This window comes from Saccharothrix saharensis, assembly GCF_006716745.1.
Classification (GTDB): Bacteria; Actinomycetota; Actinomycetes; order Mycobacteriales; family Pseudonocardiaceae; genus Actinosynnema; species Actinosynnema saharense.
Genome location: NZ_VFPP01000001.1, coordinates 1494506 through 1550343, shown reverse-complemented (window position 1 = coordinate 1550343; position 55838 = coordinate 1494506). Strand labels below are relative to the sequence as shown.

At 72.3% G+C, this 55838-nt stretch carries 56 protein-coding genes (1 of these 56 cut by a window edge); 34 read left to right on the top strand and 22 right to left on the bottom strand.

All coding sequences use genetic code 11. From position 1 onward, the window contains the following. Positions 1-216 precede the first annotated feature (216 nt). Complete coding sequence (locus tag FHX81_RS06080; protein WP_141975870.1) at positions 217-897, top strand: CBS domain-containing protein; 681 nt, start codon at positions 217-219, stop codon at positions 895-897. Between the two features lie 261 nt (positions 898-1158). Here FHX81_RS06080 and FHX81_RS06075 read toward each other — a convergent pair whose 3' ends face one another. Then, the gene (locus FHX81_RS06075) at positions 1159-1599 is read right to left on the bottom strand and encodes a hypothetical protein (RefSeq protein ID WP_141975868.1); all 441 of its coding nucleotides are present in this window, start codon (positions 1597-1599) and stop codon (positions 1159-1161) included. A gap of 159 nt (positions 1600-1758) precedes the next feature. On the opposite strand from FHX81_RS06075, the gene FHX81_RS06070 reads away from it, so the two are divergent. From FHX81_RS06070 to FHX81_RS06055, 4 genes are read left to right on the top strand one after another with little or no spacing between them, the layout of a single operon-like run. Beyond that, positions 1759-4116 (top strand): phosphoketolase family protein, encoded by a 2358-nt coding sequence (locus FHX81_RS06070; protein ID WP_141975866.1) that lies wholly within the window; start codon positions 1759-1761, stop codon positions 4114-4116. Continuing rightward, the gene (locus tag FHX81_RS06065; RefSeq protein WP_141975864.1) at positions 4116-5189 is read left to right on the top strand and encodes an acetate/propionate family kinase; all 1074 of its coding nucleotides are present in this window, start codon (positions 4116-4118) and stop codon (positions 5187-5189) included. The genes FHX81_RS06070 and FHX81_RS06065 overlap by 1 nt, the downstream gene beginning before the upstream one ends. Before the next feature lie 42 nt (positions 5190-5231). Then, positions 5232-5567, top strand: a complete 336-nt coding sequence (locus tag FHX81_RS06060; protein WP_141983766.1) for an ArsR/SmtB family transcription factor — start codon at positions 5232-5234, stop codon at positions 5565-5567. Continuing rightward, a complete protein-coding gene (locus FHX81_RS06055) occupies positions 5564-7171 on the top strand; it encodes a SulP family inorganic anion transporter (protein WP_141975862.1) in 1608 nt (535 codons plus the stop codon). The genes FHX81_RS06060 and FHX81_RS06055 overlap by 4 nt, the downstream gene beginning before the upstream one ends. 11 nt (positions 7172-7182) lie before the next feature. Here FHX81_RS06055 and pflA read toward each other — a convergent pair whose 3' ends face one another. From pflA to FHX81_RS06040, 3 genes are read right to left on the bottom strand one after another with little or no spacing between them, the layout of a single operon-like run. Further along, positions 7183-7908: a pyruvate formate-lyase-activating protein gene (gene pflA, locus FHX81_RS06050; RefSeq protein WP_141975860.1), complete on the bottom strand. Its 726-nt coding sequence runs from the start codon at positions 7906-7908 to the stop codon at positions 7183-7185. Next, on the bottom strand, positions 7908-10154 hold the full coding sequence (gene pflB, locus FHX81_RS06045) for a formate C-acetyltransferase (RefSeq protein ID WP_141975858.1): 2247 nt from the start codon (positions 10152-10154) through the stop codon (positions 7908-7910). The genes pflA and pflB overlap by 1 nt, the downstream gene beginning before the upstream one ends. Further along, positions 10151-11188, bottom strand: a complete 1038-nt coding sequence (locus FHX81_RS06040; RefSeq protein ID WP_141975856.1) for a zinc-dependent alcohol dehydrogenase family protein — start codon at positions 11186-11188, stop codon at positions 10151-10153. Before FHX81_RS06040 ends, pflB begins: the two co-directional genes overlap by 4 nt. Before the next feature lie 155 nt (positions 11189-11343). Between FHX81_RS06040 and FHX81_RS06035 the strand changes: the two genes are divergently transcribed. Together FHX81_RS06035 and FHX81_RS06030 are read left to right on the top strand one after the other, a co-directional pair. Next, on the top strand, positions 11344-11856 hold the full coding sequence (locus FHX81_RS06035) for a flavodoxin family protein (protein WP_211363391.1): 513 nt from the start codon (positions 11344-11346) through the stop codon (positions 11854-11856). Between the two features lie 161 nt (positions 11857-12017). Then, positions 12018-12632, top strand: a complete 615-nt coding sequence (locus FHX81_RS06030; protein ID WP_170231950.1) for a CBS domain-containing protein — start codon at positions 12018-12020, stop codon at positions 12630-12632. Between the two features lie 96 nt (positions 12633-12728). Here FHX81_RS06030 and FHX81_RS06025 read toward each other — a convergent pair whose 3' ends face one another. Continuing rightward, the gene (locus tag FHX81_RS06025) at positions 12729-13211 is read right to left on the bottom strand and encodes a DUF6544 family protein (protein ID WP_141975852.1); all 483 of its coding nucleotides are present in this window, start codon (positions 13209-13211) and stop codon (positions 12729-12731) included. 18 nt (positions 13212-13229) lie between these two features. Between FHX81_RS06025 and FHX81_RS06020 the strand changes: the two genes are divergently transcribed. Both FHX81_RS06020 and FHX81_RS06015 read left to right on the top strand, forming a co-directional pair. Continuing rightward, positions 13230-13427, top strand: coding sequence for a hypothetical protein (locus FHX81_RS06020; RefSeq protein ID WP_141975849.1), 198 nt, complete (start codon positions 13230-13232; stop codon positions 13425-13427). A 6-nt stretch (positions 13428-13433) separates the two neighbouring features. Next, the gene (locus FHX81_RS06015) at positions 13434-14606 is read left to right on the top strand and encodes a cation:proton antiporter (RefSeq protein ID WP_141975847.1); all 1173 of its coding nucleotides are present in this window, start codon (positions 13434-13436) and stop codon (positions 14604-14606) included. A gap of 70 nt (positions 14607-14676) precedes the next feature. Here the strand turns inward: FHX81_RS06015 and FHX81_RS06010 are convergent, their stop codons facing one another. From FHX81_RS06010 to FHX81_RS05995, 4 genes are all read right to left on the bottom strand, one after another. Next, complete coding sequence (locus FHX81_RS06010; protein ID WP_246108231.1) at positions 14677-15180, bottom strand: DoxX family membrane protein; 504 nt, start codon at positions 15178-15180, stop codon at positions 14677-14679. A 736-nt stretch (positions 15181-15916) separates the two neighbouring features. Next, a complete protein-coding gene (locus FHX81_RS06005; protein ID WP_246107656.1) occupies positions 15917-16180 on the bottom strand; it encodes a DUF4342 domain-containing protein in 264 nt (87 codons plus the stop codon). A gap of 18 nt (positions 16181-16198) precedes the next feature. Then, complete coding sequence (locus FHX81_RS06000; protein WP_141975845.1) at positions 16199-16468, bottom strand: DUF1876 domain-containing protein; 270 nt, start codon at positions 16466-16468, stop codon at positions 16199-16201. 29 nt (positions 16469-16497) lie between these two features. Beyond that, entirely contained in the window at positions 16498-16701 is a 204-nt protein-coding gene (locus tag FHX81_RS05995; RefSeq protein ID WP_141975843.1) for a DUF7455 domain-containing protein, read from the bottom strand. Between the two features lie 137 nt (positions 16702-16838). Here FHX81_RS05995 and FHX81_RS41170 point away from each other — a divergent pair, with 137 nt between their 5' ends. Beyond that, positions 16839-17405, top strand: coding sequence for a DUF1918 domain-containing protein (locus FHX81_RS41170; protein WP_211363390.1), 567 nt, complete (start codon positions 16839-16841; stop codon positions 17403-17405). Between the two features lie 6 nt (positions 17406-17411). Here FHX81_RS41170 and FHX81_RS05985 read toward each other — a convergent pair whose 3' ends face one another. Continuing rightward, on the bottom strand, positions 17412-17783 hold the full coding sequence (locus FHX81_RS05985; protein ID WP_141975841.1) for a hypothetical protein: 372 nt from the start codon (positions 17781-17783) through the stop codon (positions 17412-17414). A gap of 291 nt (positions 17784-18074) precedes the next feature. Here FHX81_RS05985 and FHX81_RS41860 point away from each other — a divergent pair, with 291 nt between their 5' ends. The 9 genes from FHX81_RS41860 to FHX81_RS41160 all read left to right on the top strand — a co-directional run bounded on the left by FHX81_RS41860 (position 18075) and on the right by FHX81_RS41160 (position 25569). After that, positions 18075-18380, top strand: coding sequence for a CBS domain-containing protein (locus tag FHX81_RS41860; RefSeq protein WP_246107655.1), 306 nt, complete (start codon positions 18075-18077; stop codon positions 18378-18380). Further along, positions 18380-18664 (top strand): hypothetical protein, encoded by a 285-nt coding sequence (locus FHX81_RS41855; RefSeq protein WP_246107654.1) that lies wholly within the window; start codon positions 18380-18382, stop codon positions 18662-18664. Before FHX81_RS41860 ends, FHX81_RS41855 begins: the two co-directional genes overlap by 1 nt. Positions 18665-18794: 130 nt before the next feature. Then, on the top strand, positions 18795-19205 hold the full coding sequence (locus FHX81_RS05975; protein ID WP_141975839.1) for a hypothetical protein: 411 nt from the start codon (positions 18795-18797) through the stop codon (positions 19203-19205). Continuing rightward, the gene (locus tag FHX81_RS05970) at positions 19202-20578 is read left to right on the top strand and encodes a DUF4389 domain-containing protein (protein ID WP_141975837.1); all 1377 of its coding nucleotides are present in this window, start codon (positions 19202-19204) and stop codon (positions 20576-20578) included. The genes FHX81_RS05975 and FHX81_RS05970 overlap by 4 nt, the downstream gene beginning before the upstream one ends. Further along, positions 20571-21251, top strand: a complete 681-nt coding sequence (locus tag FHX81_RS05965) for a CBS domain-containing protein (RefSeq protein WP_141975835.1) — start codon at positions 20571-20573, stop codon at positions 21249-21251. The genes FHX81_RS05970 and FHX81_RS05965 overlap by 8 nt, the downstream gene beginning before the upstream one ends. Beyond that, a complete protein-coding gene (locus FHX81_RS05960) occupies positions 21248-23788 on the top strand; it encodes a cation-translocating P-type ATPase (protein WP_246107653.1) in 2541 nt (846 codons plus the stop codon). Before FHX81_RS05965 ends, FHX81_RS05960 begins: the two co-directional genes overlap by 4 nt. Beyond that, positions 23785-24636 carry a universal stress protein gene (locus tag FHX81_RS05955; RefSeq protein ID WP_141975833.1) on the top strand — a complete coding sequence of 284 codons (852 nt, stop codon included), beginning with the start codon at positions 23785-23787 and terminating at the stop codon, positions 24634-24636. Before FHX81_RS05960 ends, FHX81_RS05955 begins: the two co-directional genes overlap by 4 nt. Before the next feature lie 245 nt (positions 24637-24881). Further along, the gene (locus FHX81_RS41165; RefSeq protein WP_211363389.1) at positions 24882-25184 is read left to right on the top strand and encodes a hypothetical protein; all 303 of its coding nucleotides are present in this window, start codon (positions 24882-24884) and stop codon (positions 25182-25184) included. 46 nt (positions 25185-25230) lie between these two features. Continuing rightward, a complete protein-coding gene (locus tag FHX81_RS41160) occupies positions 25231-25569 on the top strand; it encodes an ABC transporter permease (RefSeq protein WP_211363388.1) in 339 nt (112 codons plus the stop codon). Between the two features lie 99 nt (positions 25570-25668). Here FHX81_RS41160 and ispH read toward each other — a convergent pair whose 3' ends face one another. The 5 genes from ispH to FHX81_RS05925 form a co-directional block, all read right to left on the bottom strand. Further along, positions 25669-26607: a 4-hydroxy-3-methylbut-2-enyl diphosphate reductase gene (ispH, locus tag FHX81_RS05945; protein WP_141975831.1), complete on the bottom strand. Its 939-nt coding sequence runs from the start codon at positions 26605-26607 to the stop codon at positions 25669-25671. A gap of 404 nt (positions 26608-27011) precedes the next feature. Beyond that, complete coding sequence (locus tag FHX81_RS05940) at positions 27012-28052, bottom strand: family 2 encapsulin nanocompartment cargo protein polyprenyl transferase (RefSeq protein ID WP_141975829.1); 1041 nt, start codon at positions 28050-28052, stop codon at positions 27012-27014. A gap of 100 nt (positions 28053-28152) precedes the next feature. Then, positions 28153-29562 (bottom strand): family 2B encapsulin nanocompartment shell protein, encoded by a 1410-nt coding sequence (locus tag FHX81_RS05935; protein ID WP_141975827.1) that lies wholly within the window; start codon positions 29560-29562, stop codon positions 28153-28155. A 30-nt stretch (positions 29563-29592) separates the two neighbouring features. Further along, the gene (locus FHX81_RS05930) at positions 29593-30999 is read right to left on the bottom strand and encodes a family 2B encapsulin nanocompartment shell protein (protein ID WP_141975825.1); all 1407 of its coding nucleotides are present in this window, start codon (positions 30997-30999) and stop codon (positions 29593-29595) included. A 391-nt stretch (positions 31000-31390) separates the two neighbouring features. Next, positions 31391-32251, bottom strand: coding sequence for an alpha/beta hydrolase family protein (locus tag FHX81_RS05925; RefSeq protein ID WP_425473806.1), 861 nt, complete (start codon positions 32249-32251; stop codon positions 31391-31393). Between the two features lie 170 nt (positions 32252-32421). Between FHX81_RS05925 and FHX81_RS05920 the strand changes: the two genes are divergently transcribed. From FHX81_RS05920 to FHX81_RS05905, 4 genes are read left to right on the top strand one after another with little or no spacing between them, the layout of a single operon-like run. Beyond that, positions 32422-34914, top strand: coding sequence for a helix-turn-helix domain-containing protein (locus FHX81_RS05920; protein WP_141975823.1), 2493 nt, complete (start codon positions 32422-32424; stop codon positions 34912-34914). 13 nt (positions 34915-34927) lie between these two features. Next, on the top strand, positions 34928-35344 hold the full coding sequence (locus FHX81_RS05915; protein WP_141975821.1) for an acyl-CoA thioesterase: 417 nt from the start codon (positions 34928-34930) through the stop codon (positions 35342-35344). Next, a complete protein-coding gene (locus FHX81_RS05910; RefSeq protein WP_141975819.1) occupies positions 35341-36441 on the top strand; it encodes a zinc-binding dehydrogenase in 1101 nt (366 codons plus the stop codon). The genes FHX81_RS05915 and FHX81_RS05910 overlap by 4 nt, the downstream gene beginning before the upstream one ends. Before the next feature lie 59 nt (positions 36442-36500). Next, entirely contained in the window at positions 36501-37313 is an 813-nt protein-coding gene (locus FHX81_RS05905) for a cyclase family protein (RefSeq protein WP_246107652.1), read from the top strand. Position 37314: 1 nt separating this feature from the next. Here FHX81_RS05905 and FHX81_RS05900 read toward each other — a convergent pair whose 3' ends face one another. Beyond that, positions 37315-37992: a response regulator transcription factor gene (locus tag FHX81_RS05900; RefSeq protein WP_141975817.1), complete on the bottom strand. Its 678-nt coding sequence runs from the start codon at positions 37990-37992 to the stop codon at positions 37315-37317. Then, complete coding sequence (locus tag FHX81_RS05895) at positions 37989-39215, bottom strand: sensor histidine kinase (RefSeq protein ID WP_170231949.1); 1227 nt, start codon at positions 39213-39215, stop codon at positions 37989-37991. The genes FHX81_RS05900 and FHX81_RS05895 overlap by 4 nt, the downstream gene beginning before the upstream one ends. Positions 39216-39371: 156 nt before the next feature. Between FHX81_RS05895 and FHX81_RS05890 the strand changes: the two genes are divergently transcribed. Then, on the top strand, positions 39372-40535 hold the full coding sequence (locus FHX81_RS05890) for a UDP-N-acetylglucosamine 2-epimerase (RefSeq protein ID WP_141975813.1): 1164 nt from the start codon (positions 39372-39374) through the stop codon (positions 40533-40535). Here FHX81_RS05890 and FHX81_RS05885 read toward each other — a convergent pair. Continuing rightward, positions 40511-41953 (bottom strand): protein adenylyltransferase SelO, encoded by a 1443-nt coding sequence (locus FHX81_RS05885; protein ID WP_141975811.1) that lies wholly within the window; start codon positions 41951-41953, stop codon positions 40511-40513. The two genes, FHX81_RS05890 and FHX81_RS05885, sit on opposite strands and share 25 nt — an antisense overlap. Positions 41954-42017: 64 nt before the next feature. Beyond that, positions 42018-43934: a discoidin domain-containing protein gene (locus FHX81_RS05880; RefSeq protein WP_141975809.1), complete on the bottom strand. Its 1917-nt coding sequence runs from the start codon at positions 43932-43934 to the stop codon at positions 42018-42020. A 107-nt stretch (positions 43935-44041) separates the two neighbouring features. Here FHX81_RS05880 and FHX81_RS05875 point away from each other — a divergent pair, with 107 nt between their 5' ends. From FHX81_RS05875 to ppk2, 5 genes are all read left to right on the top strand, one after another. After that, positions 44042-45037 carry a LacI family DNA-binding transcriptional regulator gene (locus FHX81_RS05875; protein ID WP_141975807.1) on the top strand — a complete coding sequence of 332 codons (996 nt, stop codon included), beginning with the start codon at positions 44042-44044 and terminating at the stop codon, positions 45035-45037. A 96-nt stretch (positions 45038-45133) separates the two neighbouring features. After that, a complete protein-coding gene (locus FHX81_RS05870; RefSeq protein WP_141975805.1) occupies positions 45134-45724 on the top strand; it encodes a hypothetical protein in 591 nt (196 codons plus the stop codon). A 97-nt stretch (positions 45725-45821) separates the two neighbouring features. Continuing rightward, positions 45822-46031 (top strand): DUF2795 domain-containing protein, encoded by a 210-nt coding sequence (locus FHX81_RS05865; protein ID WP_141975803.1) that lies wholly within the window; start codon positions 45822-45824, stop codon positions 46029-46031. Between the two features lie 113 nt (positions 46032-46144). Then, positions 46145-47299, top strand: a complete 1155-nt coding sequence (locus tag FHX81_RS05860) for a trypsin-like serine peptidase (protein ID WP_141975801.1) — start codon at positions 46145-46147, stop codon at positions 47297-47299. An 85-nt stretch (positions 47300-47384) separates the two neighbouring features. Beyond that, complete coding sequence (gene ppk2 / locus FHX81_RS05855) at positions 47385-48350, top strand: polyphosphate kinase 2 (protein ID WP_211363760.1); 966 nt, start codon at positions 47385-47387, stop codon at positions 48348-48350. A gap of 257 nt (positions 48351-48607) precedes the next feature. Here the strand turns inward: ppk2 and FHX81_RS05850 are convergent, their stop codons facing one another. Together FHX81_RS05850 and FHX81_RS42575 are read right to left on the bottom strand one after the other, a co-directional pair. Next, on the bottom strand, positions 48608-49936 hold the full coding sequence (locus FHX81_RS05850; RefSeq protein WP_246107650.1) for a serine/threonine-protein kinase: 1329 nt from the start codon (positions 49934-49936) through the stop codon (positions 48608-48610). Positions 49937-50331: 395 nt separating this feature from the next. Further along, positions 50332-50670, bottom strand: coding sequence for a hypothetical protein (locus tag FHX81_RS42575; RefSeq protein WP_141975800.1), 339 nt, complete (start codon positions 50668-50670; stop codon positions 50332-50334). Positions 50671-50956: 286 nt separating this feature from the next. Here FHX81_RS42575 and FHX81_RS05840 point away from each other — a divergent pair, with 286 nt between their 5' ends. The 3 genes from FHX81_RS05840 (at position 50957) to FHX81_RS05830 (ending at position 53029) form a co-directional block, all read left to right on the top strand. Then, positions 50957-51595 carry a hypothetical protein gene (locus tag FHX81_RS05840; RefSeq protein ID WP_141975798.1) on the top strand — a complete coding sequence of 213 codons (639 nt, stop codon included), beginning with the start codon at positions 50957-50959 and terminating at the stop codon, positions 51593-51595. A gap of 239 nt (positions 51596-51834) precedes the next feature. Continuing rightward, positions 51835-52407 carry a hypothetical protein gene (locus FHX81_RS05835; RefSeq protein ID WP_141975796.1) on the top strand — a complete coding sequence of 191 codons (573 nt, stop codon included), beginning with the start codon at positions 51835-51837 and terminating at the stop codon, positions 52405-52407. A gap of 34 nt (positions 52408-52441) precedes the next feature. Next, the gene (locus FHX81_RS05830; protein WP_141975794.1) at positions 52442-53029 is read left to right on the top strand and encodes a hypothetical protein; all 588 of its coding nucleotides are present in this window, start codon (positions 52442-52444) and stop codon (positions 53027-53029) included. A gap of 36 nt (positions 53030-53065) precedes the next feature. Here FHX81_RS05830 and FHX81_RS05825 read toward each other — a convergent pair whose 3' ends face one another. Continuing rightward, entirely contained in the window at positions 53066-54577 is a 1512-nt protein-coding gene (locus FHX81_RS05825; RefSeq protein WP_246107649.1) for a GGDEF domain-containing protein, read from the bottom strand. 58 nt (positions 54578-54635) lie between these two features. On the opposite strand from FHX81_RS05825, the gene FHX81_RS05820 reads away from it, so the two are divergent. Next, entirely contained in the window at positions 54636-55154 is a 519-nt protein-coding gene (locus FHX81_RS05820; RefSeq protein WP_141975789.1) for a MarR family winged helix-turn-helix transcriptional regulator, read from the top strand. 213 nt (positions 55155-55367) lie between these two features. Continuing rightward, on the top strand, positions 55368-55838 hold the 5' portion of the coding sequence (locus FHX81_RS05815) for a DUF4360 domain-containing protein (protein ID WP_141975787.1). 147 nt of this gene lie beyond the right edge of the window; the window shows 471 of its 618 coding nt (coding positions 1-471); the start codon lies at positions 55368-55370; its stop codon lies off the right edge, out of view.

Below are 55838 nucleotides of genomic sequence, written 5' to 3'. Positions count from 1 at the left end.
GGCCAAGGTCCCGACGGGCCCAGGACGTTCGGGACGACCAAGGACTCTGTGCCTCCGCACCCCCTCGGACGAGGCTGGAGGTACCGGATCAGCCGAGCAGGTCGAACGGTGGAGATCGGGCCCGTTGTGCGGTTGGCGCGCAACGAGGTCGGGCGCCTCTGCCTCCGACTCGGAGTCCCATCCCGACCCGGTCCGCTCTGAAGACGGGAGAGAGCCATGCGTGAACCCACTGTCTCCTCGCTGATGACAGGCGAGGTGGTCAGCGTCCGCGCCGGCACGTCGTTCAAGGAACTCGCCGCCACCTTGACCGCGGGCGCGTTCAGCGCCGTGCCGGTCGTGGACGACGAGGGTCACCCGGTCGGTGTGGTCTCGGAAGCCGACCTGTTGCCCAAGGAGGAGTACCGGGGCGGCACCGAAGTGGCGCCGCCGCCGTTCGCCAAGCCCGAGACGAGGAAGCGCTGGCGTCAGGCGCACGGCACGACCGCGGCCGAGGTGATGACGGGCCCGGTCATCACCGCCGGTCCCGACGAACCCGCGAGCTCCGCCGCGCACCAGTTGACCGCGGCGGGCGTGCGCAGGCTGTTCGTCGTCGACGGCGAAGGCCGGTTGATCGGCGTGCTCTCCCGCCGGGACCTGCTGCGCGTCTTCCTGCGCACCGACACCGAGCTGCGGCGGGAGATCACGCAGGAGGTCATGAGGCGCACACTGTGGCTGGAGCCCACTGCGGTCGAGGTGCAGGTGGCGGACGGCGTGGTCACGTTGCGGGGCCACATCGAGCGCCGCAGTGAGGTCGACATCGCCGTCCGGCTGACCAGGGCGCTGCCCGGTGTCGTGGATGTCGTGAGCGAGTTGACCCACACCTGGGACGACACCGAGACCGGTCACCGGACCGGGTGACGACGTGCTGGATGAAGCGGGGGTCACCACAGGTGGTCCCACCTCGGTCGAGGCCGTCTGCCGGCTGGGCGCCGACGGGCACGACATGCTGTCCTCCGGTCGGCTTCGAGGTCGCCGTGCCGGCCCCGTCCCTGTCCTCGCCGCCGTTGCCGCAACTGCCAGGCGGCCGCAGTGGTGATCCCGGGCGACTCGATGGCCGACGCGGGTGTCGAATCGATGAGGCTCGGTGTGCTCTCGTCTCCTTCAGTCATCTTCCTGGACTCAAGCGTCCCGTCGCGGGCGTCGTGTGGAAGCGGGCGAAGGTCCTCGTCGCACCGGGACGTCCGACGCGTTTCGCCCCCGCCGTCCGGCGGCGTAGACCACGAGCCCCGCGATCACCGAAGCAGGCTGCATCCAGCTGAAGGTGCGGATCACCGCCACCTGCACGACGATCCAGCCGACGAGCACGAGACCCGCGGCCATCGACGCGACGCTCCAGCGCTGGTCGCGGCGCAGCGCCAGTAGCACCGCGGTGGCCATCGGCACACCGACCACCGCCAGCAGTGAGATCCCGGCGACCGCAGCGCTGTGCCAGGGGAATAGGCCCGTGATGGTCGGGCCCATGTCGATGCCGCCTCCCAGCAAGCCGAAGCTCCCGGCCATCGCGTTGAGCGCGACGAACCCGGCGACGAGGACCGTCGTGACGCGAGGTGTCCCGTCCATGCGCCGACCGTGCGCCTTGCGGTGCGCGGGCCGACAGCGCCACAAGTCACCGGATGAAGGCCGAAGGACCCTGTCAGGTCGAGGGCCGCGTGCCCTGAGGCGGAATCGGTTCCGAAGGCAGGCTGGTGTCAGCACCCCGACACAGGAGGAGAACGCGAGATGTCGCAGTCCGGACCCCTCAACCTCGACCTGGTTGACGCCTACTGGCGGGCCGCCAACTACCTCTCGGCAGGGCAGATCTACCTGCTCGACAACCCCCTGCTGACCGAGCCGCTGACCCCGGAGCACATCAAGCCCCGTCTGCTGGGCCACTGGGGCACCACGCCGGGTCTGAACTTCCTCTACGCCCACCTCAACCGAGTGATCAACGACCGCTCCCGGGACGTGCTGTTCGTGACCGGTCCGGGTCACGGTGGTCCGGCGCTGCTGGCCAACACCTGGTTGGAGGGCTCCTACACCGACACGCACCCGAACGTGCCGCGTGACGGCGAGGGGATGCGCACGTTGTTCCGCCAGTTCTCGTTCCCCGGCGGCGTGCCCAGTCACGTCGCCCCGGAGGTGCCGGGCTCGATCCACGAGGGCGGTGAGCTGGGCTACTCGCTGGCGCACGCGTTCGGCGCGGCGTTCGACAACCCCGACCTGGTGGTGGCCTGCGTCGTGGGTGACGGCGAGGCGGAGACCGGGCCGCTGGCGGCGAGCTGGCACGGCACGAAGTTCCTGGACCCGGCGCACGACGGCGCGGTGCTGCCGATCCTGCACCTCAACGGCTACAAGATCGCCAATCCGACGATCCTGGCGCGTATCCCGCACGAGGAGCTGGACGCGATGCTGCGCGGTCACGGCTACGCGCCCTACTACGTCGAGGGCGACGATCCGGCGGTGCTGCACCCCCGCATGGCGCAGGTCTTCGACGAGGTGTTCGACGAGATCGGCCGCATCCAGGAGGCGGCCCGCGCCGGGGACACCGAGCGCCCGCGGTGGCCGATGATCGTGCTGCGCACGCCGAAGGGCTGGACCGGACCGGCCGAGGTGGACGGCGTGCCGGTGGAGGGCACGTGGCGGTCCCACCAGGTGCCGCTGGCCGGTGTCCGGGACAACCCCGAGCACCTGGTGTTGCTGGAGCGGTGGCTGCGCTCCTATCGGCCGGAGGAGCTGTTCGACGCCGACGGCAGCCCGAAGCCCGAGCTGCTGACCCTCGCGCCGCGCGGCGAGTCGCGCATGGGCGCCATCCCGCACGCCAACGGCGGTCTGCTGCTGCGTGACCTGCGGATGCCCGGCACCGCGCCGTACTCGGTGGAGGTGACCAAGCACGGCACCACCACCTCCGAGCCGACCCGTGCTCTGGGCCGCATGCTGCGCGACATCATGACCCTCAACGCGGATGAGAAGAACTTCCGCGTGTTCGGCCCCGACGAGACCGCCTCCAACCGGCTCGACGCGGTGTTCGAGGTGACGGCGAAGCAGTGGTTGGCCGAGAAGCTGCCCACCGACGAGCACCTGGAGGCCAACGGCCGGGTGGTGGAGGTGCTGTCCGAGCACCTGTGCCAGGGCTTCCTGGAGGGCTACCTGTTGACGGGGCGGCACGGCCTGTTCAACTGCTACGAGGCGTTCACCCACATCGTGGACTCGATGTTCAACCAGCACGCCAAGTGGCTCAAGACCCACCGCGAGATCGACTGGCGGCGCCCGGTCGCGTCGCTGAACTACCTGCTGTCCTCGCACGTGTGGCGCCAGGACCACAACGGCTTCTCCCACCAGGACCCCGGCTTCATCGACCACGTGATGAACAAGAAGGCCGAGGTCGTCCGCGTCTACCTGCCCGCGGACACCAACACGCTGCTGTCGGTGGCCGACCACTGCCTGCGCAGCCGCGACTACGTCAACGTCATCGTCTCCGGCAAGAACTTCACGCCCGACTGGCTCAGCCCGGAGGAAGCGGCGCTGCACTGCGCTCGCGGCGCGGGCATCTGGGAGTGGGCGGGCACGGACGACGGCCTGACCGAACCCGACGTGGTGCTCGCCTGCGCCGGTGACGCCCCGACCCTGGAGATCATGGCGGCTACCGCGTTGCTGCGCGAGCACCTGCCCGAGCTGAAGGTGCGCGTGGTCAACGTGGTCGACCTGATGCGCCTGCAGCCCGAGACCGAGCACCCGCACGGCATGCCCGACCGCGAGTTCGACGCCCTGTTCACCCCGGACAAGCCGGTGCTGTTCGCCTACCACGGCTACCCGTGGCTGATCCACCGCTTGACCTACCGCCGCACCAACCACCACAACATCCACGTCCGCGGCTACAAGGAGGAGGGCACCACCACCACGCCGTTCGACATGCTGGTGCTCAACGACATGGACCGCTACCGGCTCGTCATCGACGTCATCGACCGCGTGCCGGGCCTCGGTCCCAAGGCCGCCGGCCTGCGCCAGCACATGCAGGACCAGCGCACCCGCCACCACGCCCACATCCGCGAGCACGGCGAGGACCTGCCCGAGATCCGCGACTGGACCTGGCCCTGCTGATGAACGTGCTCGTGGTCAACGCGGGCTCATCGAGCCTGAAGCTGAGCGTGCTGGGCGAGGACGACACCGTCCTCGCCCAGCACCACGTCGAGCGGTGGGACGGCACACCCGACCTCGACCCGGCCCTGCCGCTCGTGCACGCCGTGGGCCACCGCGTCGTCCAAGGCGGCACCCGGTTCACCGCCCCGACCGTCATCACCCCCGACGTCCGCCGCGGGATCGAGGACCTGACCGACCTGGCCCCGCTGCACCAGCCCAGGGCACTGGCCGGCATCGACGCCGCGCAAGCGCTGTTCCCCGACGTGCCGCACGTGGCGTGCTTCGACACCGCGTTCCACCGCACCCTGCCCGCCGCCGCGGCCACCTACCCGCTGCCCGCCGCCTGGCGGGAGCGCTGGGACCTGCGCCGCTACGGCTTCCACGGCCTCTCGCACGCCTACGCCTCCCGCCGCGCGGTCGAACTGGCCGGCGGCGGCTCCCGCGTCGTGACCTGCCACCTCGGCGCGGGCTGCTCGCTGGCCGCCGTCCACGACGGCCGCTCGGTCGACACCACGATGGGCTTCACCCCGCTGGCCGGCCTGCCGATGGCCACCCGCAGCGGCGACCTCGACCCCGGCCTGGTGCTGCACCTGCTCGACCACCTCACCGCCGACGAGCTCGCCGACGGCCTCGCGCACCACTCCGGGCTGGTGGGGCTGGCCGGTCACGCCGACCTGCGCGACGTGCACGCCGCCGCGGCCCGGGGTGATGCGAACGCACGTCTGGCCCTCGACGTCTTCACCCACCGCCTGCGCCAGGGCATCGCCACCATGGCCGCGTCGATGGGTGGACTGGACCTGCTGGTCTTCACCGGTGGCATCGGTGAGCACGACGCCGACGTGCGCGCCCGGGTGGTGGAGGGCCTGTCCTTCCTGGGTCTCACCCTCGATCGGGAGGCCAACGCCGCGGCTTCGGACGATGCCGGGATCGGCGCGAAGACGTCCCGGACGCCGGTCTGGGTGGTCACCGCCCGCGAGGACGTCGAGGTCGCGGCCGGTACGCGGGCCGCGTTGGCCACCGGTGCCATGTTGTAGAGTTGAAGAAGTTTGCAACTCTACAACTCGCCGGAGGTCGCCGTGCCCCTTCCGCTGCACCAGGCCAAGGCCGAGTTCTTCCGCATGTTGGGGCACCCGGTGCGCATCAGGGTGCTCGAGCTGCTCCAGGACGGTCCCAAGCCGGTGCGCGACCTGCTGGCCGACATCGGGATCGAGGCGTCCAGCCTCTCGGCCCAGCTTGCGGTGCTGCGCCGCTCGGGGATCGTCACGGCGACCCGGGACGGCACAACCGTGGTGTACGCGCTGACCAGCGACGACGTGGCCGAGTTGCTGCGCGTCGCGCGCAAGGTCCTCGCCGGTCTGCTGGCCGGCCAGAACGAGTTGCTGGAGATGTTGCGCGAGGAGGAGCGGGCGTGACGACGTTCCTGCCGGCCAGGGCCGACTGGTCGGGTGCGACGCGCCGGGACCTCGTGGCCGGGGTGACGGTGGCGATCGTGGCCCTGCCGCTCGCCCTCGGGTTCGGGGTCGCCTCCGGGCTCGGCGCGGCGTCCGGCCTCGTCACGGCCGTGGTGGCGGGCGCGCTGGCGGCGGTGTTCGGCGGCTCCAGCCTCCAGGTGTCCGGTCCCACGGGCGCGATGACGGTGGTGCTGGTGCCGATCGTCGCGCGCTACGGCGTGGACGGCGTGCTCACCGTCGGTCTGTTGGCCGGGATCCTGCTGGTACTGCTCGCGGTCGCCCGCGCGGGCCGCTACATGCGGTACGTGCCCGTGCCGGTGGTGGAGGGTTTCACGATCGGCATCGCGGCGGTGATCGCGTTGCAGCAGGTGCCCGCGGCCCTGGGGGTGTCCACGCCCGGCGAGGACCACGTGGTGCTCGCCGCCGTCGAGGCGTTCGCGGACTTCGTCGCGGCACCGCGCTGGGAGGCCGTCGCCCTGGCCGCCGGGGTCGCCTTGGTGATGCTGATCGGCGCCCGGTGGCGTCCCGGCGTGCCCTTCTCGCTGCCCGCGGTCGTCGTGGCGACCGTCGTCGCGCAGTGGGCGGCGCTGCCCGTGGTGACGATCGGGGCGCTGCCGAGAGCGCTGCCCGCGCCGTCGCTCGGGTTCCTCGACCTCGGCGCGTTGTGGTCGCTGCTGCCGTCGGCGGTGGCGGTGGCGGCGCTCGCCGCGCTGGAGAGCCTGCTGTCGGCGGCCGTCGCGGACGGGATGAGCGTGAACCAGCGGCACGACCCGGATCGCGAGTTGTTCGGTCAGGGCCTGGCCAACCTGGTCGCGCCGCTGTTCGGCGGTGTGCCCGCCACGGCGGCCATCGCGCGCACGGCGGTCAACGTCCGCTCGGGCGCGACCTCCCGGCTCGCGGCCCTCACCCACGCCGTGGTGCTCCTGCTGATCGTCCTGGTCGCCGCGCCGTGGGTGGCCGGTGTCCCGCTCGCGGTGCTCGCCGGCGTGCTGCTGGCCACGGCCGTCCGGATGGTCGAGGTCGGCTCGGTGCGCGCCCTGGCCCGGGCCGGCCGCACCGATGCCGCCGTGCTCGCGCTGACCGCCGTGGCGACGCTCGCGCTGGACCTCGTCACCGCCGTCATCGTCGGCCTCGTGCTCGCCGGCGTGTTCGCCCTGCGGGCCGTGTCACGCACAGCGCGGCTGGAGGAGGTGCCGCTGGAACCGGGCGACTACCGCGAGGAAGAGCAGGCCCTGCTGGCCCAGCACATCGTCGCCTACCGGCTGGACGGCCCGCTGCTGTTCGCCGCCGCGCACCGGTTCCTGCTGGAGCTGACCGAGGTCGCGCCCGTCGCGGTGGTGATCCTGCGGATGTCGCGGCTGTCGGCCGTCGACGCCACCGGCGTGCAGGTGCTGCGCGACGCCGTGCGCCGCCTGGAACACCGCGGCATCACCGTCCTGGTCTCCGGCGTGCGCGACGAACACCGGCGTGCTTTGGACACGCTGGACCTGCGCCTGTTCGACCACACGCCCGACGCCATCGACCACGCCCGCTCCCTGCTGCGGGAACGGGACCTCCTGCCCTGACCTGCTCCCGGTCACGCCCGCAGACCGTGCGCCAGGAACTGACCCCGAACCCGTTCGACCAGCTTCGCGTCGGGGGTCGGGGTGTCGGCCAAGGCGAAGGGCAGCCCGATGGCCTCGTACTTCGGTGCGCCCATCTTGTGGAACGGCAGCACGTCCACGCGTTCGACCGGTGGCAGGGTGGCGACGAACGAGGCGATGCCCTCCACGTTGTCCGGCGCGTCGGTCTGTCCTGGCACCAGGACGAACCTGATCCACATCGGCTTGCCCAGGTCCGACAGGCGGCGGGCGAACCGCAGGGTCGGGGCGACCTCGCCGCCGGTGACGTGCCGGTAGGTGGCCGGGTCCCAGGACTTGATGTCCAGCAGCACCAGGTCGGTGGCGGCGAGCAGTCGGTCGGTGGCGCGGTGGCCGAGGAACCCGGAGGTGTCCAGGGCGGTGTGCAGGCCCATGCCCTTCACCGCGTGCAGCAGCTCGGCGGTGAACTCCGGTTGCAGCAGCGGTTCGCCGCCGCTGATGGTCACGCCACCACCGGCGATCTCGATGAACCGGCGGTACTCCTCGATCTCGACCATGACGTCGTCCACGCTGACGCGTCGCCCGTACCGCGTGAACCGCGTCTCGGGGTTGTGGCAGTACAGGCAGCGCAGCGGGCACCCTGCGGTGAACACCACGAACCGGGTGCCGGGGCCGTCCACGGCCGTGGCGAGGTCCCAGGAGTGGACGGCCCCGGTGGTCATCACAGTCCTCCGTGGAACGTGCGGTTGACCACGTCGCGCTGCTGTTCGGGTGTCAGGCGCACGAAGTTGACGGCGTAGCCGGACACGCGGATGGTCAGCTGCGGGTACTTGTCCGGGTGTGCCATGGCGTCGAGCAGGACCTCCCGGTTGAGCACGTTGGCGTTGAGGTGGAAGCCACCGGCGTCGGTGTAGGCGTCGAGCACGCCGACGAGGTTGATCACCCGCTCCTCGGTGTCGCGGCCCAGCCCGTTCGGCGTGATGCCGGCGGTGAGCGAGATGCCGTCGAGCGCGGCGTCGTAGGGCAGCTTGGCCACCGACAGCGCCGCCGCGACCAGACCGTGCCGGTCCCGGCCGTTCATCGGGTTGGCGCCGGGCGCGAACGGCTCGCCCGCGCGCCTGCCGTCCGGCGTGTTGCCGGTGTGACGGCCGTAGACGACGTTGGACGTGATGGTGAGTACCGATTGGGTGTGCACGGCGTCGCGGTAGGCGGGGTAGCGGCGCACGAGCGCCATGAAGTCCTCGACCAATCCCACCGCGATGGTGTCGGCGCGGTCGTCGTTGTTGCCGTAGCGGGGGAAGTCGCCCTCCACCGCGAAGTCGACGGCCAGGCCGGTGTCGTCGCGGAGGACGCGCACCTTCGCGTGCTTGATCGCCGAGAGGCTGTCCGTGACGACCGACAGGCCCGCGATGCCGCAGCCGAGCAGCCGTTGGGCGGGGTGGTCGTGCAGGGCCATCTCGATGCGTTCGTAGGCGTACTTGTCGTGCATGTAGTGGATGATGTTCAGCGCGTCCACGTAGGTGCGGGCCAGCCAGTCGAGCATCCGGTCGAACGCCGCGCGCACCTCGTCGTAGTCCAGGTACTCGCCGGTGATCCGGGGTTGGTGCGGGGCGACCTGTTCGCCGGTCATCTCGTCGCGGCCGCCGTTGATCGCGTAGAGCAGCGCCTTGGCCAGGTTGACCCGTGCGCCGAAGAACTGCATCTGCTTGCCGACCCTCATGGCCGACACGCAGCAGGCGATCGCGGTGTCGTCGCCGAAGCGGGGCCGGATCAGCTCGTCGTTCTCGTACTGGATCGAGCTGGTGTCCACCGACACCTTCGCGCAGAACCGCTTGAAGCCCTCCGGCAGCGCGGGCGACCACAGCACGGTCAGGTTCGGCTCCGGCGCCGGCCCCAGGTTGTAGAGGGTCTGCAGGAACCGGAAGCTCGTCCTGGTCACGAGTGGGCGACCGTCCTCGCCGATGCCGCCGATGCTCTCGGTGACCCAGGTCGGGTCGCCGGAGAACAGTTCGTCGTAGGCGGGGGTGCGCAGGAACCGCACGATCCGCAGCTTGATCACCAGGTCGTCGATCAGCTCCTGCGCCCGCGACTCGGTCAACAGTCCGGCGTCAAGGTCGCGCTGGAGGTAGACGTCCAGGAACGTCGAGGTGCGGCCCAGTGACATCGCCGCGCCGTTCTGTTCCTTCACCGCCGCCAGGTAGGCGTAGTAGAGCCACTGGACGGCCTCGCGGGCGGTGGTGGCGGGTCGGGAGATGTCGTCGCCGTAGGACCGCGCCATCTGCTTGAGCTCGTCCAGGGCGCGGATCTGCTCGGCGAGCTCCTCGCGGTCGCGGATGATGTCCTCTGTGGACGGCATGGTGTCGATCGCGGCCCGCTCGGCCCGCTTGGCGTCGATCAGCCGGTCCACGCCGTACAGCGCGACCCGCCGGTAGTCGCCGATGATCCGCCCCCGCCCGTAGGAGTCGGGCAGACCGGTGATCACCCCGGCGCGGCGGGCGCGCTTGATCTCGTCGGTGTAGGCGTCGAACACACCGTCGTTGTGCGTCTTGCGGTACTTGGTGAAGATGTCCCGCACAGCCGGTTCCAGCTCGTAGCCGTAAGCCTCCAGACCGGCCTCCACCATGCGCAGGCCGCCGTTGGGCATGATGGCCCGCTTGAGCGGTGCGTCGGTCTGCAACCCGACGATCAACTCCTGCGCCCGGTCGAGGTAGCCGGGGCGGTGGGAGGTGATGGTGGACGGGGTGTGCACGTCCACGTCCAGGATGCCGCGCCTGCGCTCCTCGGCGAACAGGCCGGACAGGTCCCGCCACAGTGCCGCGGTCCGCTCGGTCGGCCCGGTCAGGAACGCGTCATCCCCCTCGTAAGGGGTGTAGTTGGCCTGGATGAACCCGCGCACGTCGATGTCGTGCCGCCAGTCCACGCCGCGGAACCCGGTCCACGCGTCCAGCCGTTCTTCCACGGCGGTCATCGGGTCAGCACCACCTTCAGCGCGCCGGTCTCGCCGGCCCGCGCGAACACGTCGTAGGCGAGGTCCATCTCGTCCAGCGCGAAGTGGTGCGTGGCGAACCGGTCGGCGTCCAGCCGCCCGCCAGCCAGCATCGTGAGCAGGGTCGGCGTGGTGACCGTGTCGACCAGGCCGGTGGTGATGGTGACGTTGCGGATCCACAGCTGCTCCAGGTGCAGCGTGGCCGGCTTGCCGTGCACGCCGACGTTCGCGACCCGACCACCGGGGCGGATCAGCCGCGCGCACAGCTCGAAGGTCTCCGGCACGCCCACCGCCTCGATCGCCAGGTCCGCGCCCAGCCCGCCGGTCAGCTCGAGCACGACCCGCTCGACGTCGTCGGCCGCGTTCACCGTGACGTCCGCGCCGAACTGCTTGGCCGCCTCCAGCCGCGACTCGGCCAGGTCCACCGCCACGACGTGCGCGGGGCTGTAGAGGCGCGCGGTCTCGATCGCCGCCAGGCCGATCGGCCCGGCACCCACGACGACCACCGTCTGACCGGGCTGGACCTTTCCGGCGAGCACGCCGACCTCGAACGCGGTGGGCAGGATGTCCGACAGCATGACCGCCGCGGCGTCGGTGACACCGTCGGGCAGCAGGTAGGTCGAGGTGTCCGCGAACGGCACCCGCACGTACTCAGCGTGCGTGCCGTTCACGGTGTGGCCCAGGACCCAACCGCCACCGCCGAGGCACTGCCCGTAGACACCGGTCCGGCAGTACGAGCACCGACCGCACGTGCTGATGCACGACAGCAGCACCCGGTCGCCCGGCTTGATCCCGGTGACCGCCGCACCGACCCGCTCGACCACACCGACACCCTCGTGGCCCAGGATCCGACCGGGCTCCACCTCGGGCACGTCGCCCTTGAGGATGTGCAGGTCCGTGCCGCAGATCGTGGCGGCGGTGATCCGCACGATCGCGTCGGTCGGGTCGACCGGCTCCGGGTCCGGCACGTCCTCCCAGGCCCTGCGGCCGGGACCGTGATAAACGAGCGCCTTCATGGCTTCCTCCTCGAATTCCGTCCACTTCGAGCGTCCACCTGGGCCGGTCCGCGGGGCAGGGTCCGAGGTCCCGGGTGGGCAGGGCTGTTGGCCGCTGACGACCGGACCGCGGGTGGAGGAGCGTGGTGGGGTGACGATGGAGGGCGGTACCGACGATGGCACGGGCACTCGTGGTCTTCGAATCCATGTTCGGCAACACCGAAGCGGTCGCCGAGGCGGTGCGCGCGGGCTTGGCGGAAGGCAGGCAGGTCGACGTCGTGGAGGTCGGGGAGGCACCGGACGTGCTGCCCGGTGACGTCGACCTGCTCGTGGTCGGCGCGCCGACGCACGCGTTCGGCCTCAGTCGGGCCTCCACTCGCGAGTCGGCGGCCGACCAGGCGACCGGCGAGCTGGTGTCGCGGGGTCGCGGCGTGCGGGAGTGGCTTGACGCGCTCGCACCCGCCGACCGACCCGTCAGCGCCGTCGCGTTCGACACCAGGGTCAAGGTGGGATGGCTGCCGGGCTCGGCGGCCAAGGCGATCGCGAAGCGCCTGCGCCGCCTGCGCTTCGCCGCCGCCGGCGCGCCGATGTCGTTCTACGTGGGAGGCACCCCCGGACCCCTGTCGGACGGTGAGATCGACCGTGCGAGGACCTGGGCCAAGGGCATCCGCGCCACGAGCCGGGCGTGATCTGCCCGGTCGTCCGGGGTGACATGCCCCGACCGCCGCCGGCGGTTTCCGGCCCTGCGCGGCGGGTACCGAACTTCGGAGGACACAACCGGCGTGGGGTGACCGCCCACTGCGCGCCGAGCCGCACTGCCGGAGAACCGCCGGACCAGGGGACGATCGCGATGAAGGCCCAGGACTTGATGACCCGCGCCGTGGTGACCGCACAGCCCGGCATGGCGGCCAAGGACGCCGCGCGACTGCTGGTGGAGCACGGCTTCACCACGCTGCCGGTGGTCGACGGCCGCGACCGCCTGGTCGGCGTGGTCGCGGAGGCGGACCTGCTGCGCAACCGCATCCTGCCCGACCCGCGGACCTTCGTGCACGGACAGCCGCCAGAACCGCTCGCACCGGCGTCGACAACCGTCGCGGAGGTCATGGTGACCGACGTGGTCGCGGTCGACCCGCGGATGCACGTGGCTGAGCTGAGCAAGCTCATGCTGGACAAGCACCTGCGCACCGTCCCGATCGTGCGGGACGGGGTCCTCGTCGGCGTCGTCAGCAGGCGCGACCTCCTGCGCATGATCGCCAGGAACGACGACGTCATCGCGACGGACGTGCGGCGCCAGCTCTCCGTCGCGGCGGGGCGCATCCCGTGGCGGATCTCAGTCACCCGAGGGGTGGTCACACTGGCGGGTGAAGGTGCTGACGATGTGGAACGTCACGTAGCCACGGTGGTGGCCGGTGCGGTGGCAGGAGTGGTCGGCGTCGAGGTGCCGGACCACGACGGCGCAGGGTGATGCGCACCGAGTCCGAGGCCCTCCGGCCGGGAGCGGTGGGTGGGCCGCTCCCGGCCGCGGCAGGCGTACCGCCCGCCCCGCTGGACGAGCGGTACGTCATTCAGGCGCCGTGCTGTAGGTGATGTCCGCGTTCGTGTAGTCGAACTGCGCGTAGGCGAACGGCCCGTCGGGCAGGTGCCGGACCGTCGTGCCGCGACGAGGGCGCATGCGGCCCGCGACCAGGCACCAGCCGTCGACCGGGGTGGACCAGCGGGTCCTGACGAGTCCTTCGGGCAGGTCCGCCCAGCGGTCCTCGGTGGTGAACTCGCGCGGCGCGCCGCGGTCGTCCACGGTGACCTGCGCGAAGACCGCGTTGTCGTGGTAGGTGAGGGTGAGGCCGAAGGTGTGGTCGTCGATCGCGCTCCACTCGACGGGCAGGCACAGCAGCATCGACGGTGCCAGCAGGACGGCGTCGTTGAGAAACGCGACCAGTTCGCCGAGGTCGAACTCGCTGCCTTCACCGTCGGCGACCGGGAACAGGCCCAGCGCGGTGGCGTGCATCCGACCGTGCCCGTCCTTGTAGACGTCCTCTGCCCGCACCGGGACGAGGTGGCCAGCTTGAGGCGCATCCGGAAGTCACGGGTCAGGGCGGTGGCGTCGTTGTGCTGCTCGCTCGTGCAGGCGATCCAGCCCCGGTTCGGGCGCGTCCGGAAGATGCCGACGGAGGTCATCCGCGCGGGTGACGTGCTCGTGGTGATCGGCACGGTCGAGGGCATCGAGGGCGTGCGTCGGATCGTCGAGCTCATGGAGGGCTGACCGCGCGTGCACACGTCACCGGCGCTGCTGCTGGAGCTGGGTGTCATCCTGGTCGTGCTCAGCGCGCTCGGCACGGCCGCTCGTCGGTTCGGGCTCCCGCCGATCCCGTTGTACCTGGTGGCGGGCCTGGCGCTCGGCGAGGGCGGTATCGCACCGGTACCCGCGGCCGGCGGGTTCGTCGAAGCCGGTGCCTCGATCGGTGTCGTGCTGCTCCTGCTCACCCTGGGGCTGGAGTTCTCCACCGCCGAGTTCACCCACGGCCTGCGCCGCCACGTGCCCTCCGCCGGGGTGGACCTCGTGCTGGGCGCGGGGCCCGGCGCGGTCGCCGGGTGGCTGCTCGGCTTCCACCCCGTCGGGATCGTCGCGCTGGCCGGCGCGACCTGGGTGTCGTTTTCGGGCATCATCGCCCGCCTGCTGGGCGACCTGCGCAGGCTGGGCAACCGCGAGACCCCGGCCGTGTTGGCGGTACTGGTGATGGAGGACTTCGCCATGGCCGTCTACCTGCCCGTGCTGGCCGTGCTGGTGGCGGGCGGGACCTGGTGGCAGGCGATGCTGGGCGTCCTGGTCGCGGTGACGGCCGTCGCCGCGGCCTTCCTGCTGGCCCACCGCTTCGGTCATCACGTCAACCGGTGGCTGGCCCACCCCGATGCCGAGCAGTTGATGCTGCGGGTGCTCGGTACGACCCTCGTGGTGGCGGCGGTGGCCGAGTACGTCGACGTCTCCGCCGCCGTGGGCGCCTTCCTCGTCGGCCTCACCGTCACCGGCGAGGCGGCCGAGCGCACCCGGCAGGTGCTGGGGCCGTTGCGCGACCTGTTCGCCGCGGCGTTCTTCCTCTCCATCGGCCTGGCCGTCAGCCTCGCCGACCTGCTGCCCGGTCTCCCGGCGGCGTTGGCGCTGGCCGCCGTCGGGGCGGCGGGCAAGGTCGCCACCGGCTGGTACGCCGCCGGCCGCGACGGGGCCGCTCGCCGGGGTCGACTGCGTGCCGGCACCGCCCTCATCGCCCGCGGCGAGTTCTCCATCGTCATCGTGGGCCTGGTCGGCGCCGTGCAACCCGAACTGGGTCCGCTGGTCACCGCCTACGTGCTGGTCCTGGCCACCACCGGACCGCTGATCACCCGCTGGGCCGGCTCACCGGCCGCGGGCCCACCTCGGCGAGGGTTCCGGCGGACCTCGGTGTGAGCGCCGTGAGCTCCTCATCCGGACGTGCCAGAGCGGGCGGACCGTCGAGGCCCGCCCGCTCCCGCGGTCGTCACCGCAGCCAGGCGTGGTCGCGGACCACCGGCAGGGTCGCCCACCAGCGGCCGAGGCCCCAGGTGGCGCCCGCACCGGCCAACGCGACGGCGATCAGGGCGACGGCGTAGATGACGTGGTAGTCGATGATCGGGTTGGTGGACATGCTGGGTTCGCCGGTCGAGGTGAACTGGGCGAGGGGCCATTCGGCGGCCCACATGAGCAGCATCATCAGGGTTCCCGCGACCGCTGCCGGGCGCAGGCCGATGCCCGCCATGACCGCGATGCCGATGGCGAGCAGGCCGAGCATGAACAGCCAGTCGGCCCACCAGGCACCGGCCCAGGCGTGGAAGGTGGACTCGAACGGGCCGACCGCGACGCGGCTGAGGAAGCCCTTGGTGGGCGACCCGCCGTTGACCCAGGCGTTGGCCGCCTTGGTGGCGTAACCCAGCCCGAACAACTTGTCGAAGAACGCCCACAGGAACACGAACCCGGTCGTGATCCGCAGGACCGCCAGCGCCATCGCGCCGGTGTCGGCACGCGTGGCCGTCGTGGTGGTCGAGCGGGCGGTGGCCCCGGTCGTGGCGCCGGAGTGGCTGATCGCTGTCATGGCTTCTCTCCTCGTGTTCCGGTCTTCGCCATGAGCTTCGCGTCGATGCCGGCTGTGCGACGCGGTCCAAGGTCCCTGATCGACCGGGACGTCCGGCGCCACCAACGCGTGCAGCAGCTTGACGACCTGGACCACGAGGGCGATGGACACGGCGACGAGCACGATGGTCAGCGTCGCGCGTGCGATCGTCGTCCACGGGATCTCCGCGTCCTGTAGGCGGAACGGCCACACCGCCGACATGGAGGTCAGCGCGGCCAGCGCCGCCGTCGTCGTCAGCACGTCACCGAGCAGGACCAGCCTCCGTCCGGGGAACAGCGAGCAGGTGGTGTTGACGACGACCCCGACGACCAGACCCGCGTTGACCCACACCACCACGTCGACCGCGTCTTCGGTGAGGAACGGAACGGCCCGCCATCCCGGTGAGACGTTGATCAGGACCACCAAGACCACGTCGACCACTCCGCCGACCAGGTAACCGAAACGCGGCCCTGTCGTGACGGACGGTCGGATCGATGTGCTCGTCATCGTCTCCTCCACCGGGTCGGTGTCGCTGTCCCTTCATCGTCGGGTGCCGATCGGGTCGCGGGCAGGGGCGGAAGACCACGGCAGGGCGGGACCGGAGTCCCGCCCTGCCGTGGTCTTCCCGTGATCAGGTCTGCGGTGGCTCGTGACGCTCGACGTCGATCGACCATTCGCTCGCGAGGGCCGCGATCGCCGCGACCGCGGTCACGACGGGGGCGACCACCGCGGCGACGACCCCAGCCGTCACGGGGATCTCCATCACGGTGTGCCCCTTGTCGTCCTTGATGACGAGACGCCGGACGTTGCCCTCGTGCAGCAGCTCCCTGACCTTCCGCACCAGCGCTTCCCCGCGCAGGCGCGTCATCGTGCCGGCTGCCAACTGCTCGGTCATGTCGAACCTCCGTTCCGGTCACCTGGTCAGGTGCGCCGGCCTGTGGGTGACGTCCTCGATATCGGTCGTCGCCGCGTCGAGGAGCTGGTGCGCGAGGTCGGACAGCGCCCTCGCCGTGGCGAGTTCGTCGCCGATCTCGGGGATGTTGGTGTCGGCGGGGTTCAGCCTCGCGGTGCCGACACCGACCAGGTGGGTGTCGTCCCGTGCGTGCAGGCGCGCCTTCGCTCTGGTCTTGTCGTCGTGCTCATCGATGGTGATGTCGACGCTCCACTGCTTGGTCTCTCCCATAGGTCCTCCTCCACTCGGGTGGCCGGTGGTCAGCTGTCGCGGACGTCGACGTGGTGCTCGATCCTCACGGCGACGCGCTCCAGCGCGGCTCGGTGCCGGCGTTCGTGGTGGTCGCAGAACGTCAACTGCCCGTCTTCCAGCACCACGCGCACCCAGGCACGCGCACCGCACCGGTCGCACCGGTCGACTACGGGGTTCAAGGCGGTCGTGATCGTGTCGAGCGCGATGGTCATCGCGGGCTCCTCGTCTTCTCGTCCACCAGCATTCCCACCCCTGGTGGAGCGGTACAGGGACCTTCGACCCGCGCCGGTCGGGATCCGGGTCCACGCACGAGCACCGGCCGGTCGGGACCTCCGGCCCTGGGGGCATCGTGTCGCCGGTCGAAGCTGGACGAGCACGGCTTGCTCGCGACGTCGGAATCCTCGTCGCGCGAGTCGCTGCTGCTGCTCGTACCTTCCGCACGCCGGCGACGGTCTCGAAAGCACCGGCGGGCACCGGCTCGGCGAAGTCGAACGTCAACGCCCGCAACGCCCACCTGTTCGACCTCCGACAGCACGTGCCAGGAGAACAGCGCGGTCCCGCCGTCGGCGACGAATTCGCGCAGGTGGGCGTGGAACTCGCGCTGAGCCATCGGGTCCAGGCCACTGGCGGGCTCCCGCCGTCTGCCCAATCCCCGATCTTTGTCGGTCAGGCGACCGTCGTGGTGAAGGCACGAGTCGGTGACTGGGTGGTGGTGGAGGGTGTCACCTTGAATGCGTCCACGCGCCGTGGCCAGGTGGTTGAACTGCGGCACGCCGACGGCTCACCGCCCTACCCGGTGCACTGGGTGGACAGCGACATGAGGACGCTGGTGTTTCCCGGTCCGGACGCCCATGTGGTGAGCGCCGAGGAGGAGGCACGCCGCGCGGCTGCGGCGGTTGACGCGACGGCGCGATGAGATCGGTCACCGCCGGCTGTCCTGGGCGTTGGCGAGGCTGGCGCGGCAGCAGCGCACCAGTTGGCGGGTGGCGGGGCCGTCCGGGGTGCGCAGGCAGCGCTGGCAGCGGACGGTGACCGTGCCGGTGAGTTCGTCGACGCTGACGGATGCGGGGCACTGGCAGTCGCGGCACCAGCGGTGGCCGGTCACGGCGATGACGTGTGCCTGGGAGTGCACGCATTGGTGCAGCCAGCGGCGGTGGATGCGGCAGCTGATGCGTTCGAGCGGGTTGAACCCGGTTTCCTCGGCGTCGTCCTCGGCGGTCAGCACGGCGGCGAGCTTCCGGTCGCGCACCCCGGCGTAGGCGTCGTGTCGGGCGGTCGTCAGCAGCGTGGACATGGTCGGCTCCGTGGTTTCACGTTCAGGTGTCCACTGTCCGTCGCCTCACCACCCGTCCGACACGCCACGAGGGCATCAATCCAGGTGGGTCCTGAGCAGCGCCCTCCGTGTAGGTAGGGCCCTGGGGTGTTCGGGACCAAGTGCTCCGGTGGCGCGCCGTTCGCGCCGCACTCGACGCCGGCACTGCGCACGATCCGCCGTTGGGCCCTGACCGGCCGGGACCATTGACCGCTGTCACGAGAACAACGCCTTCCTAACGTCGGAGACCTCCTACGACGAAGGAGGTGCGCCGTGCGAGCACGGGACTTCATGACCAGCCCGGTCATCACGGTGACCGCGAACGTGCCGATCCGGGTGGCGGCGGCGTTGATGGCGTCGCACGGGTTCACGGCGCTGCCCGTGGTCGACGGTGACCGGCGACTCATCGGCATCGTCACCGACACCGACCTGCTGCGCGGCCGGTACGCCGACAGCGACCCCGGTGACACCCCGGTGGGTGACGTGTTGACCACACCGGTCCTCGGGATGGACTCCTCCGCGCCGGACCGCTGCATCGCGGGCGTGATGGTCGACGGCGGGGTCCGCTGCGGCCGATAGTGGACGGCTCCCAGCTGGTCGGCGTCGTGACGCGGCACGACCTGGTGCGGGCGCTGGCGCGCACGGACGCCTCCATCGCGGTCGACGTGCGGGACTGCCTCGACGCCTACGACCCGAACGGCCGCTGGTCGGTGACCGTCCGGGACGGCCACGTCGACATCGGCACGGTGTTCGCCGACGAGGAGTCGTGCGAGGTCGTCGTCGCCCTGGCCGAGGCGGTGCGCGGCGTCGTGAGCGCCGGCGTGCACGTGGCGGCCTCCGGGGACGCGGCGGAGAACCGATGACGACCGCCACCCGCCGCTCAGGGTCGTAGGTCCCGGCTGATCGGGGACCGTCGCGGCGACCAACGACCCTGTGGACCCAACAGGGATCGGACCAGCCTGAGAACCACCGGAGCGGACGAGGAGGACGGACATGGATACGCGGTCTCCTACCGCACGACCGGCGCACCGCTCTCCCCAGGAGCACGATCGCGTCGCGGCACTCGCGTCCCTCGCCGTGAGCCTGGTCGGGCTGCCGGTCACCGCGGTGGTCGACGCGGAGGTGTACGCCGCGCAAGCCGCGCGGATCGAAGCCGCCTGGTCCGTCAGGTCCGTCACCGATCGGCCACGCGCCGTGCGGACACCGCGGATCGACCACCCACCGCTCACCGCGGAGAGCGCGGTCGCGGTGGTCGCCGCCGTCGCGATGGGCTCGTGGATCGCGCTCGGCGGCGCGGTGGCGCTCGGGTACGTGCTGGTCCGGTCGGCGCAGGCCCGGTTGCGGAGCCGTGTGCCGAACACCTTGTGGGCTGCAGTCGAGCCCGGTTGGAGGAAGTCGCCATGACCACCTATCCCGTTCGTGTGCAGGGCAGGTTCGACCCGGCCCTCAACCGCTGGTTGTGGCTGGTCAAGTGGCTGCTGGTGATCCCGCACCACGTCGTTCTGGCCTTCCTCTGGTTGGCGTTCGGCGTGGTGGGGGTGTTCGCGTTCGTCACGATCCTGGTGACCGGCCGCTACCCGCGTCCGCTGTTCGACTTCGCGCTCGGCGTGCTGCGCTGGACGTGGCGGGTGGCGTACTACTCGTTCGGGGCGCTGGCGACCGACCGGTACCCGCCGTTCAGCCTGGGGGAGGAACCCGACTACCCGGCGACGCTCGACATCGCCTACCCCGAGCGGCTCTCGCGCGGTCTGGTGCTGGTCAAGTGGCTGCTGGCCGTCCCGCACCTGGTCATCGTCGCGATCTTCCTCGGCGGTGGCGGCTACTTGGCCTTCCGGGCCGGGGAGTGGGCGTACAGCCCGGCCGGCGGCCTGGTCGGCCTGCTCGTGCTGATCGCGGGTGTGGTGCTGCTGTTCACCGGCCACTACCCGCGTGGTGTGTTCGACTTCGTGCTGGGCATGGACCGCTGGGCGTTGCGCGTCGCGGCCTACGTGGGCCTGATGACCGACGCCTACCCGCCGTTCCGGTTCGACACCGGTGGCGACGAACCAGGCGCCGCCACCCTCGACGCACCGCCTCCGCCCGCCCCGTCGCGCGGCACGGCGGGCAGGGTCGTCCCGGCGGTGATCGGTGTCCTGCTGCTCCTGGTGGGCACCGGGCTCTCGGCGGCCGGCGCGCTCGGGCTGTGGGCCGACCAGACCCAGCGCGACGCGACCGGCGCGGTCACCGCACCCGCGCAGGTCGTGCGCAGCACCGGCTACGCGGTGGAACTCGGGACCGCCGAACTGAACTGGACCGAGGCCGGCTGGACGGTCGGCGACGACTGGCTCGGCGCGATCGGCCTGCGGGTCGACCCCGACGCGTTCGTCGGCATCGGTCCCACCGCCGACGTCGCCCGCTACCTGGCCGGTGTCGACCGCGACCGCGTGACCGGCTTCGGCGACCAGGCGCTCTACCAGCACAGCGCGGGCACCGCGCCCACCAGCCCGCCGCACGCCCAGCCGTTCTGGGCGGCCGCCGGCTACGGCTCGCTCACCTGGACCGCACAGCCCGGCGACTGGACCGCGGTGGTGATGAACGCCGACGGCTCGCGCACGGTCGACACGACCGTCGTGGCCACCGCGACCCTCCCGGCACTCGCCCCGGCGGCGTGGACGGCGCTCGGCGTCGGCGCGCTCCTGCTGTTCCTCGGCGGTGGGCTGGTGCTCTTCGCCGCGACCCGACCAACCCGACCGACCACACCCGCCCGGACCACGATCGGAGCAGAGAGCCATGCGTGAACCCGAGGTCGCCTCGCTGATGACCCGCGAGGTGGTGAAGATCCGCATCGGCACCCCGTTCAAGGAGATCGCCGCCGTCCTGACCGACGGCGCTTTCAGCGCCGTGCCCGTGGTGGACACCGACGACCGGCCGATCGGCGTGGTCTCGGAAGCCGACCTGCTGCCCAAGGAGGAGTACCGGGGAGGCACCGAACCCGGCCCTTCCGCATTCGCCCGTCGCGAGACCAAGCAGCGCTGGCGCCAAGCGCACGGCGTGACCGCGGCCGACGTGATGACCACCCCGGTCACCACGATCGGACCGGACGAGCCGGCGAGCGCCGCCGCGCACAAGCTGGCTGTGGAGGGCGTGCGCCGACTGTTCGTCGTGGACACCGACGGCAGGCTGGTCGGCGTCCTGTCCCGCCGGGACCTGCTGAAGGTGTTCCTGCGCAGCGACGAGGACCTGCGCCGCACCGTCGTGCACGAGGTCCTGCAGCGGACGCTGTGGGTCGAGCCCACCGCGGTCGAGGTCGAGGTGGTCGACGGCGTGGTCACGCTGCGCGGCAACGTCGAACGCCGCAGCGAAGCCGACATCGCGTACCGCCTCACCCTGGCCGTGCCGGGCGTGGTCGACGTCCACAACCACCTGTCCCACGGCTGGGACGACACCGACACCAGCTACCGGATCGGGTGACGACGGTGCTGGACGCGGCGGCACGCACCACGGGCGGCCTGACCTCGGCCGAGGCCGCCCGGCGGCTGCGCGAGAACGGCCCGAACGTGCTTCCCGCCGGTGGTGGGGCGCACCCGGCCGTGCTGCTGCTCAAGCAGTTCGCGCACTTCTTCGCGATCCTGCTGTGGGTGGCCGCCGCACTGGCCCAGGTCGCGGGCATGCCGGCGTTGTCGATCGCGATCGCGCTGGTCGTCGTGCTCAACGGGGTGTTCGCGTTCGCCCAGGAGTACCGGGCCGACCGCGCGGCGCAACGGCTGCGCGACCTCATGCCGACCCGCGCCACCGTCCGCCGCGACGGCACGCCCAAGATGGTCGATGCGGCCGATCTGGTGGTCGGGGACGAGGTCCTGCTCCAGGGCGGCGACCGCGTCTGCGCCGATGCCCGGGTGACGCAGGCCGCCGCGTTGGCGGTGGACGAGTCCATGCTCAGCGGTGAGAGCGTGCCCGTGCACCCGACTCCCGACGACGTCGTGCGGGCGGGCACCTACGTCACGGAGGGTGAGGCGACCGTACTGGTGACGGCCACCGGCTCCCACACCGAGCTCGCCGGCATCGCGTCCCTCACCCGCCACGCGGTCCGGCCGAAGAGCCCGTTGGCCCTGCGGCTGCACCGCGTGGTGACCGTGGTCGGCCTCATCGCGGTCGCCGTGGGCGTGGCGTTCTACGGGTTCGCGATGCTGTTGGGCCTCGACCCGACGGAGGGCTTCCTGTTCGCGGTCGGCGTGACCGTCGCGCTGGTGCCGGAAGGCCTGCTGCCCACCGTGACGCTGTCGCTCGCGCGGGCCGCCCAGGAGATGGCGCACCGCAAGGCGCTCGTGCGGCGGCTGGACGCGGTGGAGACGCTGGGTGCGACCACGTTCATCTGCACGGACAAGACCGGGACGTTGACCCGCAACGAGATGTCCGCGGTGCGGGTGTGGACGCCCGACGGCGAGGTCGTGGTGGACGGGCAGGGCTACGCCCCGACCGGCCGCGTGACCGGTGAACCGGATGCGCTCGCGGCCGTCCGGGTACTCGCGGTGAGTGCCGTTCGCTGCTCGCCGACCGCCCACGCCGAGCACCGCGGCGACCGGTGGCTGCCGGTCGGCGACCCGATGGAGGTGGCCCTGCACGCGCTGGCTGCCCGCGTCGGGGGGAACACCGTGACGCCCGAGGCGACCCGCTTCCCGTTCGACCCGCGCCGCCGCCGATCGTCCGTCGTCGACGCCGACGGCGTGCACGTGACCGGTGCGCCCGACGCGGTGCTGCCGTTGTGCGCACCCGCGCCCGGGGCGAGCGAGGCGGTCGCCGAGCTCGGTGACCGGGGGCTGCGGGTGCTCGCCGTGGCGTGGCGACCCGGCGTCGCCACCGACGCCCCGGACGCCGAACGCGACCTGGTCCTGCTCGGCCTGGTCGCGTTGCAGGACCCGCCGCGCGACGACGTCGCCGACTCGATCGAGCGGTGCCGCGAAGCAGGCATCAAGCTCGCCATGATCACCGGCGACCACCCGGCCACCGCCCGCGCCATCGCCGCCCAGACCGGGCTGCTCGGCCCCGACCGGCTCGTGGTCGAGGGCAAGGACCTGCCCGCCGACGACAAGGCCCTGGGCGAGCTGCTCGACCGCGACGGCGTCGTCGTCGCCCGGGTCACCCCGGAGGACAAGCTCCGCATGGCCCGAGCTCTGCAGCACCGCGGCCACGTCGTGGCCATGACCGGTGACGGGGTCAACGACGGCCCGGCGCTGCGGGCGGCCGACATCGGCGTGGCCATGGGCGCGTCCGGCACCGACGTGGCCCGTGAGGCCGCTGACCTGGTGCTGCTGGACGACCACTTCGGCACCATCGTGGCCGCGGTCGAACTCGGCCGGGCGACGTTCGCCAACATCCGCCGGTTCCTGACCTACCACCTGACCGACAACGTCGCCGAGCTGACGCCGTTCGTGTTCTGGGCGCTGTCAGGCGGCTCGTACCCCCTCGCGCTCAGCGTGCTCCAAGTCCTGGCGCTCGACATCGGCACGGACCTGCTGCCCGCGCTCGCACTCGGCGCGGAGAAGCCCAATCCACGCACCATGGTCGGGCCCGCGCGGACCGGGTCGCTCATCGACCGCTCGGTGCTGGTGCGCGCGTTCGGCGTCCTCGGACCGGCCGAGGCGTTGTCGGCGATGGCGGCGTTCACGCTCGTGCTGCTCGCCGGGGACTGGGACCTCGGCGACCCGGTCCTGCCGGCCACCGCGTCGGGCACCGCGTTCACCGCGATCGTGCTGGGACAGCTGGCCAACGCGTTCGCGTGCCGCAGCGCCACCAAACCGGTGCGGACCCTGCTGGGCAACCGGTTGCTGATCGGCGCGGTGCTGTTCGAACTCGCCGTGCTGGCGGTGTTCCTGTTCGTGCCGCCGCTGCCGGCCCTGCTGGGCGGCAACGCGCCGACCCCGCTGGGCTGGGCGCTGGCGGCGATGACCATCCCGGTCGTCCTGCTCGTGGACGCGGGGCAGAAGTGGATGAGGAGGCGTTCGGCATGAACAAGCCCGTGGTCGTGGGTGTCGACGGTTCGAAGGCGTCGTTCGACGCGGTGCGGTGGGCGACGGAGGAGGCGCGGACCCGCGAGGTGCCGCTGCGGCTCGTGCACGCCGAGTTGCCGTTGCCGGGTGAAGCGCTCGACCCGGACGGGCGGACCCGCAAGGCGCTGCACGACCAGGCGTGGCAGTGGCTGCACGAAGCCGCGGACGTCGCCCGCGAGGTCCACCCCGACGTCCGGCTGGACGTGCACCTGGAAGTCGCCGCCCCGGCGCCGCTGCTGGTGGCCGAGTCGGTCGACGCGGGACTGGTCGTGCTCGGCTCTCGCGGCCTGGGCGGGTTCACCTCGATGCTCCTGGGTTCCACCGCCATCGCGGTGACCAGCCGCGGCGGCTGCCCGGTGGCCGTCGTGCGCGGCGAAGCGCGACCCGGTCCCGTCGTGTGCGGTGTGGACGGCGACAACCCGACCGTGCTGGCCCACGCGTTCGAGCAAGCGTCGGCGCGTGACGCGTCGCTGGTCCTGGTGCACACCTGGCACGCACCACCCGAGCCGCTGGCCGACATGGCCGGGGTCGACTTGTCCGAGCAGGACGCCGAGCACGGCGGGAACCTCGCCGCCGCGGTGGCACCGTGGCGGGACAAGTACCCCGGCGTCCCGCTGGACCTCGTCATCGCCCGCGGCAACCCGGCACGGACCCTGCTCGACCGCGCTCGGGACGCCGCGCTGCTCGTCGTGGGCTGCCGGGGTCGCGGTGCGCTCACCGGCCTGCTGCTGGGATTTACCAGCCACACCCTGCTCCACCACGCCCCGTGCCCGGTGCTGGTCGTGCGTGCCACGGTGGAGGACGTGTGATGCGCGCCCTGGTGGCCTACGCGACGGCCGAGGGTGCGACCGGGGGCGTGGCCCGCCGGATCGGTGCCCGGACCGCGTGCTCGCCACGCCAGGCGTCGAGTCCGGGTTCGGCTGGTACGACGACGCCGTGCTGACCGACGTGCCCGCGATGGAACGGATCTTCGTTCACCGCGACCAGCGGCACGACCGGGGAGCTGGCAGAGGGCTCGATCGAGCTGGACGAGGCGACAGCGACCGCGTTGGGCGTGCGGCAGGGCGACACGGCGACCGTGCAGACGACGAAGGGGGAGCAGCGCGCGTACACCGTGGCGTTCGTGCTGGCCAAGACGACGATGGTGGCGGACTCGGTGTTCCTGCCGCGGTCGGTGGTGGACGAGTCCGCGGTGGCGCGGATCGGGAGCGCGTTCGTGAAGGCCGACGCCGGGGTGGACGCGGCCGGGCTGCGGACCCGCTGGAGCCGCTGTTCGCGGACAACCCGGAAGTGTTCGTGCAGGACCTCGGTTCCTACGCGCGGCAGCAGGCGGCGCAGCCGGACACCGTGCTGCTGATGATCAGGTCCTGCTCGCGCTGGCCGTCCTCGTCGCGGTGCTCGGTGTGATCAACACGTTGGCGCTGTCGGTGATCGAGCGGACGCGTGAGCTGGGGTTGCTGCGGGCGATCGGCATGCGTCGCCCCCAGGTGATGCGGATGATCACCGTCGAGTGGGTGGTGATCTCGGTGTTCGGCGCGCTGCTCGGGCCGGCGGTCGGGGTCGCGCTGGGCGTGGCGGCCGTGCACGCGCTCAAGGACCAGGGCATCACCGACCTCGGCATCCCCTGGGTGCGGCTGGGCAGCTACCTGCTGATCGCCGCCGGCGCCGGCGTGGTGGCCGCGATCCTGCCCGCGATCCGCGCCGCCCGGCTGAACGTGCTGCGGGCGATCTCCTACCAGTGACGCACCACGGTTGATCGCCGACCGTTGATTGCCGGCGCGTGCTTTGCCGGTACGTGCTTCGCCGGTACGCCACGCGGCTTGCGGCCCCGGCCGGTCCACTCAGGACTGCCCGGGGCCCTTCCGCACCGCCGCCGGCAAGGTGAACTGGATCGTCTCCCGGGCCGTCTCGCGCACCTGGACGTCCCACGCCCCCAACGCCTCGATCACCTCGTCCACCAACCACGACGGCGCGGACGCCCCCGCGCTCACCCCGACCACCCGCGCGCCGTCCAACCACTCCGCCCGGATGTCGGACACGCGGTCGACCAGGTGCGCGGACGTGCCCATCCGACGCGCCGTCTCCACCAGCCGCACCGAGTTCGACGAGTTCGCCGACCCCACCACCAGCACCAGGTCCGCGTCCCGCGCCACATCCCGCACCGCCTCCTGCCGGTTCGTCGTGGCGTAGCAGATGTCCGCCGCCGACGGCCCCCGCAACGCCGGGAACTTCTCCCGCAACGCCGCCAACACCTCCGCCGTCTCATCCGCCGCGAGCGTCGTCTGGGTCAGGTACGACACCCTGCCCGGATCCGCCACCTCCAACGCCGCCACGTCCGCGACCGTCTGCACCAGCACGGTCTGCTCGGGCGCCTCCCCGAGCGTGCCCTCGACCTCCTCGTGCCCGGCGTGCCCGATCAACACCACCGTGTCACCACGCGCCGCGTACCGCTTCGCCTCCGCGTGCACCTTCGTCACCAGCGGGCACGTCGCGTCGATCACCTCCAACCCCCGCCGCGCCGCCTCCTCCCGCACCGCCGGCGACACCCCGTGCGCGGAGAACACCACGGTCGCACCGTCCGGCACGGCGTCCAGCTCGTCCACGAACACCGCGCCCCGCGCCTCCAGCTCCGCCACCACGTGGGTGTTGTGCACGATCTGCTTGCGCACGTGGATCGGCCCACCGCGCTGGTCCAGGAGGCGGGCGACGATGTCGATCGCGCGCTCCACCCCGGCGCAGAACGACCGGGGCGACGCCAGCAGCACAACGGGAAAGGCCACGGCACGGCTCCTCGTCAGGTCGGGTCAGGTCAGGGCGTCAGGTCGGGGTGTCTCGGTCAGGGATGCGGATTGGTACGGCGGATCGCGCGAGTCGAGCAGGTGCGGATGCGCGGGTGTGAGTAAGCGAGTGTGGATGGGTGGGTGGGGATGTGGGGTGCGGGTGGTTGGGCGCGGTAGCTGGCTGCCCTGGTGGGCGAGGTGGCTGGCTGCCGTGGTGGGCGAGGTGGCTGGGTCCGGTGGTGGGGGTGGGGGTGAGGGCTTGGCGGGGGGCGGTTGGTTGGCGGCCTCGTTGTTTCAACCGACGTGTGAGCTGCTGGATAACGGCGTTTTTATTGGATCGATGTCGCAGATTCACCCATTAGTGGATCTCCTCCCTCGGAAAAGCGCAGGTCAACGGGCTGTTGTCAGTAGTCGCGTTGGGTGGCGAGGCGGGCGATGGCGGTCAGTTCGTGGGCGGCGCGGGCGGTCGGGGTGGCGGCGTGCAGGTGTTCCTCGGCCTTGGTCAGTAGGTCTTCCGCCCGGCCCCGGCTCCACGCCCGCGCGCCCGACGCCTCGATCAGGTCCGCCGCACGCGCCAGGTCGGCCTGGGTCAACGGCTCCTCGCGGTGGTACAGGGTGTGCAGTTCGTGAGCCGCCGGGGTGTTGGACGCCAGGGCGGCGACAACCGGGAGGGACTTCTTGCGGTTCTGCAAGTCCGAGTAGACCGGTTTGCCGGTGACCTCCGGGTCGCCCCAGATGCCGAGCAGGTCGTCGACGAACTGGAACGCCAGCCCGACCCGGTCGCCGAACGACCGCAGGTGCTCCACCTGGTCCGGCCGCCCGCCGCCGTACAACGCGCCCAACGCGCACGACGCACCCAACAGCGCACCGGTCTTGCACTCGGCCATCCGCACGCACTCCGCCGGCCGCACCTCGGTCCGCTCCTCGAACGCCAGGTCCGCGCTCTGCCCGTCCAACAACCGCTGCACGGCACCGGACAACACCCGGATCGCCTGCTGCGCCCGCGGGTGCCCGCTGCCCGCCAGCACGTCCAGCGCCAACGTCAACAGCGCGTCACCGGCCAGGATCGCCGGGTTGACGCCGAACACGTGCCACGCCGTGGGCCGGTGGCGTCGGGTCGTGTCACCGTCCATCACGTCGTCGTGCAGCAACGAGAAGTTGTGCACCAACTCCACCGCCACCGCCGCGGGCAGGGCCGCGTCCGCCGCGCCGCCGACGGCCTGCGCGCCCAGCAGCACCAGCGCCGGCCGGATCGCCTTGCCCGCGTCCGCACCCGTCGGCCGGCCGTCCTCGTCCCACCACCCGAAGTGGTAGCCCGCGACCGCGCGCATCGAGTCCGGCAGCCGGTCCACCGCGGACCGCAACGCCGGGTCGAGCCCGGCCCGGCTCCAGTCCAGCACCTCGCGCGCGGACCGGTGGTCGAGGCTCACGTCCAGGTCGGTCATCGCCACAACTCCTGTTCGGGGGGATGCGCCCGGCTAGCGCGGGCGGGGGAGGAGTGGCAGCCGGGCGTGGCGGCCCGGCTGCCGTGCAACGACACCGCGGTCAGGCCCGGCCGATCTCCACGTGCTCCAGCACGCCGAGCGCGTCGGGGACCAGCACGGCCACCGAGAAGTAGGCGCTGACCAGGTAGGACACGATCGCCTTCTCGTTGATGCCCATGAACCGGGCGTTCACGCCGGGCTGCACCTCGTCCGGGATGCCCGGCTGGTGCAGCCCGATCACGCCGTTGTCCTCCTCCCCGATCCGCATGGCCAGGATCGAGGTCGTGTGCTGCGGCGTGATGGGGATCTTGTCCGACGGCAGCAGCGGCACGCCGCGCCAGGTGACGACCTGCGTGCCGTCGACGTTCGTCGTGCCGGGGTACACGCCCCGCTTGCTGGCCTCCCGGCCGAACGCGGCGATCGCGCGCGGGTGGGCCAGCATGAACGCCGTCTTGCGCCGTCGCGACACCAGCTCGTCCATGTCGTCGGGGGTGGGCGGCCCGGTGCGGGTGTGGATGCGCTGCTTGAGGTCGGCGTTGTGCAGCAACCCGATCCGGCGGTTGTTGAGCATCTCGTGCTCCTGCCGCTCGCGCAGGGCCTCGATGGTCAGCCGCAACTGCTGCTCGGTCTGGTTCATCGGGTGGTTGTAGAGGTCGGCGACGCGGCTGTGCACCCGCAGCACGGTCTGCGCCACCTCCAGCTCGTACTCCCGGGGGTGCAGCTCGTAGTCCACGTACGTCGCCGGCAGGTCCGGTTCGCCCTCGTGGCCGGAGGCGATCTCGATCTCCGCCTCGCCGTGCTTGTTCTGCGGCTTGCCCGCGCGGAGCGCGACCGACGCGATGTGCGCCCGCAGCGCGTCCGCCTGGCCGTTGAGCTCCAGCACCGACCGCCACGGCAGCGCCAGCACGATCACCGGGGTGACCGCCTTGACGGTGAACTCCCACTCCCCCTCGCCGCCGAGCAGCACGTCGTCGCCGAAGTGGTCGCCGTCGGCCAGCGTGTCGAGCACGGTCTGGTCGCCGTACTTGCCCTGCCCGATCTTGTTGACCTTGCCGTGCGCGACGAGGAAGACCTCCTCGGCCGGGTCGCCCGCCGCGACCACGACGTCACCCGGCTGGTACTCGCGCTGCCGGAACCGGTCCGCCAGCGCGACCAGCACCTCGTCGTCGGGGAAGTCCCGCAGCGCGGGCAGCTCCCGCAGCTCCTGCGGGATGACCCGGACGTCGGCGCCGGTGCTGAAGAAGCTCACGCGCCCGTCGCCGAGCGCGTAGGTGAGGCGCCGGTTGACCCGGTACGTGCCCGCCTGCGTGCTCACCCACGGCAGCTTGCGCAGCAGCCACCGGGGCGAGATGCCCTGCATCTGCGGTGTGGACTTGGTGGTGCTGGCCAGGTTCCGCGCGGCCGCGGTGCTGAGGCTGTGCCGCCGCTGCTCGGCCTCGTCGGGGACGAGGTCGGGGTCTGTCACGGTCACTTCGAGTGCCCAATCTGGTCGGGGGACGGCTCAGTCTTCGCGGCCGAGTTCGACGTGCTCGAGCACGCCCACCGCGTCCGGCACGAGGATCGCGGTCGAGTAGTAGGCGCTGACGAGGTACGAGATGATCGCCTTCTCGCTGATGCCCATGAACCGCACGTTCAGGCCGGGCTGGTACTCGTCGGGCAGGCCGGTCTGGTGCAGGCCGATGACGCCCTGGTTGTGCTCGCCGGCGCGCAGCAGCATCACCGAGCTGGTGCGGGTCTTGGTGATCGGGATCTTGTTGCACGGCAGCACGGGCACGCCGCGCCACGCGGGCACGTGGTGGCCGTTGAGGTCGATGGTGGCCGGGTAGATGCCGCGCTTGCTGCACTCGCGGCCGAACGCGGCGATGACCCGGGGGTGCGCCAGGAACGCGGTCGGCTCCTTCCACACCGTGGCCAGCAGGTCGTCCATGTCGTCGGGGGTGGGCGGGCCGGTGCGGGTGTGGATGCGCTGCTTGAGGTCGGCGCTGTTGAGCAGGCCGAAGTCGCGGTTGTTGACCATCTCGTGCTCCTGGCGCTCGCGCAGCGCCTCGATGGTCAGCCGCAACTGCTGCTCGACCTGGTCCATCGGGTGGTTGTAGAGGTCGGCGACCCGGGAGTGCACGCGCAGCACGGTCTGCGCGACGCTGAGCTCCAGCTCGCGTGGCGCGATCTCGTAGTCCACGAACGTGCCCGGCAGGTCCGGTTCGCCCTCGTGGCCCGAGGCGATGTCGATCTCGGCCTCGCCGTAGGCGTTGGACTTGCCGCCGCCCGCGGCGAACATCCGCTGGATGTGCGCGCGCAGCCCGCCCGCCTCGCCGTTGAGCCGCTCGAACACGTCCCACGGCAGCACCAGCGCGATCACCGGCGTGACGGCCTTGACGGTGAAGTCCCACTCGCCCTGCGGCCCGGCGAGGACGTCGCCGCCGAAGTGCTCGCCGTCGGCCAGCGTGCCGAGCACGGTCTGGTCGCCGTACTCGCCCTGGCCGATCCGGTTCACCTTGCCGTGCGCGATCAGGTAGAGCGCGTCCTGGGGGCGACCCTCCTCCACGATCACGGCGCCCGGCTCGAACTCGCGCTGCTCGAACCGGTCGGCCAGCGCGTTGAGCGCCTCGACGTCCTCGAACCCGCGCAGCAGCGCCAGCTCGGTCAGCTCCTCCGGGATGACCCGGACGTCCGCGCCGATGTTGGTGAACGTCAGCCGCCCGTCGCCGACCTCGTAGCTGAGCCTGCGGTTGACCCGGAAGGCACCGCCCTTCGCCTCCACCCAGGGCAGGATCTTCAGCAACCACCGCGAGGTGATGCCCTGCATCTGGGGAACGGACTTGGTCGTGGTCGCCAGGTTCCGGGCCGCCGCCGTGCCCAGGCTCAACCGGGGCTGCTCGGTCTCCAAGTCCGAATCGGTCACAGTCACCGCATCACACCGCCAATCGGATTTCGCTCAGTGGTCCGGAACGACGGTAGTGAGCCCGAATGCGCAACGGGAAGCGACCGATGTGACGACACCCCTGAGGGTCAATCGGGCCTTTTGTGCGTACTCGCTGTGGACGTCGTCCACCTCGCAAGTAGTCAACGGGTGATCTTCGTGCTCGTTGGTGGATCTATTCCTGATCGGGCGGACTAGCTGATTCTTTTGCCGCAGTCTCTTTCACCGGGACGTGTCGTTGACGGTGGCGATAGACGACCGTCCGTCGCCGTATCGTCGGTTTGCCGCGAAGAGTTCATCCGGAAGCGGGTACGAAAAACGCGGTGCCGGCGTGGTGCCGGCACCGCGTCGTCGTCCCGCGGAACGGGACGGGCTCGGGTCAGACCCCGTGCGGGCAGGTGTCCCGGTAGTCGGAGATGAGCGAGCTGTTGGCCGGGGACGGGCAGAGGAACTGCTCGTAGCGGGTGTCGTTGTCGATGAACCGCTTGAGCCACGCGATGCTGTACTTCGCGATCGTCGTGTTCGAGCTGTTGGGCGCGAAGTGGCTGGCGCCGTTCAGCTCGAGGTACGCCTTGTCCAGGGTGGACGGCAGCGAGGTGTAGAACGGGATCGAGTGCGACGACACCGGGGCGACTGTGTCGTCCTCGGCGCCGACGACGAGCGTCGGCACCCGGTTGCCGCCCCAGGTCTTGTCGGTGTGCCAGCCGGTCAGCGGGATCGCCGCCTGCAGGGACGGCCGCTGCTCCGCGGCGCGCATCGTGCCACCGCCGCCCATCGAGTGGCCCATGACGCCCAGCCGCGAGGCGTCGACCCGGCTGCGGACGTCGCTGCGCTGGGTCACGTAGTCGAGCGCCGCGAGGAGCTGGCTCGCCCGGCTGTCGGGCTGGTCGTAGAGGCTGTTGGTGGCGATCGTGATCACCACGAAGCCCTGCGACGCCAGGCGCGGGCCCAGCCACGAGATGGTGGACTCCGTGCCGGTGAAGCCGGGTGAGATCGCGACCGCGCCGAAGGTGCCCTCGGAGGTGCTGGTCGGGTAGTAGATCGTGCCACCGCCGAAGCCGGAGACCAGCGAGGACACCGTGGTGGAAGAGGTGGCGAACGGGCCGCGGGACGCCTCGATGCTGGAGTTGGTCGGCGCGGGGCCGCGCCGGTACTCCTCCTCGGCGTGCGCCGGCGTGACGCCGACCAGCGACAGGGCCAGCGCGGGGATCAGCGCGGGGATGAGTTTGCGGAGTTGCACGTCGGTGTACACCTCGCTTGGCAGGGAACTACGGACAGCGATGACCCTGCGCCACCGGGTGAGGACTCCGCATCGGTGCAACCACCGGTCCGGGGCCGAAAACTAACACTGGTAGATAATTTTTCCCCGATCTCTTCCGCTCGCCGTGGACCTCCGGCCAGACTGGCTGCATGCTGCGCGGACGTGACCGGCAGCGCGTCGCCGTCGACGCGTTGCTCGCCCGCGCCCGCGCCGGTCACGGCGGGGCGCTGGTGCTGCGCGGCGGCCCCGGCTCGGGCAAGACCGCGATGCTCGCCGCCGCGCGGGAGGCCGCCGCCGACGACGACCGCCGGGTGCTGCTGTGCGTGGACGACGCCCACCTCCTGGAGGACACCGGCTGGCTCGTGGAGCTGGCCGCCGACGCCGCCGACGCGCCGGTGGCCGTGCTGGTCGCGACGGACGGCGAGCCGCTCGGCCTGCCGTGGGTGCGGCTCGACCCGCTCGACCACGCCGACAGCCTGCGCGTGCTGCGAGACCTGCGGCCCGGTCTCGCACCCGGTCTCGCCGACGACATCGCCGACCTGGCTTGCGGCAACCCGCTCGCGCTCACCGAACTGGCCCGGGCGCTGACGTCGGAGCAGCTCGGCGGGACCGTGCCCGCGCCCGAAGCGCTGCCCGAGGACAGCTCGTTGCGGGCCCGGTTCAGTGCCCGCTTCCACGCCCTGTCGCCACAGGCCCGGCGGGCGGTGGCGCTGCGCGTGGTGGACGACGAGGTCGACGCCGACGCGCTGGCCCGCATGCCCGACCTGGACCTCGCGGCCGTGGAGGAGGCCGAGGCGCTGCTGGAGGGCGGCCCGCTGGTCCGCTCCGCGCTGCGCACCGAGATCCCGCTGGCCCTGCGCTACGCCGCCCACGCCGCGCTGGCCGAGCACCTGCCGCCCGGCCCGCGCCGCACCTGGCACGAGGCCGCCCGCGTCCCCGGCGTGCGCGACGCGTTCGCCGCCCGGCTGGCCGACTCGGCGAGCCGGGCCCGCCGGTGCGGCGACTACCCCGCCGCCGCCCGCGACCACGACCGCGCCGCCGCGCTCACCGCCGACCCGGACGCCAGGGCCCGCCACCTGATCGCCGCGGCCACCGACCACTGGGCGTCCGGCGCGCCCCGTCGCGCCCGGGTCGCGCTGCGCACCGCCGCCCGGCTGACCGACAGCGACGAGCTGCGCGCCCGGGCCGAGCTGCTGCGCGGCGGCATCGACCTGGGACACGGCCTGCCCGACGTCGCGGAGCGCCGGCTGCTGCACGCGGCGGGCGAACTCGTCGGCACGCACCGCTCGCTGGCCATCACCGCGCTCGGCTTCGCGGGCGAGGCCGCCAGCATCGCGGGCGACCACGCCCGGTACGCCGAGACGGCCGCGTTCGCCGCGCGCCTGCGCCGACCCGACGAGCCCCCCGCGACCCGGATCACGCTGGACCACCTCGCGGGCATGGCCGCCACCTTCGCCGGGCGGCACGAGCAGGCGCTGCCCGTGCTGCAATCGGTGATCGAGCTGGCCGAACGGGTGCCGCACCCGCAGGCCAAGATCTGGGGCGGCCAGGCGGCCTACACCCTCGGTGACGCGTCCCGGGCGCACGAGCTGGCGACCAGCGCGGTCACCGCCGCGCACGAGCACGGGCTGACCGCCCTGGTGCCGTGGGCGCTGGTCTACCGCGCGCTGTCGGCGTTGCTGCTGGACCAGCACTCGGCGGCGCTGTCGGCCGCGTTCGAGGGCGTGCACGCGGCCACCGCCATCGGACAGCACAACGCCGTGGTCGACCACCTGACGATCCTCGCGCTCGTCGCCGCCCTGCGCGGCGACACCGACACCGCGATGCACCGCATCGACGCCGCCGCCGAGCAGATCGCCGAACGCGGCCTCGGCCGCTCGGGCACGTTCGGCGCGTGGGCGTTCGCGTGCGTGGACCTCGCGCTGGACCGCCCGGCCGACGCGCTGGACCGGCTGCGGCTGATGGCGGCGGGCGCGGGCGGCGTGCACACCGGCATCAAGGTGATGGCCGCGCCGCACGTCGTGGAGGCGGCGGTCGGGTGCGGCCGGCCGTCCACCGCGGACCGGGCGTTGCGCCGGTACGAGAAGTGGGCGGGCACCACCGGCAGCGCGGCCCGGCTGGCGCTGTCGCACCGCTGCCGCGGCCTGCTCGCCGACGGCCCGCGCGCCGAGGAGCACTTCCGCGAGGCGATCCGGCTGCACCGGGTCAGCGGCACCGCCATGGAACTGGCCAAGACCGAGCTGTTCTACGGCCACCGGCTGCGCCGCGACCGCAAGCCGCGCGCCGCGCGGGACCTGCTGCGCGACGCGGTGAAGATCTTCCAGCGCTACGAGGCCGACCGCTGGGTCGCCCGCGCCCGCGCCGAGCTGCGCGCGGCCGGTGAGGCGGTCGGGCCGACCCAGGCGGACCGGACCGCCGACCGCGCCGCCAACCGGGCCGCGGGCCGCGCCGACGTGGACCCGACCGTGAGCCTGACCCCGCAGCAGGCGCAGATCGCCCGCCTGGTCGCCGAGGGCGCGACCAACCGGGAGATCGCCGCGCGGCTGTTCCTGAGCCACCGCACCGTCGAGCACCACCTGCGCAACATCTTCGCCAGGCTCGAGGTGCGGTCCCGCGTCGAGCTGACACGGATGCTCGACTGAAACAGGAGGTCAGGTGCGCGAGCACTACCGGCACTGGCAGCGGATACCGACCAGGTGGCACGACAACGACGTGTACGGGCACGTGAACAACGTCGTGCACTACGCCTTCATGGACACGGTGATCAACACTTGGTTGATCACCGAGGGCGGGTTGGACATCCACCACGGGCAGGCGATCGGGCTGTGCGTGGAGTCCCACTGCAACTACCGCGCGTCCATCGCGTTCCCCGAGGCGGTCGACGCGGGCCTGCGGATCGGTCACCTCGGCAACTCCAGCGTCCGCTACGAGGTCGGCTTCTACCCCGAGGATCGCGACGACGTGGTCGCCGAAGGGCACTTCGTGCACGTGTTCACCGACCGCGGGACCCGCAAGCCGGTGGCCATCCCGGCCGGGCTGCGCGCCGCGATGGAAGGGCTGGTGGTCGCGTGAGGACCAGGGGAGCGGTGCTGACCGAGGTCGGCGGGCCGTTGCGGGTGGTCGACCTGGAGCTCGACCCGCCGGGGCCGGGCGAGCTGCTGGTCAAGGTGGGCGCCACCGGGCTGTGCCACTCGGACCTGTCGGTGATCGACGGCTCGCGCGTGCGGCCGCTGCCCATGGTGCTCGGCCACGAGGCCGCGGGCGAGGTGGTCGAGACCGGGCCGGGCGCGGCGGACTTCGCCGTCGGCGACCGGGTGGTGCTGTCGTTCGTGCCCGCCTGCGGGTCGTGCCGCCGGTGCGTGTCCGGCAGGCAGGCGCTGTGCGAACCGGGTGCCGCGGCCAACCGCGAGGGCACGCTGCTCGGCGGCGAACGGCGGCTGCGCCTGCCCGACGGCACGCGCCCGCACCACCACCTGGGCGTGTCCGGGTTCGCCGAGTACGCGGTGGTGTCGGAGAAGTCGGCCACGCTCGTGCCCGCCGACCTGCCGTTCGAGATCGCGGCCCTGTTCGGGTGCGCGGTGCTCACCGGTGCGGGCGCGGCGTTCCACAGCGCGGCCGTGACGCCCGGCGACCGGGTCGCGGTGTTCGGGCTCGGCGGCGTCGGGCTGGCCGCGCTGCTCGCCGCACGGGCCGCCGGCGCGTCGCGGATCGTCGCGGTGGACGTGGTGGCGCACAAGCGGGAGCTGGCGCGCCAGCTCGGCGCGACCGACGAGGTGGCCGGCGGTCCCGACGCGGTGGCGGAGATCCGCGCGCTGACCGGCGGCGGCGTGGACAAGGTCATCGACACCACCGGCGTCGCGGCCGTGCTGGAGCAGGCCTACCTGGCCACCGCCCCGGGCGGCGTCACGGTCACCGTCGGCCTGCCGCACCCCGACCGCACGATCACGCTGCCCGCGCTGAGCCTGGTCGCCGAGGAGCGGACGTTGAAGGGCAGCTACCTCGGGTCGTGCGTGCCGCGGCGGGACGTGCCGCGGTTCGTCGACCTGTACCGGGCCGGCCGGCTGCCGGTGCAGGAGCTGCTGTCGGGGCGTCTCGCCCTGGACGACATCAACACCGGGTTCGCCCGTTTGGGCGCGGGAGAAGCCGTCCGGCAGGTCGTCGTGTGGTGATCACCCAGCCGGTACCGTTGCCCGGATCGGGTGACGGCTAGGCAGAGGAGTGGTCCGCGGTGCGCAGACGGTCGATGCTCGCGGGTGTGGCGACGGCGGTGGGCGGCGTGATCGCGGGCGGCGGTGCGGCGGGCGCTTCGGGCCGGTCGGGACCGCTGGGGCTCGCGGACTACCGGCTGGTGAACCTGGCGCACGTCAACGACCCGGACCGGACCAACGTCTACCCGGGCGACCCGGAGTTCGCCCTGACCACCGTGACGACCGTGCCGGAGCACGGGTTCTACCTGCAGTACGTCCGGCAGGGGGAGCACACCGGCACGCACTGGGGCGCGCCCGCGCACTTCAACGACGACCAGCCGTACGCCGACGAGCTCGACGCCGAGGACCTGTTCCTGCCCGCCGTCAAGATCGACGTGCGGGAACGGGCCGCGCGTGACGCGGACTACGAGGTGAGCGTCGCCGACCTCAAGCGGTGGGAGAAGCGGCACGGGCGCATCCCGGACGAGGCCGCGGTCGTGCTGTGGACCGGGTGGGAGGAGCGCTGGGGCACCCCGGCGTTCTTCAACTTCGACGCCGACGGCGCGATGCACCAGCCGGGCTTCTCGCTGGCCGCCGTCCAGTGGCTGGTCGACACCGGCCGCCTCGGCCGCCGCGGCGCCCTGGGCACGGACACCTTCAGTCCCGAGTCCGCGCTCGACGCCGAGTACCGGGTCTCCAAGCTGCTCTACCGCGAGCACCGGATCAGCCTGGAGATCCTGGCGAACCTGGCCGCGCTGCCCGAGCAGGGCGCGCACGTCCTCGTGGGCGGCACGGTCAACCGCCGCGGCTCCGGCTCACCCGCGAGCGTCTACGCGTTCGTGCCCAAGCGCTGACTCACCCACCGGGCGGGTGGTCGTCGGGGGTGAGGTGCAGGCGGCTGGCGAGCAGGGCGGCTTGGACGCGGTTGTCCAGTTCGAGTTTCGCCAGGGTGCGGGAGACGTAGGTCTTGACCGTGGAGACGCTCATGAACAGGCGTTCGGCGATCTCCGCGTTGTTCAGCCCGAGCCCCACCTGGCCGAGCACCTCGCGTTCCCGCTCGCTGAGCAGGTCGACCCGGCCCGCGGCGTCGGGGAACGCGGCCGGCGTGGCGACCCGGTCCGAGATGCGCCGCAGCATCCGCCTGCTCAGCTCCGTGTTCAGCACCGACGCGCCGCCGTTGACCGCCCGGACCGCGCTGATCAGGTCGCGGGGCGTGAGCTGCTTGAGCAGGAACCCGTCCGCGCCCGCGGTCAGCGCGTCGAGCATCAGCTGCTCGTCGTCGAACGTGGTCAGCGCCAGCACGAGCGGCGGGGTCGGGTCCTTCTTCAGCTGGGCGGTGGCCGTCACGCCGTCCACGCGGGGCATCCGCAGGTCCATCAGCACGACGTCCGGCCGGTGCGCCCGGCAGGCCGACACCGCCTCGGCGCCGTCGGCGGCCTCGCCGACCACCTCGATGTCCTCCGCGGACTCCAGCATCGCCCTCGTCCCGGCGCGGATCAGGGGCTGGTCGTCCACGACGAGGACCCTGATCATGGCGCCGATCGTCCCACGGGCCGTCCGGCGTCGCGACCGCACGACCCCGACGGCAGGTCGGCGACCAGCGCGAACACGTCACCCGACGGGGTGGCGGTGAGGCTGCCGCCCGCCAGCGCCGCCTCCTCGGTGAGCAGCCGCAGCCCGCGGCCCGTGCCCGGCAGGGACGCCCGGTCGCCGGGCGCGAGCGGGCTGGTCACGGTCAGCCGCACGCGGTCGCCGGCACGCGCGAGGCGGATGTCGGCCCTCGGCTCGTGCGCGTGCCGCAGCACGTTGGTCAGCGACTCCCGCACGATCCGGTAGCACAGGTCCTCGGTGGTCGGGCCGCACGAGCCGACCGCCGGGTCCGCCGCGTAGCCCACCTCGACGCCGAGCGACCGGTAGTCGGCCACCAGGTCGTCGACGTCGCCGAGGCCGAACCGCGCCACCACGCCGTCGGCCTCGGCCGGCGCGGCCAGCACGTCGAGCACCTCGCCGAGCTGCCCGATGGCCTGCCGGCCGACATCCGCGATCTGCTCGCAGCGCCGCCGGATCGACTCGGTGGCCGCCCGGTCGACGCTGATCGCGCCCGCCGTGGTCACCATCACGCTGACGTGGTGGCCGACGCCGTCGTGCATCATCGACGCCAGCCGGGCCCGCTCGGTCAGGCTCCGCTCCCGCAACGTGCTCTCCCGCAGCCGCTGCTGGCGTTCGGCGGACTGCGCCGCGTGCCGCTCGCGGTCGGCGGAAGCCTCTTCGAGGCTGTTCTTCGCCAGGCCCATGACGAACGGCGCGACCGCGGCGAGCGCCCAGTAGACCAGCCCGTTGATCCCGTTCGCGGGCAGGCTCGTCTCGAACTCGAACAACCGGCCGGTGCGCGCGGCCGGCTGGAAGAACGTCTCGTGCGCGGGCCACAGCAGCACCAGCGCCATGTTCACCACCGCGGGCGCCCACCGCCGCCGCCGGGTCACCGAGAACGTCATCACGTAGATCGGGTACGGCAGGTCGGTCAGCACGAACGTGGCGCACGCGACCGCGGTGGCGACCCAGTCGCGCTCGCGCCGCCACAGCCCGACCACCACCGCGCACAACACCGAGATCACGGCGAACGCACCCGGCGACGGGGTGGGCGCGAGGCGGTGCAGGCCGGTCAGCAGGCCCACCGCGGCGGGACCGGCGATGACCAGGGCCGCCATCGCGTCCCGCGCCCGCCGCGAGCGGAACAGGTGCTGCCACCGTCGCATCACCCACACCATGCAAGCAGCACGGCCGGAGGTCGGCGACCCGGCGTCAACCAGGGTCCACAAGACGACGCCGACCGTCACCGCGGGGCCACGCGCCGAGCCCTCCGCCCGGGGTCTCCTGGACACCGACCACCCCACCGGTTCACGGAGGCAACGATGACCGCAGTCCTGGAGCACACCGACCGACGCGCCGTCCCGGCGACGCCGCCGCCCGCGCCGACCACCGCGTCCCCGCGGCCCGGTGGCGTCGCGGTGGTGCTCGGTGCACGGCCGGAGGTCTTCAAGCTGGCACCGGTCCTCGCCGCGCTCGGCGACACCGCCCGGCTGGTGCGGTGCGGGCGCCACCTGCCGCCGCGGCTGTCCGCCGAGGACCCGCTCGCGTTCCTCCACTCGCCGGCCGACGCCCGCGGCTGCGGCATCGCGGTCGCGCTGGAGGGCTTCCAGCGCGAGTTCGCCGCCGACCGGCCGGACGCCGTGCTCGTGCCGGGGGAGACCGATGTCGCGCTCGCCGCCGCGCTGGCCGCCGACGCGCGGGGCATCCCGCTGGTCCGCGTGGACGCCGGCGTGCGCGGCCACGACCTGCCCGATGCGCACAACCGCGTGCTCCTCGACCGGCTGGCCGACGTGCTGTGCGCGGCGACCCCGGTGAACCTGGCCAACCTGGAGGCCGACGGGCTCGGCGTCCGGGACGTGCGGCTCACCGGGAACACCACCGTCGAGTCCGTGCGCCACCGGCTCATGGGCGAGCGCGACCGGCTGGCCGTGCTGCGCCGGTGGGGGCTCGAACCGGACCGGTACGTGCTGGCCACGCTCAGCCACCCGGACAACCTCGACGACGAGGAGGCGCTCTTCTCGATCACCAACCAGCTCGCGGGCGTGGTCGACGCGGGTCACCCGGTCGTGCTGCCCGTCGACCCGCGCACCAGGGCGGCCGTGAGCCGGGCCGGCGTGCTGTCGTCCGGGATGGACCTGCGCGTGGTCGACCGGCTGTGGCACTCGGAGTTCCTCGCGCTGGCGAAGCACGCCGGGCTGCTGGTCACCGACTCCGGCGCGGTGCAGGAGGAGGCGACCGCGCTGAAGCGGCCGGTGCTGGTCGTGCGGCGGTCGACCGAGCGGCCGGAGGTGCTGCGGGACTTCGGCCGGCTCGTCGGGCCGCACGACGACCTCACCGGGCTCGCACTGGACTGGCTGGTCGACGGCGACGCCCGCCGGGCCGCGCTGGTCGGGGTCCCGTCACCGTTCGGCGACGCGCGCAGCGGCGAGCGCATCGCGGCCGCCGTCCGGGACGTGGTCGCTCAGGTACCGCAGAACGTCCGGTAGCCGGCGGCGAAGTGCTCCGGCGCGGGTTCGGCGTAGCGGTCCAGCCCGGGGCGCTCGGTGTAGGGCGCCGTGACCGCGTCGAGGAGCCGTTCGACGGGCTCCAGGTCACCGTCGGTGGCGGCGGCGAGCGCCTCTTCCACCAGGTGGTTGCGGGGGATGTACGCCGGGTTGACGCGGCGCATCGCGTCGCCGTCCGGACCGAGGGCGCGCCAGCGGGCCAGCCAGGCGTCGATCCCGGCCAGGTCGAGGAACAGCTCGCGCGCGGGCTCCGGGTCGCCGCCGGCCGCCGCGCCCAGGCGGCGGTAGAACGACGTGTGGTCGACGCGGTTGTCCCGCAGCAGGGCCTGCAGGTCGGCCACCAGCGCCGAGGCGTCCGCGTCGGCGGGCAGGCCGAGCTTGGCCCGCATGCCGGCCGACCAGGCCTCGTCGTACCGCGCGCGGAACGCGCCCAGCGCCTCGACGGCCGCCGCGACCGCCTGCTCCTCGTCGTCGGCGAACAGCGGCAGCAGGGCCTCGGCGAGCCGCGCCAGGTTCCACTCGGCCACCCGCGGCTGGTTGCCGTAGGCGTAACGGCCGGAGTCGTCGATCGAGCTGAAGACCGTCGCCGGGTCGAACGCCTCCAGGAACGCGCACGGCCCGTAGTCGATCGTCTCCCCGGAGATCGTCATGTTGTCGGTGTTCATCACCCCGTGGACGAAGCCCACCAGCATCCACCGCGCCACCAGCGACGCCTGCGCCGCCACCACCGCCCGGAACAACCCGAGGGCGTCGCCCGCGTCGGGGTGGTGCCGGGCGATGGCGTGCCCGGCCAGGCGGCGCAGCAGCTCGACGTCCCCGGTGGCCCGGGCGTACTGGAAGCTGCCGACGCGCAGGTGGCTGTCCGCCACCCGGGCCAGCACCGCCCCCGGCAGCACGGTCTCCCGCCGCACGGGCCGCCCGGTCGCCACCACGGCCAGCGACCGGGTCGTCGGGATGCCCAGCGCGTGCATCGCCTCGCTCACGACGTACTCGCGCAGCATCGGGCCCACCACCGCCAAGCCGTCGCCACCGCGGGCGAACGGCGTCCGGCCGGAGCCCTTGAGGTGCAGGTCGCGCGGCCGGCCGTCGGCGTGGACGACCTCGCCGAGCAGCAGTGCCCGCCCGTCGCCGAGCCGCGGCGAGTAGTGCCCGAACTGGTGCCCGGCGTAGGCCTGGGCGACCGGCGTCACGCCTTCGGGGACGTGCTCGCCGACGAGCAGCCGCACGCCCTCCGGGCTCCGCAGCCAGTCGACGTCCAGGCCCAGCTCCGCGGCCACCCGCTCGTTCAGCAGGAGCAGGCGCGGCGCGGGGGCGGGCTCGGCCTCCCAGGGGAGGGCCAGCTCCGGGAGCGTCCGGGCGAAGTGGTCGCTGAGGGTGACGGTTGCCGGTGCGATGCTCACCCGATCCACGGTACGGCGTGATCCCGGTCGGGGGCACATCCCGACCGGGACCCGGGACGACCGGTCAGCGGTACAGGCGCACGTCGGCCACGCTCCACCAGTTGCCCGCCGACGCGGTCGTGGCGACCCGCAGGTAGCGGGCCCGCGTGCGCGGCACGTCGACGGTGGTCGACTGGCCGACGCCCGCGCCGGACGCCACGGTCCGCCAGGCCGCGCCGTCGTCGCTCACCGACAACCGCCAGCCGCGGGCGTAGTCGCCGAGGTTGCCGCCGCTGTCGATCGCGACCCGCCGGAACGCCGTGACGCGGCCCAGGTCGACCTGGAGGTGCTGACCCGGTTCCTGCGCCTGGCCGCTGCTCCACCGGGTCGAGGCGTCACCGTCCACGGCGGCGGCGGCGTCCTCACCGGTCGGCGTGGTGGTGGCGGTGGCGCGGTCCAGCGGAACCCGGTCGAGCCCGCTGTCCAACGCCCTGCTCCGCGGCCAGGTGAACGTGGCCAGCGCGCCGCCGGGCAGGGTGTGCTCGAAGATCCGCTCGCCGACGCTCACCGCGAACGTGCGCGGGTCGTCGTTCTGGTTGTGCACCACCAGCGCGGTGGAGCCGTCCGGGTTGCGGAACGCCACGTCCATGATCTGGCCGTTCCACCCGGTCGTGCCGAACGACGTGCTCTCCACGCGACGCGCGCCGGGCTTCACGAACTTCGCCAGGTGGCCGATCGTGTAGTACTCGGCGTCGGTGGACACCGTGCCGTCCGGATGGGCGGTGACCAGGCCGGTGCACGTGCCGCAGCCGCCGTTGTGCGGGCCGTTGTCGCTGTCCAGCGCGATGTTCCAGTTGACCACCGACTTCGCCCGGTTGCGGGTGGTGCCGATGACGACGTTGCGGGCGTGCCACGTGAGCGTGTCGCGGAAGACCTGCGCGGGCGGGTCGTCCGGTCCGTGCGAGCCGGAGCACTCGGTGAACCAGATGCCCTTGTCGGGGTGCGCCTCGTGCAACGCGGTCTGCGCCGCCGGGTCGCCGGAGTAGCAGTGGTACGCGGTGCCCGCGACCCACCGCGCGGCCGGGCTCTCCAGGATCCGGTGCGGGTAGTCGGTCTCCGGGTCCTCGCCGGGCGGCGTGGTGGCGACGTCGTTCGGGTGGGTGCTCCAGTTGTGGTCGTAGGCCAGGATCTTCGTGCGCGGGCTCGCCCTGCGCAGCAACGGGCCCAACGCCTCGATTACCTTGATCTGCTGCGCCACCGGCATGTCCGTGCCCGGGTAGGCGTCCGGCACGCGGTTCTGCGGCTCGTTCTGCAGCGACAGGTAGTCGACCGGCACCCCGGACGCGGCGTACGCCTGGACGAACTTGACCAGGTAGCGCGCGTAGGCGTCGTAGATCGCCGGGTCGTCCTTCAACCGGCCGCCCACCAGCGAATCGGTGGTCTTCATCCACGCCGGCGGGCTCCACGGCGTGCCCATCACCTTCAACGCCGGGTTGAGCTGCTTCGCCCGGCGCAGCAGCGGCAAGATCTCCGCCTGGTCGTGGGCGATGCTGAAGTGGCGCAGGCCGAAGTCGGTGTGCCCGGGCGGCACGTCGTCGTAGGTGTAGTGCTCGGCCTCGGCCGTGAAGTCGGACGAGCCGATCGGCTGGCGCAGGAAGCTCACGCCGATCCCGCGGACCGGGTCGAACAGCGCGCGCATCGTCTCCTCGCGCCGGGCCGGGGTGAGCCGGTGCAGCACGGCGGCCGACGAGTCCGTGATCGACGCGCCGAAGCCGTCGACCTCCTGGTGGGTCACGTCGGGGTCGACCACGATGGTCTGGTGCGGCGACGTGCCGGTCCGGAACGGCACGGCCGGGCGTTCGGCCAGCAGCTCGCCCCGGTCCACCGTCGTGACCCACACCCGCGCGGAGGTCGTGTCGTGGCCCGCCGCCTGGACGGCTCCGGTGAGGCCGACCGTGAGCACCACGGTCGCGGTCAGGGCGGTCGCCCGGGATCCGGTCATCGCTCTCCTTCGAGCGCGCATGTAACAAACGACGGAAAATATGTTTCGTGATGGAACACCTGACGTGCACAGCGAGTCAAGATGCAAGCTGCGGTTAAGCTGCCGAGGTGAACAGGCGTGCGCGGGTGCGCGACATCGCCGAGGCGGCCGGGGTGTCCATCGCGACCGTCTCGCGGGTGCTCAACGACCACGTCAACGTGGCGCCGCGAACCCGTGAGCTGGTGTTGCGGGCCATGGCGCGCAGCGGCGCCGACGCGCCCGGGCGGACCGGCCGCCGCACCGTCCACGTCCGGTGCCCCTACCTGCTCACCGACTACTTCGGCCTGATCGTCTCCTCGATCGCCGAGACGCTGCGGCTGCACGGCGTGCGGATGGTCCTCGACGCGGGCGTCGCCGCACAGCACGACGACGTGCTGAGCACCCTGCCCGACGAGCCCGACGTCGACGCCGCGATCCTGGTCCTGCCGCCGGAGGACGGTGACCGGCTGGTCGCGCTGGCCCGGCGCGGTTTCCCGTTCGTCGTGGCCGACCCGCGCACGGCGCCGCCGCCGGACGTCGCCTCGGTGTCGGCGGCGCACCTCGCGGGGGCGCGGGCGCTCACCGCGCACCTGGTCGGGCTGGGCCACCGCGACATCGGCGTCATCGCCGGACCGGTGGAGTGGCTGGCGGGCGACGCGCGCACCGCGGGCCACCACGCCGCGTTGGCGCAGGCGGGAGTGCTGCCCGCCCGGCACCGCGTGCACCACGTCGAACCCACCGCGGCCGAAGGCCTGCGCGCCGCCTCCGCGCTGCTGGACGAGCCGCGCCGCCCGACCGCGATCGTCTGCTTCAACGACAAGCTGGCCGCGGGCGCGCTCCAGGCCGCCCACGACCGGGGGCTGCGGGTGCCCCGGGACCTGTCCGTCGCGGGCTTCGACGACATCGACCTCAGCCGCGCCACCCGGCCCGCGCTGACCACGGTCCGCCAGCCGTTGCAGGAGATGGGCCGCATCGCCGTCACCCAGCTCATGCGCGTCCTCGACGGCCACCGCCCGGAAGCCCTGCACCTGGAGCTGTCGACCACGCTGGTCGTGCGCGACTCCACCGGGCCCGTGCCGACCTGAGCCACCGCATTTGTTTCATTTGTTCCAGCGGGGCGGTTGCGCCGGAACCGCGATAAGCGGGAGCGGTGGGACGCCGGGGATGCGAGGATCGGCCTCGTGGTTTTCGGCATCGCGGTGGACCGGGCCGTCCCGTTCGGCCGCCAGTGCTGGTGGCTCGCGGTCACCTCGCCCGACGCGGCCACCGCGGCCGACGTGCTGGGCCTGATCCGGCGCAAGCGGGTGACCTGGGGGCACGGCGTCGAGCTGGCCTACGGCGGCGCGGTGTTCGTCACACCACCCATCGGCCCCTGGGTGCTGGTGCCGGGCCGCGGCCTGCCCGACGCCGCCAGCCCCGGTTTCCTGGAGTGGGTCGTCGGGTTGAGCGCGCGGCTCGGGCACGTGCAGTTCTTCGAGACCCACCGCTTCACCGGCACGTCCGCCTGGGTGCTGGCGGTCGGCGGGAGGCTGCGCCGGGCCTACCACTTCGACGGCGCGGGCGTGCCGCTGTTCGAGGGCGAGGTGACGGTCGACGAGGTCGCGCTGGGCGTCGGCACCAGGCCGGAGTCGGACGACGACGAGACCTGGTGGGACACCGTCCCCGGGGAGGGTGACGTCCTGGCCCTGGCCCGCCGGTGGAGCGTGGACCCGACGACGATCGAGGGCGTGGCGACCGACGGCGACGGCATCACGGGCCGGCTGCGCCGCTGAGTCCACAGTGGACTAGTGGAGCGCGGTGCGCCCGGCACGTGTGGGGGCGGCGTCGCCGGGTAACCGGGGTGCACGGTCCGAGTCCGGAGGGAGAGCCATGAGCGACACGACGACGGTGGGCAGGCTGCGCACCGTGCTGGGAGACGTCGACTACCCGGCCGACAAGGGGCAGCTCGTCGACCACGCCTCGCGCAACAACGCCGACGAGGACACCGTGCACGCGCTGCACGCGATCCCGGAGCGCCACTACGAGTCCTTCGACGAGGTGCTCGACGCGGTCGCGGTCGACCAGGGGCGCGAAGCCTGACGGAGTCCTCAGTGGACGGACAGTTCACCCGACGTTCGGAGGGCTGACACCGAACGTCCGGAGGAGCAGCATCAGGGGGTCACCCATCCCTGCTCCTCATGTGAGGTGAACCAGTGCGGAGAACCCTGCAACTCCTCGCTGCCGCCCTCCTCGTGGTACCGCTGTTAGGCGGAACCGCGAGCGCGGCACCGGAAGCCGGCGCGGCGCCGGCACCGCTCGACCAGACCCAGAGGGTCGGCGAGGACGAGGTCGTCTCGGTCGTCCTCGGCGGCAGGACCCGGTCCACGACCGTCGAACGCCCCGGCTCGTGGTACCTCAAGACCCACTTCACCGGCCTGCGCCTGGTCGCGGGCGACGTGCTCACCGTGTCCGACCCGACCGGTGCGGAGAGCTACCGCTACACCGCCGACGTCACCGCGTCGGGCACGGCCACCGCGGACGGCACCGGCTTCTGGGCCATGTCGGTCACCGGCGACAAGGCCGTGATCAGCCTCCGGGGCCGGGACGGCGGTCCGGCGCACCCGGCCAGCCGGGTCCGCCTGGACAAGATCACCCGCGGCTACACCGAGGCCGAGCTGGCGCGGGCGGCGGAACTGGCGCCGAAGAGCATCTGCGGCACCAACGACTACCGCGACGCCGTCTGCTACCAGTCCGGCAACCCCGCCGAGTTCGGCCGCACGCCGGCGGTGGCCAAGCTGCTGCGCAACGGCGGGTCGCTGTGCACGGCGTGGCGGGTCGGCCCCAACAACCGGATGCTGACCAACAACCACTGCTTCACCAGTGGCACCGGCATCGAGGTGTGGTTCAACTACCAGTGCCCGACCTGCGGCGGCACCACCAGCTCGACCGTCACCAAGGTGCTGGTCTCGTCGGTGCTCAAGACCAGCGCCGCGCTGGACTACACGCTGTTCAGCGTCACCAACTTCGCGACGCTGGCGTCGTTCGGCTACCTCGAGCTGGACGCGCGCGTGCCCGCGGTCGGCGAGGAGATGTACGTCATCGGCCACCCGGCGGGCAAGCTCAAGAAGCTGTCCCTGCGTGACGACCAGAACGGCGGCGGCTACTGCGCCGTCTCGGCGGTCAGGGTGAACGGCAGCTCGTCGCAGTCCGACATCGCCTACCGGTGCGACACCGAGGGCGGCTCGTCCGGCTCGCCGGTGCTGTCCCGGCGAACGCACAAGGTGATCGGGCTGCACCACTACGGCGGTTGCCCGAACCAGGGCGTCCGGATCGACCTGGTCGCCGCGCAGATCGGCTCGTTGCTGTAACGGTTCCGCGCGTGGCCGCGCCCCCGTCGGGGCGCGGCCCGCGTTTCGCCCGGCGCCGGCCGGGTACGTGGGTGCCGTGGAGACCGTGCTGGACATCGCCGACCTGTTCCCCGGCCTGCGCGTGGACGACCTCGTGGTGGACTACGACGACGGCGACGACCCCGTGCTGCGCCACCCCGACGGCACGGAGATCGACACGTGGCGGGAGAACTACCCCTACCCGACGCGGTTGACGCGCGAGGAGTACGAGCTCTCCAAGCGCATGCTGCAGATCGAGCTGCTCAAGCTCCAGTACTGGATCAAGGACACCGGCGGGCGGATGGTCGTGGTGTTCGAGGGGCGTGACGCGGCGGGCAAGGGTGGCACGATCAAGCGGTTCACCGAGCACCTCAACCCGCGCGGGGCGCGGGTGGTGGCGTTGGGCAAGCCGACCGACCGCGAGCAGGGCGAGTGGTACTTCCAGCGGTACGTCAACCACCTGCCGACCGCGGGGGAGATCGTGCTGTTCGACCGGTCCTGGTACAACCGCGCCGGCGTCGAACGGGTCATGGGCTACTGCACCGACGAGCAGTACGAGCGGTTCACGCGGCAGGCGCCGACGTTCGAGCGGATGCTGGTGGACGACGGGATCGTGCTGGTCAAGCTGTGGTTCTCGGTCTCCCGGGCGGAGCAGCGGACCCGGTTCCTGATCCGCCAGGTGGACCCGGTGCGGCAGTGGAAGCTCAGCCCGAACGACATCAAGTCGCTGGACCGGTGGGACGCCTACACCGAGGCGAAGGTGGCCATGTTCCGCGCCACCGACACCGAGGCCGCGCCGTGGACCGTGGTGAAGAGCAACGACAAGAAGCGGGCCCGGATCGAGGCCATGCGCAGCGTGCTGGCCCGGGTGGACTACGCCGACAAGGACCCCGAGGTGGTCGGCGAGCCGGACCCGCGGGTGGTCGGACCGGCCGCCACCCTGCTGGAGGAGGGCGAGGACGAGGCGTCGTTGAGCCCGACCCCGATCGCGCCCGTGGACGACCCCGACCACGGACCGGGCATCCACCCCTGACCGGCAGTCACGCCGGCACGTCCCCACGATCGACAACCGCGTGCCGGTCGGGAGCACCCGCTCGAACCGGAACCCGGCGCCGGGGAACAGCTCGGCGATCACGGCCGGGATGCGCTCCCGCCCGGTCAGCGAGCCCGTGATGAGGGTGTCGATGACCTCGTCCGGGGCGCTCGCGCAGCCCGCCCGGCGGCAGCTCGCCGCGGTCACCGCCGAAGCCCGCGCGGCATCAGCCACTCACCGCACGGTGGCGATGACAATCAGTCATCAACAGGGTCTCGGTCCTCGTCGGAGGGCTGGGCGTCCTCAGTGGGCTGGGCGCCTTCGGTGGGCTGCGCGGACGGCTCGGGTTCGGGAGCGGGTGTCGACGTCTCGACCGGTGTGGTCGGCGCCTCCGTGGTGGGCCGCGCCGTCGTGGTCGCGGCCGGGGCGGTCGTGGTGCCCGCCACCGGCTCCCGCCCCTCCTCGACCGCGGGTTCCACCGCGTCCGCCGACGTGGTGGCTCGGGTCGGGGCGCTCGTCGTGCCGCCCTGGTCCTGCGGGGTGCGGATGAACCGGGGCTCGGCCTGGTCCCGCGGCGCGTCGGACGCCGCCGCCTGCTCCGGCGGCGCCTGCTGCGTGGACCCCGGCGGCACGGACGTCGTCGGGTCGTCGCCGGACATCGCCGCCATCGTGATGGCGAAGGCACCGATCAGCGCACCCGCCGACGCGACGAGCGCCTTCCACACCGGACGCCCCACCGACCGCGGCAGCTCCTCGGTGTCCGCCTCGGGCAGTGAGGCCGCCGCGGGGAGGGAAGCGCCCAGGAGCGCTCGCGCGCAGTCGTGGGCCGTGGGGCGCTCGTCCGGCGCGGCAGCCGTCATCCGGGCCAGCAGCGCGCGGACGTCGGCGGGCAGGTCGTCGGGGATGGCGGGTGGCCGGTGCAACCGCGCCACCGCGGCTTCCACCTCACTGCCCGTGTACTCCCGTCGTCCGGTCAGGCACTCCAGCAGCACCAGCCCCAGCGCGTAGACGTCGGTCGGGGTGCCGATGTCCTGGCCGAGCACCTGCTCCGGTGCGAGGTAGGCGGCCGTGCCGACAAGCTGGTTCGTCCGGGTCAACCGCGTCGCGCCGGTCAGGTGCGCCAGGCCGAAGTCCGCCAGGTAGGCGTCGTCCTCCCGGTCCAGCAGGATGTTCGCCGGCTTCACGTCGCGGTGCACCAGGTCGTGCGCGTGCACGTGCGCCAACGCGTCCGCCAACCGGGCACCGAGCCGACGCGCGTCGTCGAGGGGCAACGACCCGAGCACCAGGCGGTCGTGCAGCGTCCGCCCTTCGATCAGCCGGAGCACGACGAAGGGCGTGTCCGCCTTGGTGTCCGCGTCGTACACCGACACCAACGCCGGGTGGGACAGCCCCGCCAGCACGCGCACCTCGTTGTCGAAGCGCTGCGCCGCCGCCGGGTCGAACCCGGGCTGGAACACCTTGATCGCGACGTGCCGCCGCAACACGGTGTCCCAGGCGCGGTGCACCTCGGCCATGCCGCCGATCCCGATCGGCTCGATGAGCTGGTAGCGGTCGGCCAGCACGTTGTCGCTTACCGAGGGTGACACCGTCATACCTCCGGTGGCGTGAGCAGGACACTTCCGAATGCCCTCATCCGCCCGTCGGCAAACAGGCGAGTGACCCTCGAATCAACGTCGGCACCCCGGGAGCGAGGGGCGCCACCCCGCGGTCACCCGTGCCCCGAGTGGCTCCGGTGATCTTCCCGGAAATATCGGCAGGCTGATCCGTCTGCGCCGCGGCGGCGGGTCGGGCGACAACCCGATCGGCTTCCGGGACCCGCCGTGACGGTCGTCCGCACAACTGCGGTGCGGTCGCCCTCGAACCTCCTCCCGAAATCCGGCCGGTGACCGAGAAGATTGCGTCTCGTCCACCAACGGTCATCGCCAGGCGGTCAGGGGTCACCCGGCGGGGGATGCGCCCACGGGTTTCATTCCGTCTTCCGTCACCGGTTCACCCACGGCACGTCCGCCGGCAAGTGGTCGACTAACCGCCCGCCCAGGTCGCGCAACCGCTCCGCCAGTTCGGCCGTGGTCCGCAACAAGTCGGGCAGCGACACGTCCGGTTCCACCGGTGTCCACCCCCGGGCCAGGAACCGGATCACCTCCGCGTTGTCCCGCAACGCCACGGCCAGCGCCTCCACCTGTCCCGGCAGGGCCACCGCCGTGCGCTCGACGTCCCGCCTGGCCCGGAACGCGCGTTGCCGGCACGCCGACGAGCAGTACAGGCGCGGCCGGCCGGTGGCGCTCGCGGCGAACTCCGTGCGGCACTGCTGGCAATTCAATTCGCGCGACTTTCGTTACGGGTCGCCCGCGTGTTCACGTCACGAAAGGCGCGCCCGGCGCCTCCGGGAAGCCAAGTCAGGTGAATGCGACGTCGACATATCGGGTGAGCGCCGGTCGCTTGACGCCCCGCGCCCGCCGGCGTGTACTGGTTTCAGCGGGAAGTCCGGCCCGGTGAAAATCACAGCGAAATCGACAGGTCCTGCGAACCCACCGCTGCGCGGCCGACTATTCCGCGTCCTGGTTCGAATTTACCCGAATCGTCTCCTCGTGAGGAGTTGTGCTGCCATGCCCACCCAGTACTCCCTGACGGTCCGCAACGAATCTACCCAGTTCCAAGACCTGTGCGTCTACCAGCAGCCCGTGGACCTCGGCGTGCGCAACGCCATGTCGCTGGCGTGGCTGACCGCGCCGGCGTGGCCGGGCACCACCGTGACCTTCGAGTGGACCCTCGACTACAGCTTCGTCTGGTCCTACACGGGTTCGCTCAAGCCGGGCACGCGGTTCCGCGCCCAGGAGGTCCGGCGGGCCAACCCGCAGGACCTGACCACCAACCAGATCCTGTTCGACTACACCGACGGCGCGCACCGGTTCGTGCCCGGCAAGGCGTTCGGCGTCGCGGAGCTCGGCAGCCTCTACATCCGGGAACTGCCGACGGTGCCCGCCGACGGCGCCTCGGTCGGCATCGGCATGTCGAACTCCGGCGTGTTCGCGGTGCAGGCGCAGCCGAACGAGAACCTCGTCTTCACCCCGCACCCCAGCTACTGGCTCACCGCGGGCACCTACGTCCACGGCGAGGTGCTCGACATCGAGCAGATCAGCAACACGGTGGAGCTGGACTACAACGCGGGCTTCGAGATGACCGCGGTGCTGCACCCGGACAACACGTGGTCGATCAGCACCGGCACGCAGCCGATCGCCGCCTGACCGCCGCGATGACCGGTCCTCTCCCCGGTCGCCACCCGTAGGACCCCGTGCGCCGGACGGCCCCTCCGGCGCATCGCGGAGGACGGCGGGGTCGAGCTCCGGAGGCGCCCACGACCCGCCCCGCTCGACAGCCCGGGTGCCCCCACCACACCGGCCCGCCGTCCCGGGCGCAGAGCGCGACCTCCCCCCGGCGCGCTCTGCGCCCCCTCTCTTCCCCCACCCCACCCAGGAGTGAAGTCATGGCTTACAACACCATCGGCCCGGTCGACGTGATCAAAGCCGTCATCGAGTGGATCCAGGTCGAACAACCGACGATCGAAGCCCTCTCGCTGTTCGCGGGCGGCTGGGAAGGCTGGGCCCGCAACCAGTTCGCGCTGTGGTTGCAGGGCCGGCTGAGGCTTCGGCTGCGCAACAACAACCCGCTGGACGTGCTCACCGAGGCCAACCACATCCCGACCGGGCAGGGCTCGATCGCGGTCTTCGACAGCCCCCAGCAGCGCGCGGACATCGTGTTCAACGCGCTGAGCCCGACCGTGGAGGCCGAGCCGCCGGTGATCATCACCGAGCTGAAGTGCCAGTCGCCCAAGCAGCCGTGGCCCGCGTTCCGGGCCGGGCTGAGCCGTGACGTCACCAAGCTCTACGGCGTCAACCCGGACGTGGACGACGCGTTCGGCCCGGAGAACGTGATGGTGCTGTCGCTGGGCATCTGCTTCAACGAGCCCGGCCTCCGTCCCGCCGCGGGCTACCGGGTCGAGAGCGCCGGACGCCAGTACGCCGTGCAGTGGTGGGCCGACCCCGACCTGGTCGGCTGACCGACCGTCCACCACACGCGCGAGGAGCACACGGATGTCGAAACTCACGCTCGAACCCCGAGAGGCCGTCGACAAGGTCGCTCAGTGGGTCGAAGAGGAGCAGCCGCTGATCAACGAGGTCATCCGGTTCGCCGGGGATTGGGGCGGGTGGGCGCACAACCAGTTCGCCACGTGGTTGCAGCGGAACCTGCGCGACACCACCGGCAGGGTCGACCCGCTCGACGTCATCACCGAGGTCGGCCAGGTCTGGACCGGGCAGGCCGCGGTGCCGGTCTTCCAACGGCGGCCCGGCGAGCACGTTGAGCGGGCGGACCTGGTCTTCAACGTGGAGGAGGACATCGGCGAGCGGGCTCCGGCGCTCATCGTGATGCAGCTCAGGTGCGAGACCGCCACCACGGCGTGGACCGACTACCACGCCGCGCTGAGCACGGACGTCGCCCTGCTCCACCGGGTCGACCCGGCCCTGCTCCCCGATCCCGCGAGCCGGGGGAGGGTCGTCATGGCGCTGGGCATCGGCCGCTACTACACCGACCACGACGTGGCCCCGGGCTTCACCCTCCGGTTCGCCGGCGGGAACCCCCTGGTCGCGGTCCAGTGGTGGAGCGGCACCGGGATCCACTGAGCCGGCGGTGGGGCCGGGCCGTCCGGCGGCCCGGCCCTACGGGTGGATGACCAGACCCCGCCCACCGTCGCGCTTGGCCTCGTACATGGCCTTGTCGGCCCGGCCGAGGACGGACGCGGCGGTCGCCTCGGGGTCAGGGTCGGCGCAGATCACCACGCCGACGGACGCGCTGATCTCCGCGCCGAGCGCGTCCAGGACGCGGAACGCCACCTTCTCCGGCTCGTCCACCCCCTCGACCAGCACGCCGAACTCGTCGCCACCGAGCCGGGCGACCACGTCGGTGTCGCGGACGCACTGCCGCAGCCGCTGCGCCACCCGTTCGAGCAGCGCGTCGCCGTGCGCGTGACCGGAGAGGTCGTTGACCGCCTTGAAGTCGTCCAGGTCCACGAACAGCAACCCGAACGGCGTGCCGTCGCGGTGGTGGGCGTCCATCGCCTCGTCCAGCCGGCGCTCGAACAGCGCCCGGTTGGCCAACCCGGTCAACGGGTCGTGGTGCGCCTGGTGCGTCAGGGTCCGCTCCGACTCGCGCAGCAGCAGCACGAGCTTCGTGTTGTCCACCAGGGTCACGAGCTGCCGCAGGATCACCGCGACGAACACGGTGAACCCGCAGCCGATCTCCACCCCGTCCAACGGCCCGAGGTCCCCGATGACCGTGCGCCGCAGCACCAGGACGCTGCTGACCAGTAACGGCACGTACGGCATCAGCAGGTAGGCCCACCCCCACCGCCGCCGGTCGCGACCCCGGCCGGTCGACGGGGACGGCGGGGGCGCGAGCGCGGCCAGGCCGATCAGCGCGGGCCCGACCACGAACCCGGCGTTGGCCAGCGGTGGCACCTCCGGCGCCTGGACGCTCACCAGGTAGGCGAACGCGAAGTCGGACGCGGCCAGCGCGGCCAGGCCGAGCCCGAGCAGCCGCAGCTGGGGTTGCAGCACGACCTTGCGGTCCGCGCTCAGCGCCACCACGATCACCAGCAGCACCAGGTCGGTCGCCGGGTAGGCGATGGCCACCAGGAACGCCGCCGAACCCGGGTTGCCCGCCGCGACCAGCCCGCCCAGCGACGTCGTCCAGGCCAGCCCGAACAGCGACCCGACCACGATCACGCCGTCGAGCAGCAGCACCAGCCGGGCGCTGGGGGAGCGGCGGTCCAGCAGCGCGTCGGGCGTGTCGGACCGGCGGTGGTTGCCGATCACCAGCAGCGCGACGAACGCGAACGGCACGATGCTCAGGTAGCCGGCGTCCGCGAGCGACGGCGACGGCACGGCGCGCCGCTCGACGAGCTGGTACCAGGTCCACAGCGCCTGGCCGGTGGACCAGCCCGCCATGCCGAAGCCCGTCGCGATCCGCCACCGGCGGTCCGGCCCGGTCGCCCGGCGCGCCGTCCACCAGCAGCAACCGGTCGCGAACAGGCCGGTGGCGAGCTGGGCGAGGTCGTCGAGGACCACCGCGGCCCCGCCGGCGACGACGTCGAAGCTCGCGGCCACGGACGCGGCGGTGGCGAGCACCAGCACGACCGCGGCCGTGATGGCGAACCGCCTCGTCCCGATCACGCCGGTAGTGTGCCGCATTCGGGTCCCGTCGGCCGGGTAGCCCTGGGAGGATCAGCGGGTGGCAGAGCAGGAGGTGCCCGTCGCCGGCGACGTGGCGACGGAGCAGGAGTACGAGCGGTTCGCCCGGCACCGGATCGCCGAGCTCGGCGGCGACGCGGACGCGTTCGGCCTGTCGTACAACGTGTTGCACCTGGCGTACATGATGATCACCGACTACGAGGCGCTGGTGCACCGCGAGCAGGGGTGGACCATGCCCGGCTTCCGGCTGATGTTCAAGCTGTGGATCCTGGGCCCGACCCAGCCCGCGCGGCTGGCCGACCTGTCCGGCACCACCCGGTCGGCGATGTCGAACCTGATCAACACGCTGGAGCGCGCCGGGCTGGTGGAGCGGACCCGCGACGGCCAGGACCGGCGCGTGGTGTTCGTGGCGCTCACCGAGTCGGGTCGCGCGGCGGTCGAGGGCGTCTTCCCCCGGCAGAACGGCCGCGAGGCCCGCTGGTTCGCCGTGCTGGACTCCGAGGAGCGCGCGCAGATGGTGCAATTGATCCGACGAGTGGTCGCCGCCCGGCCGAGGTAACCGGTCGAGACGCGATATTTCGCAATATCGTCGCGATTTCAACGAACGGCGTGCGGATACCGCGGGCGGTTGCGTCGTTTCGCGCGGGAAACATATTTCCCACCTTCTGGGAGCGGTTCCACTCCAATGGAGGAGCAATCGGTCGAGGGCATTGCGCTACGGTCCTGTAACCGCCGTCACACCGAACGTCCACCTGTAGGAGAAAGGCCGTTCATGCTGACCTTAGTGGCCGCGGCCGCATTGACCCTGTCCGCGTTCGTCCCCACCGCTGAAACGGCGGTCGACGCGCCGCCCGATTACGTCACGGTCCAGGTGAGGACCGTGAACGGGTCGGGTTGCCCGGCCGGCACCGCGGCGGTCGCCGCCTCGCCCGACCGCACCGCGTTCACCGTCACGTACAGCCAGTTCCTCGCCCAGGCGGGCGGCGAGTCCGACCCGACCGACTTCCGGAAGAACTGCCAGCTCGCGCTGGAGCTGGGCTACCCGCAGGGCTTCACCTACGGCATCGCCCAGGCCGACTACCGCGGGTTCGCCCACCTCCAGCGCGGTGCCACGGGCATGGAGCAGGGCAGCTACTACATCCAGGGCACGTCGCCCACCGCGCGCAAGAGCCATTCCTACACCGGGCCTTTCAGCGACAACTGGCAGGCCACCGACGCCACGGAATGGGACGCCATCGTCTAC

What these genes read in the sequence shown, in the direction of transcription:
- FHX81_RS06080 (WP_141975870.1), top strand. Translation starts at nt 217, where the DNA reads ATGCGTGAACCCACTGTCTCCTCGCTGATGACAGGCGAGGTGGTCAGC.
- FHX81_RS06075 (WP_141975868.1), bottom strand. Translation starts at nt 1,599, where the DNA reads ATGGACGGGACACCTCGCGTCACGACGGTCCTCGTCGCCGGGTTCGTC.
- FHX81_RS06070 (WP_141975866.1), top strand. Translation starts at nt 1,759, where the DNA reads ATGTCGCAGTCCGGACCCCTCAACCTCGACCTGGTTGACGCCTACTGG.
- FHX81_RS06065 (WP_141975864.1), top strand. Translation starts at nt 4,116, where the DNA reads ATGAACGTGCTCGTGGTCAACGCGGGCTCATCGAGCCTGAAGCTGAGC.
- pflA (WP_141975860.1), bottom strand. Translation starts at nt 7,908, where the DNA reads ATGACCACCGGGGCCGTCCACTCCTGGGACCTCGCCACGGCCGTGGAC.
- pflB (WP_141975858.1), bottom strand. Translation starts at nt 10,154, where the DNA reads ATGACCGCCGTGGAAGAACGGCTGGACGCGTGGACCGGGTTCCGCGGC.
- FHX81_RS06040 (WP_141975856.1), bottom strand. Translation starts at nt 11,188, where the DNA reads ATGAAGGCGCTCGTTTATCACGGTCCCGGCCGCAGGGCCTGGGAGGAC.
- FHX81_RS06035 (WP_211363391.1), top strand. Translation starts at nt 11,344, where the DNA reads ATGGCACGGGCACTCGTGGTCTTCGAATCCATGTTCGGCAACACCGAA.
- FHX81_RS06030 (WP_170231950.1), top strand. Translation starts at nt 12,018, where the DNA reads ATGAAGGCCCAGGACTTGATGACCCGCGCCGTGGTGACCGCACAGCCC.
- FHX81_RS06010 (WP_246108231.1), bottom strand. Translation starts at nt 15,180, where the DNA reads ATGGCGCTGGCGGTCCTGCGGATCACGACCGGGTTCGTGTTCCTGTGG.
- FHX81_RS06005 (WP_246107656.1), bottom strand. Translation starts at nt 16,180, where the DNA reads ATGACCGAGCAGTTGGCAGCCGGCACGATGACGCGCCTGCGCGGGGAA.
- FHX81_RS06000 (WP_141975845.1), bottom strand. Translation starts at nt 16,468, where the DNA reads ATGGGAGAGACCAAGCAGTGGAGCGTCGACATCACCATCGATGAGCAC.
- FHX81_RS05995 (WP_141975843.1), bottom strand. Translation starts at nt 16,701, where the DNA reads ATGACCATCGCGCTCGACACGATCACGACCGCCTTGAACCCCGTAGTC.
- FHX81_RS05985 (WP_141975841.1), bottom strand. Translation starts at nt 17,783, where the DNA reads ATGTCCACGCTGCTGACGACCGCCCGACACGACGCCTACGCCGGGGTG.
- FHX81_RS05975 (WP_141975839.1), top strand. Translation starts at nt 18,795, where the DNA reads ATGGATACGCGGTCTCCTACCGCACGACCGGCGCACCGCTCTCCCCAG.
- FHX81_RS05970 (WP_141975837.1), top strand. Translation starts at nt 19,202, where the DNA reads ATGACCACCTATCCCGTTCGTGTGCAGGGCAGGTTCGACCCGGCCCTC.
- FHX81_RS05965 (WP_141975835.1), top strand. Translation starts at nt 20,571, where the DNA reads ATGCGTGAACCCGAGGTCGCCTCGCTGATGACCCGCGAGGTGGTGAAG.
- FHX81_RS05955 (WP_141975833.1), top strand. Translation starts at nt 23,785, where the DNA reads ATGAACAAGCCCGTGGTCGTGGGTGTCGACGGTTCGAAGGCGTCGTTC.
- FHX81_RS05940 (WP_141975829.1), bottom strand. Translation starts at nt 28,052, where the DNA reads ATGACCGACCTGGACGTGAGCCTCGACCACCGGTCCGCGCGCGAGGTG.
- FHX81_RS05920 (WP_141975823.1), top strand. Translation starts at nt 32,422, where the DNA reads ATGCTGCGCGGACGTGACCGGCAGCGCGTCGCCGTCGACGCGTTGCTC.
- FHX81_RS05900 (WP_141975817.1), bottom strand. Translation starts at nt 37,992, where the DNA reads ATGATCAGGGTCCTCGTCGTGGACGACCAGCCCCTGATCCGCGCCGGG.
- FHX81_RS05895 (WP_170231949.1), bottom strand. Translation starts at nt 39,215, where the DNA reads ATGCGACGGTGGCAGCACCTGTTCCGCTCGCGGCGGGCGCGGGACGCG.
- FHX81_RS05890 (WP_141975813.1), top strand. Translation starts at nt 39,372, where the DNA reads ATGACCGCAGTCCTGGAGCACACCGACCGACGCGCCGTCCCGGCGACG.
- FHX81_RS05880 (WP_141975809.1), bottom strand. Translation starts at nt 43,934, where the DNA reads ATGACCGGATCCCGGGCGACCGCCCTGACCGCGACCGTGGTGCTCACG.
- FHX81_RS05865 (WP_141975803.1), top strand. Translation starts at nt 45,822, where the DNA reads ATGAGCGACACGACGACGGTGGGCAGGCTGCGCACCGTGCTGGGAGAC.
- FHX81_RS05840 (WP_141975798.1), top strand. Translation starts at nt 50,957, where the DNA reads ATGCCCACCCAGTACTCCCTGACGGTCCGCAACGAATCTACCCAGTTC.
- FHX81_RS05835 (WP_141975796.1), top strand. Translation starts at nt 51,835, where the DNA reads ATGGCTTACAACACCATCGGCCCGGTCGACGTGATCAAAGCCGTCATC.
- FHX81_RS05830 (WP_141975794.1), top strand. Translation starts at nt 52,442, where the DNA reads ATGTCGAAACTCACGCTCGAACCCCGAGAGGCCGTCGACAAGGTCGCT.